This window comes from Mycolicibacterium chlorophenolicum (assembly GCF_001044235.1).
Taxonomy (GTDB): Bacteria; Actinomycetota; Actinomycetes; order Mycobacteriales; family Mycobacteriaceae; genus Mycobacterium; species Mycobacterium chlorophenolicum.
Genome location: NZ_JYNL01000007.1, coordinates 1 through 50,638, shown reverse-complemented (window position 1 = coordinate 50,638; position 50,638 = coordinate 1). Strand labels below are relative to the sequence as shown.

Here is a 50,638-nt window from a genome sequence, read left to right as displayed (position 1 = left end):
AACGGCGGCTGTTACCGCTCCCTCGTTTGGCGCGATACGTGCGCCGAACTGCAGGTCAAGCACGTACGCACCCGGCCTTACCGACCACAGACCAACGGCAAGATTGAGCGATTCCACCGAACCATGGCCAGCGAATGGGCGTTCGCGCGCCACTACCGCGATGAACGCACCCGTCGCTCAGCACTCCCAGGTTGGCTACACATTTACAATCACCACCGGCAACACTCGGCAATCGGCAAGGTCCCACCCATCACCCGATTGACCAACCTCCCTGGGCAGTACAACTAGCGGTCCAGCTCCTCGCTGTCGGCGCGCAATGCGGCGACGAGGCCGGAGTAGNTTGGCTACACATTTACAATCACCACCGGCAACACTCGGCAATCGGCAAGGTCCCACCCATCACCCGATTGACCAACCTCCCTGGGCAGTACAACTAGCGGTCCAGCTCCTCGCGGGCGGCGCGCTTGCGCTCGATCCTCTTGCGGGCGTCGTAGTCGCGCATGCGCTGCGGGTAGCCGACCTTCTGTACGTCGTAGACCGGGATCTTCAACCGGTCCGACAGCCGGCGCGCGCCGGCGTAGCCGCCCGCCCTGCGCCGGGTCCATTCGCCATCGGCGGCGACGAGCACGACCGTCACATCCGTGACCGTCGTCTTCGGCTCGACGAACGCCTCGACGCCCTTGTGCTCGGCAACCCACTGCTGCAGGTAGCGCAGATCGGCGGCCCGGTCGGTGGCGGTGCCGCCGCCACGTCGCCGACCGCGAAGTACGTCGAACAGTCCCACCTGGGGTCGCTCCTTCCCGCTGCCGCACCCCTCGGTTTCGATAGTGCCAGAGCGGTCAGTAGCCACGTCTGCGGCGAAACGTCCCGCCGGACGTGACAGGATGGGATCCGACACCTCAAGACTGCGACCGACCGTGCAAGGGAGCCACGACACTATGGCCATCTCCGTCCAGATGCCCGCACTCGGAGAGAGCGTTACCGAGGGGACTGTCACCCGCTGGCTGAAGCAAGAGGGAGACACGGTCGAGGAGGACGAGCCGCTGCTGGAGGTGTCGACCGACAAGGTCGACACCGAGATCCCCTCCCCCGCTTCCGGGGTGTTGAAGAAGATCGTCGCGCAGGAGGACGACACCGTCGAGGTCGGCGGTGAACTGGCCGTGATCGGCGACGCGGACGACGACAGCGACGGCGGCGGAGACGACGCGGAGGAACCGGCGGCCGAGTCGGAATCCGAGCAGGAGCAGGAGTCCGAACCCGAGCCGGAGCCCGAGCCCGAGCCGGAACCCGAACCGGAGAAGAAGTCCGAGAAGAAGTCGTCCGGCGGCTCGTCGGGATCGTCGACGCCGGTGCTGATGCCCGAACTCGGGGAGTCGGTCACCGAGGGCACCGTGACACGCTGGCTGAAGAGCGTCGGCGACAGCGTGGAGGTCGACGAGCCGCTCGTCGAGGTCTCGACCGACAAGGTGGACACCGAGATCCCCTCCCCGGTCGCGGGCACGCTGCTGTCGATCACCGCCGAGGAGGACGACACCGTCGAGGTGGGCGGTGAGCTCGCCAAGATCGGCGACTCCGAGGGCGCCGACGCCGGCGACTCCGAACCCGAACCGGAGCCCGAACCGGAGCCGGAACCCGAACCCGAGCCCGAGCCGGCCAAGGAGACCAAGCCCGAGGCCAAGTCGGAGCCCAAGCCAGAGCCCAAGGAGTCAAAGTCCGAGCCGAAAGCCGCTCCGGCAGAGTCGAAGTCGAGCGACTCGGGTCCGTACGTGACGCCGCTGGTGCGCAAGCTCGCCGCCGAGAACAACGTCGACCTGGCCACGGTCAAGGGCACCGGCGTCGGCGGACGCATCCGCAAGCAGGACGTGCTGGCGGCCGCCCAGTCGAGCAAGGACGAGGCCGCCAAGCCGGCTCCGGCCGCCGAGGCCCCGGCCAAGACCACCAGTTCGGCGCCGCCCCCCGAAGCCGCGCTGGCGCACCTGCGCGGCACCACGCAGAAGGCCAACCGGATCCGGCAGATCACCGCGAAGAAGACGCGCGAATCCCTGCAGGCCACAGCGCAGTTGACGCAGACGCACGAGGTCGACATGACCAAGATCGTGGCGCTGCGGGCCAAGGCGAAGGCCAGCTTCGCCGAACGCGAGGGCGTCAACCTGACGTACCTGCCGTTCATCGCTCGTGCGGTGATCGACGCGCTGAAGATCCACCCGAACGTCAACGCCAGCTACAACGAGGAATCCAAGGAGATCACCTACTACGACGCCGAGCACCTCGGCTTCGCGGTGGACACCGATCAGGGTCTGCTCTCCCCGGTGATCAAGAACGCCGGCGACCTGTCGCTCGGCGGGCTGGCCCGGGCCATCGCGGACATCGCCGCGCGGGCGCGCTCGGGTGATCTCAAGCCCGACGAGCTGTCGGGTGGGACGTTCACCATCACCAACATCGGCAGCCAGGGCGCGCTGTTCGACACCCCGATCCTGGTGCCGCCGCAGGCGGCGATGCTGGGTACGGGCGCGATCGTCAAGCGTCCGCGGGTGATCGTCGACGAGCTCGGGAACGAGTCGATCGGTGTGCGCTCGGTGTGTTACCTGCCGCTGACCTACGATCACCGTCTCATCGACGGCGCCGACGCCGGCCGCTTCGTCACCACGATCAAGCGGCGGCTGGAAGAGGGTGCCTTCGAGGCGGACCTGGGCCTGTAGATCGCGGTGTCGATGCCCTCGGATTCGGTCATCGCGGTTGCGGGCTCTTCCGGGCTGATCGGTACGGCGCTGGTGTACGCGCTGCGCGCCACCGACCACCGGGTGTTGCGCATCGTGCGGCGGGCGCCGTCGAACGCCGACGAGGTGTTCTGGAACCCCGACACCGGCGAGTTCGACGCCGCTGCGCTGCACGGCGTCGACGCCGTGGTCAACCTGTGCGGCGTCAACGTCGGTGAGAAGCGGTGGTCCGGAGCCTTCAAGCAGAGCCTGCGCGACAGCCGCATCGACCCGACAGAGGTGCTCTCCCGCGCCGTCGTCGACGCCGGAGTGCCGGTGCTGGTCAACTCCAGCGCGGTCGGCTACTACGGCGACACCGGCGCCCGGCCCGTCGACGAGACTGCGGCGCCCGGGCAGACCTTCCTGGCGCGGCTCACCGTGGACTGGGAGGCGGCCACCGCGGTCGCGTCGCAGGCCGGGGTGCGCGTGGTGCTCCCCCGCACCGGTCTGGTGATGTCGGCCTCGGGCGGGATGCTGGGCCGGATCCGTCCGCTGTTCTCCCTCGGTCTGGGGGCGCGGCTGGGCAACGGCCGCCAGTACCTGTCGTGGATCAGCCTCGAGGACCAGGTGCGGGCGCTGCTGTTCGCGATCACCCACGACGAACTCGCCGGACCGGTGAACTTCACCGGACCCGCTCCGGTGACCAACGCGGAGTTCACAACGGCGCTGGGCCGCACCGTGAATCGGCCGACCCCGTTCGTGGTGCCCGGCTTCGCGTTGCGCGCAGTGCTCGGCGAGTTCGCCGACGAGGGCGTGCTCGGCGGTCAGCGCGCGATCCCGGCCGCGCTGGAGGCTGCGGGGTTCCGCTTCCACCACAACACGATCGGCGAGGCGCTGGCGTTCGCCACCGCCGGCAACCGTGAGTAGCGTCGACGTCATGGCGTCATCGATCCGCATCAGCAGCGACGCCGTCGTGGTACGCCGCCTCGGCACGGTGGACTACCAGGCGGCGTGGGATCTGCAGCGGGAGATCGCCGATGCCCGCGTCGCCGGCGGCCCGGACACGCTGCTTCTGCTGCAGCACCCGGCGGTGTACACCGCCGGCAAGCGCACCCTGCCCGAAGAGCGCCCGGTCGACGGCACGCCCGTCGTCGACACCGACCGCGGCGGCAAGATCACCTGGCACGGACCCGGCCAGCTCGTCGGCTATCCGATCATCGGGCTGGCCGAACCGCTCGACGTGGTCAATTTCGTCCGGCGCCTGGAGGGGGCGTTGATCGCGGTGTGCGCCGATCTGGGCCTGCCCACCGGTCGCGTCGAGGGCCGGTCGGGCGTGTGGGTCGCGGCGGACGGCGTTCGGCCCGCGCGCAAGATCGGCGCGATCGGCATCCGCGTCGCGCGCGGGACCACCCAGCACGGATTCGCGCTGAACTGCGACTGCGACCTGAGTGCGTTCGGCTCGATCATCCCCTGCGGCATCGCCGACGCCGGGGTCACGTCGCTGACGGCCGAACTCGGCCGCTGCGTCACCGTCGACGACGTCCTCGGCCCGGTCGCCGACGCGGTGTGTGACGTGCTCGACGGCCGGCTCAGCAGCGCCGATCACGCAGTAGCATCGATGCAGTGAGTGTCGAACCCGGTAACCGCAAGCTGCTCCGGCTCGAGGTGCGCAACGCCCAGACGCCGATCGAGCGCAAGCCGCCGTGGATCAAGACCAGGGCCAGGATGGGCCCGGAGTACACCGAGCTGAAATCGCTGGTCCGCCGCGAAGGGCTGCACACGGTGTGCGAAGAGGCGGGCTGCCCCAACATCTACGAGTGCTGGGAGGACCGCGAGGCCACCTTCCTCATCGGCGGCGAGCAGTGCACCCGGCGCTGCGACTTCTGCCAGATCGACACCGGCAAGCCGGCCGAGCTGGACCGCGACGAGCCGCGCCGCGTCGCCGAGAGCGTGCAGGCGATGGGCCTGCGCTACTCGACGGTGACCGGAGTGGCCCGCGACGACCTGCCCGACGGCGGCGCCTGGCTCTACGCCGAGACGGTCCGCCAGATCAAGGCACTCAACCCCAACACCGGCGTCGAGTTGCTGATCCCCGACTTCAACGCCGAGCCGGCGCTGCTCGCCCAGGTCTTCGAGACCCGTCCGGAAGTGTTGGCGCACAACGTCGAAACGGTGCCGCGCATCTTCAAGCGCATCCGCCCGGCCTTCCGCTACGAGCGCAGCCTGTCGGTGCTGACCATGGCGCGCGCGGACGGCCTGGTGACCAAGAGCAACCTGATCCTGGGCATGGGCGAGACGCCCGAGGAGGTGCGCACCGCACTGCGCGACCTGCACGATGCCGGCTGCGACATCGTCACGATCACCCAGTACCTGCGTCCTTCGGCGCGTCACCACCCCGTGGAGCGGTGGGTGCACCCCGACGAGTTCATCGAGCATCAGCAGTTCGCCACCGACCTCGGCTTCGCCGGCGTCCTCGCCGGACCCCTGGTGCGTTCGTCGTACCGGGCGGGCAAGCTGTACGCGCAGACGATTGCAGCGCGGTCTGCCGGAGCCGCCGCGGCGGCGCCCCAGCCATCCGTATCCTGAACCAATGGCGAAATCGCGTAACTCCGCGGAGGTCAAGGCGGCGAAGGCCGAGGCCAAGGCCGCCCGCAAGGCCGCATCCAAGCAGCGGCGCAGCCAGCTGTGGCAGGCGTTCCAGATCCAACGCAAAGAGGACAAGCGGCTCCTGCCGTACATGATCGGCGCGTTCGTGCTGATCGTGGCCGCCTCGGTGGCGCTGGGGGTCTACGCCGGCGGATTCACGATGTTCATGCTGATCCCGCTGGGCATCGTGCTCGGTGCGCTCGTCGCGTTCATCATCTTCGGCCGCCGCGCGCAGAAGTCGGTGTACCGCAAGGCCGAGGGCCAGACCGGCGCGGCCGCGTGGGCTCTGGACAATATGCGCGGCAAGTGGCGGGTCACCCCCGGTGTCGCCGCGACCGGACACTTCGACGCCGTGCACCGGGTGATCGGGCGTCCCGGCGTCATCTTCGTCGCCGAGGGCTCCCCCACCAGGGTCAAGCCGCTGCTGGCACAGGAGAAGAAGCGCACCGCCCGTCTGGTGGGCGACGTGCCGATCTACGACGTGATCATCGGCAACGGCGACGGCGAGGTGCCGCTGTCCAAGCTGGATCGTCACCTGACCCGGCTGCCGGCAAACATCACCGTCAAGCAGATGGATGCGCTCGAGTCGCGCCTCGCCGCGCTCGGATCCAAGGTGGGCCCGGCCGCGATGCCCAAGGGACCCCTGCCGGCGCAGGCCAAGATGCGCGGCGTGCAGCGCACCGTACGGAGGCGCTGACTCCCCGCGCGCCGCGCTTGCCACACCCCCTGGCGCCCGCGACAATTCGCTGCGGGCGCCGCGCCCGGGGGGAGACGGGTCATGTGCACTGCGTGTGAGTGGGCGCCGCATTTCGCTGCGTTCGGGACGTCCATCAGTCGCCGCAGCATGCTGCGGGCGGCCGCGTTGTCGACGGCCGTCGTCGCGACCGCGAGTGCGTGTTCGGCGGGATCGGGCACGCAGGCCGGTGAGCGCCCCGCACCCGACCGGGCGGACACCGTCTTCCACAACGGACGCATCCACACCGTCAACGAGGCGGCGCCGTGGGCCGAGGCCGTCGCGGTCACCGGCACCACGATCAGCTACGTCGGCGACAGCGCGGGGGCGATGGCGCTGGCCGGCCCCGACACCCGGGTGATCGACCTCGGCGGCGCGCTGATGCTGCCCGGGTTCGTGGAAGGCCACATCCACCCGTTCCTCGGCGCGTTCCTGACCAGCGGCGTCGACCTGCAGGTGCCGACCGGCCAGGACGCGCTGGACGCGATCGCCGCCTACGCGAAAGCCAACCCCGACGGACCGGTGCGCGGATTCGGTTGGCGCGTCGACATGTTCGGCCCGCAGGGGCCGACTCGGGCCGACCTGGACGGCGTCCTGCCCGACCGGCCGGGCTTCTTCTTCGCCATCGACGGGCACAGCCTGTGGGCCAACAGCAAGGCACTGGAGATCGCCGGGGTGACCCGCGCCTCGCAGGACCCGATCCCGGGCTTCAGCTACTACGTGCGCGACGAGAACGGGGACCCGACCGGCTACGTCCTCGAGGTGGACGCCGTGCTGGGGATCGTCAACGCGATCGAGCCGATCTCGACGGACACCATGAAGACGTTGCTCACCGGGTGGCTCCCGAAAGCGTCCGCGGCCGGCATCACGTCGCTGTTCGACGCCGGTGTGCCGCCGATCGGCGGCGACCAGGGCGCGCTGATCGCGTTGTACACCGAGGTCGAGGCCCGGGGCGCGTTGCCGGTCCGGGTGGTCGCGTCCTACAGCGTCAAGTCGCCGCCGGTCGACGACGCGGTCGCCGCGATCACCGCGCTGCGCGACCGGATCTCGACCGAGCTGGTCAGTGTCGGTGTGGTGAAGGTGATCGGCGACGGCACGCAGGAGGGCTACACCGCCTGGCTGCTCGAGCCGTACGCCGACAAGCCGGACTCCACCGGCGGCTCCCCGTTCAGCGAGCAGCAGTGGCGGCAGCTGATCGGCGCGGTCGACGCGGCGGGCCTGGACGTCCACGTCCACGCCTGCGGTGAGCGAACGGCCCGCACCGCGCTCGACGCGATCGAGGCGGCCGCGGCGGCGAATCCGCCCCGCGACCGCCGCCACACGATCGCCCACCTCGTCTACGTCGAGGATCCCGACAGCCGGCGGTTCGGCACCCTCGGGGTCATCGCGCAGTTCTCCGCGAACTGGATGTCGGCCGACCCGGACACCCTGGAGAATCTGGCCGCCCGGTACGGCCGGCCACGCCAGGATCTGCTGTACCGCACGCAGGACGTGCTGCGCTCAGGCGGCCGCATCTCCCTGGGCACCGATTGGCCGGCCGCCGGCTACTTCTCCACCTACAAGCCGCTCGACTCGATCCAGATCGGCGTCACCCGGCAGTTGATCGGCCGGCCGGACGCACCGGTGCTCGCGCCCGCCGACCAGCGGCTCACCGTCGAGGAGGCGGTGCACGCCAACACGCTCGGCGCGGCCTACCAGATCCGACTCGACGACAAGGTCGGCTCGGTGGAGGTCGGCAAGCTCGCCGATCTGATCGTGTTGGACCGCGACATCTTCGCCGTCGACCCGCACGACATCCACGCCGCCACCGTGACGACGACGATGGTGAACGGCAAGGTCGTGCACCAGGTGTGAGCGGGTTACCGCTTCACCACGGCGGTCTTGGTCGCCAAGTCGTGCAGCCCGCGCAGATCGGAGTCGGTGAACAGCGCGGGGATCACCAGTGCGATCAACAGGCCGCGGGCCAGGGCCCGGCCCACGCCCACGTAGCCATGCCCGTCGACGGCCACCACCTTCAGCCCCAGCGCGAACTGGCCGGGCGAGAAGCCGAACAGCCGGACCGACACCACCCCGAGCACCAGCCACACGCCCAGCACGACGGTCGACAGGGCCGACAGTGACACCAGGCCCACCGTCATCGCCAGCGCCGCCAACCCGTAGGACACCAGCCAGTCGACGCACAGCGCGGCGATGCGGCGTCCGAAGCGGGCGATGGAGCCGGGGCCGCTCTTGGGCAGTCCGAGCCGCTCACCGGGATAGGTGCCGGGCTCGGGAGTTCCCGGCCCCGACAGCCAGGACCCCAGACCCGAACCGGACGCGCGTGACATACCGCCAGGATAGGTGCCGGCCGCCGGTGCACCCGGCGGGGCGGACGCGGAGGATGCGTAACGTCCACGCAACATGCGGTTGACGGCGGTGCAACATCGTGTCCATAGCGTCAGCCGCGGGCTACCAAGTCAAAGGAGAGCAAAGAGTGGCAGAACAGACCGCCGACGACATCATCAAGCTGATCAAGGACGAGAAGGTCGAGTACGTCGACATCCGTTTCTGCGATCTGCCCGGTGTCGTCCAGCACTTCTCGATCCCGGCGTCGGCATTCGACGAGAGCGTGTTCGAGGACGGCCTCGCGTTCGACGGGTCGTCGGTGCGCGGATTCCAGTCCATCCACGAGTCCGACATGATGCTGCTGCCCGACCCGGCGACCGCGCGCATCGATCCGTTCCGCGCGGCCAAGACGCTGAACATCAACTTCTTCGTCCACGACCCGTTCACCCGGGAGGCCTACTCGCGCGACCCGCGCAACGTCGCCCGCAAGGCCGAGAACTACCTGGCCAGCACCGGCATCGCCGACACCGCGTTCTTCGGCGCCGAGGCCGAGTTCTACATCTTCGACTCGGTGACCTTCGACTCGCGCATCAACGGCACGTTCTACGAGGTCGACTCCGAGTCGGGCTGGTGGAACACCGGTGAGCCGTTCGAGTCCGACGGCAGCGCCAACCGCGGCTACAAGGTCCGCCCCAAGGGTGGCTACTTCCCCGTCGCGCCGTACGACCACTACGTCGACCTGCGCGACGAGATGGCCACCAACCTGCAGAACGCCGGGTTCGTCCTCGAGCGCGGCCACCACGAGGTGGGCACCGCCGGGCAGGCCGAGATCAACTACAAGTTCAACACGCTGCTGCACGCGGCCGATGATGTGCTGCTGTTCAAATACATCATCAAGAACACGGCGTGGCAGAACGGCAAGACCGTCACGTTCATGCCCAAGCCGCTCTTCGGTGACAACGGCTCCGGTATGCACGCCCACCAGTCGCTGTGGAAGGACGGCAAGCCGCTGTTCCACGACGAGTCCGGCTACGCCGGCCTGTCGGATCTGGCCCGTCACTACATCGGCGGCATCCTGCACCACGCGCCGTCGCTGCTGGCGTTCACCAACCCGACGGTGAACTCCTACAAGCGTCTGGTCCCGGGCTACGAGGCACCGATCAACCTGGTGTACAGCCAGCGCAACCGGTCCGCCTGCGTCCGCATCCCGATCACCGGCAACAACCCGAAGGCCAAGCGCCTCGAGTTCCGCTGCCCGGACAGCTCGGGCAACCCGTACCTGGCGTTCGCGGCGATGCTGATGGCCGGCATCGACGGCATCAAGAAGAAGATCGAGCCGCTGGCGCCGGTCGACAAGGATCTCTACGAGCTGCCGCCCGAGGAGGCCGCGAACATCCCGCAGGCGCCGACGTCGCTGGCGTCGGTGATCGACAAGCTCGAGGAGGACCACGAGTACCTCACCGAGGGCGGCGTGTTCACCCCCGACCTGATCGAGACCTGGATCAGCTACAAGCGGGAGAACGAGATCATGCCGATCCAGATCCGGCCTCACCCCTACGAGTTCTCGCTGTACTACGACGTGTAAGTCGTCGGCACGGATTCGCCCGTCCAGCTCATGCTGGGCGGGCGTTTCTGTTTCCTGGCGCCGAGAGTGAAGCTGTGTTCACGCTCGACGGCGTTCGTGACGACACCTTCACACTCGCGAAAGCGCGGCCGGCGTTTCGCCCACGCCTGATCGGGAAACTCGCCCGCCATGGCATTGCGCGTCGGCGTCACGGGCCCCACCGGTGAGATCGGCAAGGCCGCGATCGCTGCGCTGGAGGAGCATCCCGACGTCACCGCGATCGTCGGCATGGCCCGCCGCCCCTTCGACGCCGCCGCGGAAGGCTGGAGCAAGACGGTCTACCGGCAGGGCGACATCCTCGACCGCGACGCCGTCGACGATCTGGTCGCCGACGTCGACGTCGTCGTCCACCTGGCCTTCATCATCATGGGCACCCGCGCCGAGAGTGCCCGGGTCAACCTGACCGGCACGCGCAACGTGTTCGAGGCGACCGTCGCGGCGGCCCGTCCGCGCCGGCTCGTCTACACCTCCTCGGTCGCCGCCTACGGATATCACGCCGACAACCCGGTGCCCCTCACCGAGGACGTCGCCCCGCGCGGTTCCGCCGAGCACTACTACTCCGAGCAGAAGGCGGCGTGCGAGGCGGTTTTGGCCGAGATCACCGACGGCTCCGACCTGGAGGTGTACGTGCTGCGGCCGTGCATCGTCGCCGGACCGAAGGCGCCGGCGCTCGCCGACGCCATGCCGTGGAACCACCTGCCCGGGCCTGTCCGCCGCGTGACGCGGGCGCTGCCCCTGCTGCGGCCGCTGCCCGACCCCGGGACGCCGCTGCAGCTGGTGCACCACGACGACGTCGCCGCCGCGATCACGCTCGCGGTGACGACGACGTCCGCCCCGCCCGGGGCGTACAACATCGCCGGTGACGGTGTGGTGTCCATGTCGCAGGTGGCCGAGGCCTTCGGCGCGCAGCCGGTGAGGGTGCCGCGGGCGGCTGCGGTGATGACCTCGGAGCTCCTGTCGCGCCTGCCGTTCGTGCCGTCCGCCCTGGAGTGGCTGCACGCCGGCCGGACCTCGGTGGTGATGGACACCGCCAAGGCCACCGCGGTGCTCGGCTGGCGGCCCCGGTACACCTCGGCCGAGACGCTGTCCGCTCTCGCGAGCACCGTGCGTTGAGCAACCTCACAGCGGCCCGCAGTGTCGTTCGGAGCCGCTGGGGGTAGTTTCTGGCGGTGAATGCGTCAGCGGTGGCCGAGAAGGCCGATCAGTCCGAGCAGTTGGATGTGCGCTCCCGCAATCTCGTCTTCACCGCCGTGGTGCTGGGCATGCTGCTCGCGGCGCTGGACCAGACGATCGTGGCCACGGCGCTGCCGACCGTGGTCGCCGATCTGGGCGGCGCCGGCCATCAGGCGTGGGTCGTCACCAGCTATCTGCTCGCCTCCACGATCGTGACCGCGGTGGTCGGCAAGCTCGGCGACATCTTCGGCCGCAAGAAGGTGTTCCAGGTCGCGGTGCTGCTGTTCCTGCTCGGCTCGGTGTTGTGCGGGCTCGCCCAGTCGATGGGCATGCTGGTCGCGTCCCGCGCCCTGCAGGGCATGGGCGGCGGGGCCATCACGGTGACCGCGGTCGCCGTGATCGGCGAGGTGATCCCGCTGCGTGAACGCGGCCGCTACCAGGGCGCGTTGGGCGCGGTGTTCGGTGTCACGACGGTCATCGGCCCGCTGCTCGGCGGCCTGTTCACCGACCATCTGACCTGGCGCTGGGCCTTCTGGATCAACGTGCCGGTGGCCGTCGTCGTGCTCGGCATCGCCGCGGTGGCCCTCCCCGAACTCGCGCGCACCGCCCGCCCGAGGCTCGATTACGCCGGTATCGTGCTGGTCGGGCTGGGCGCGGCCGGCCTGACGCTGGCCACCAGTTGGGGCGGCACCACCTATCCGTGGGGTTCGGCGACGATCATCGGACTGTTCGTGGTGTCCGTCGCGGTGCTGGTGGCCTTCGTCGCCGTCGAGCGGCGCGCCGCCGAACCGGTGCTGCCGATCCGGCTGTTCGGCAACCCGGTGTTCACGGTGTGCTGCGTGCTGTCGTTCGTGGTCGGCTTCGCGATGCTGGGCGCGCTGACGTTCCTGCCGACGTTCATGCAGTTCGTCGACGGGGTCTCCGCGACCACTTCGGGGCTGCGGACCCTGCCCATGGTGCTGGGCCTGCTCGTCACGTCGCTGGGCAGCGGCGTGATCGTCGGGCGCACGGGGCGTTACAAGATCTTCCCGATCGCGGGCACCGCGATCATGGCGCTGGGCTTCGTGCTGCTGTCCCGGATGGACGCCGACACCTCGACGCTGGTGCAGTCGCTGTATCTGCTGGTGCTGGGCGCCGGCATCGGGCTGAGCATGCAGGTTCTGGTACTGGTCGTGCAGAACACCGTCGACTTCACCGATCTCGGCGTCGCCACGTCCGGGGTGACGTTCTTCCGCACCATCGGCAGTTCCTTCGGTGCGGCGATCTTCGGGTCGATGTTCGCCAATTTCCTGGACAACCGGCTGCCCGCCGCGATGGCGAGCAGCGGCGCACCGCCGGAGGCCGCGACCTCGCCGCAGGCGCTGCATCGGTTGCCCCAGGACATCGCCGCGCCGATCATCGACGCCTACGCGGATTCGCTGAGCCGCGTTTTCCTCTTCGCCGCGCCATTCGCTGTGGTGGGCCTGATCCTCGCGCTGTTCCTGAAGCAGGTACCGCTGCGTGACGCCGCCGCGGCCGGCAGCACCGATCTGGGTGAGGGGTTCGGGATGCCGACGACGGCCTCGCCGGAGAAGCTCCTCGAGGTGGCGATCGGGCGGATCCTGCAGCGCAGCCACGGGGTGGATCTGGACGCCGTCACGCGGGCGTCGCGCAGCCGCCTCGACCCGGCACGCCTCTGGGCGGTGATCCAGGTGTACCGGCATGCCTCGGTCTCGGGCACCGCCGATCTGGACGCCATCGCCGAGGAGCGCCGGGTGCCGCGGCAGATCCTGCAGCCCACGTTCGACCGGCTCGTCGCCGACGGCTACACGACCCGGGTCGGCGAATCGTTCTCGCTGACCGCGGCGGGCGCCGCCGAGGTGAACTCCGCGCGCGACGTCATCGCCACCTGGATCACCGAAACACTGGCGCAGTCACCGGAATTCGAGGGCCGGCCGGACCGCCTCCAGGTGCAGGGCGCACTCGATCGGCTCGCCCGCAGCGTGCTGTTGGAGCGCCCCGAGCCGCGCGAGGAGTCTCGGCCGATGAAGCTGGGCGCGACTCAGGTGTCGGAGCTGCAGACCACCCGGATGCGGTCGCTGTCGGCGCCCGTCGCCGAGCCGCCGACTCGGCCGTTCCGGTCGCGCGCGGCCATGCCACCGCGCATCGAACGCTCCGCGCGCTATCCGGACCGTGGTCCGCTCCGCTAATCTGCTCTCATGACCCAGAGACTGGACGCCCGCCTGGCCACCTACTCCTCCCCTGTCTTGAGCCTCTTCCGGATCATCGTCGGCGTGCTGCTGTTGCTGCACGGCACCATGAAGGTGTTCGGCTGGCCGCTCGGACAGGCCGTGCCGTCGGGCACGTGGCCGTTCTGGTTCGCCGGCATCCTCGAGATCGTGCTCGGCGTCCTGATCACCGTCGGTTTCCTCACCCGCATCGCCGCGTTCATCGCCTCCGGCGAGATGGCGGTCGCGTACTTTTGGCAGCACTGGGCCGTGTTCAGCGGCAAACCGGCCAGCTTCTGGCCCTTCGACGGCCAGCTCGGCGGCAACGGCGGCGAACTGGCCGTCGTGTTCTGCTTCGCGTTCCTGCTCCTCGCGACGATGGGCGCCGGCGCCTGGTCGGTCGACGGGCGACGGCGGCCGGCGGTCGCGGCGCGGCGCTGACGTCGGGTTTGCTCCGGCGAGCGCAGCCTCAGCGAAGTCCCCCTCCGCCCAAGTTTGCAGACACGGCGGAAAAGTTTGGTGAACGCAACTATTTTTCGTTGCTGGAGTCCCTAGGATGAGCCGATATTGACCGTGTGGGCAATTGTCGGGGGGGTAACACGTGGGGTTTTCCAGGCATATCGGCAGGATCGGCGCGCTGGCTGTGGCGCTCGGTGTGGGGACCGGAATCGGGGCCTGCCCCGGAATCGCGTGGGCCGATGAGTCGACCGATTCGACCAGTTCGGTAGCCGGGCCGTCGTCCCGCGGCGACGACGCGGCGAAGGCCGATCCGGCGCCGGATGCCAAGGACTCCGACGACGCCGGGGACACCCACGCGTCCGACGACGGCCCCTCCCACGAGGCCGCCGACGCCGAGGACGCCGAGAGCGCGGAGTCCGATCCCGCTCCCGCGCCGGCGCGGGAGCGGAAGGGCCGCAAACTCCGTCACACGCCGGCGAAGGACGAGTCGCCGGCGGTGGACCGCACGCCGCGAAGCGAACCCGACGACACCGCACCGGCCGACGTGACCCCGGACGCGCCCGAGGTCGAACCCGCGCGCAACACCGAGCCTGAGCCTGAACCCGAGCCGGCACCCCACGAGGCACCCGCGGTGGTCGAGACCGCCGTCCCCGCCGCGGCCGAGGTGGTGCCCGAGCCGCCGGCAGCCACCACCCGGATCCGCCTCACCGATCTGCTGTCGACGCTCCTGACACCCGGGGGTGCGCCGACGGCACCGGCCGAGTCCCCGGCGATGTGGGTGCTGGCCGCTGCCGCGCGCCGCCAGCTCGGCCACACCGAGACGGCCGCCCTGGTCAGCGCGTCGCAGGACCCGGTCGCAGAGCTGCCGGTGGTGAACGACCCGGACGATGCGGGGGTCGTGACGGGTTCGGTCGCCGTCCCCGGCGCACAGACCGCGGTGGCGAGCTCCCCGGGGAAGGGCTCCGTGACCGTCTCGGTGAACGCCGGCACCGTCTCGTTCACCTACAAGCCGACCCGGCAGGCTCGGCACGCCGCGGCAGCGCTGGGTGCCACCGACGACGCGAAGACCGACACCTTCGTGCTCACCGTCAGCGACGGCGCCGGCGGTTCGACCCTCGTCCCGATCACCGTCGCGGTGTCGCCGTCCAACGCCGACCCGAGAGTCACGGTGAGCACCCCGCGGGTGTCCCTCACCAGCGCCGAGGTCCGCGCCTCGGTCCGGGTCCGCGACGCCGACGGGGACTCGTTCGCCTTCACCGTCTCCCCGACGGCCAAGGGTGGCAGCGTCACGATCGACGAGGACGGTCACATCTCGTACCTCCCCACCGACGCGGCCCGGCACGCCGCCGCGGCAGCCGATGCGACGGACGCCGACAAGACCGACACGTTCGACGTCACGGTCGCCGACGGCTACGGCGGTCTGGTCACCGTCACCGTCACCGTGCCGATCAAGCCGGACAACATCGACCCGACGGTCACGGTGCGCACCCGATCGTCGTTGTTCAGCGACACCGTCACCGGCGTGGTCAGGGCGAAGGACCCCAACGGTGATCCGGTCAGCTACGACGTCACCCCGTCGGCCAAGGGGGGCACGGTCACCATCGACGACCAGGGCCGGTTCGTCTACACGCCGTCCGCGCAGGCGCGCCACGCGGCGTCGGCCGACGACGCCAGCCGCCGCGACAAGCAGGACACCTTCCTCGTCACGGTCACCGACGACCACGGCGGTATCACCAGAACCCTGGTCACCGTGGGCATCAAGCCGGCCAACACGCCGCCGGCCACGGCAGCGACGCGCGATGTGTTCACCAACCCGAACACCGGGGTGCTGACGGGCACCGTCGTCGCCGTCGACGCCGACGGGGATCCGTTCACCTACCGGTTCCCGGCGAAGACCCGCAAAGGCGCGCTCGAGATCGACGAGGACGGCGTCTTCACCTACACGCCCACCGAGGCGGCCCGCGCACAGGCGAGCAACCCCTTCGCCCCGTCGTGGGCGAAGACCGACGCGTTCCGGGTGACCGTCGACGACGGTCACGGCGGGACGACGACGCTGACGGTCCGCGTGAGCATCGCGCCGCTGGGTGGTCCGAACCAGGCGCCGACCGACGGCGGCTACACCGCGAGCCAGCCGGGTGCGTTCACCGGCAAGGTCACCGGTGCGGTCACCGCGACCGACCCGGACCGCGATCTGCTCACGTTCGCCGGGTCCGGACCGACGGCCAAGGGCGCCGTCGTCGTCAACGCCGACGGCACGTTCACCTACACGCCCAGCGATGTCGCGCGCCACCAGGCCACCGCCGACAACGCCACCGAGGCCGACCTGAAGGACACGTTCACCGTCACGGCCTCCGACGGGTACGGCGGCACGCTGGACATCCCGGTGACGGTGGCGATCAAACCGTCGGTGAACAGGGCGCCGACACGGGGCACCTACGTGGCGGACGCGGACGCGCTCACCGGTGTGGTGAGCGGACGCGTCGGCGCCATCGACGCCGACGGCGATCTGCTGACCTACCGGGGTACCGCCGTCACCGACAAGGGCAGCGTCGTCGTCTCCAGCGCCGGGGAGTTCACCTACACCCCGACCGACGCGGCCCGCGCGGCCGCGGGTGCGCCGAAGGCCCCTCTCGCCGACAAGCGGGACTCGTTCACCGTGACCGTCGACGACGGGCACGGCGGCACCCTGGCCGTCACGGTCCGGGTCACGATCGTGCCGGCGAGCGTGACCTCAGCCCTCTAGCGCCATGTCCGTGCGGAATCGGCGCATGCCGTCGATCTTCTGCTCGAGCGTCGCGTCGGGGCCGCCGTAGAACATCCACGGCATCGTGACGATGCCGGTGATGCCGCCGGCTTCCGCCCGTGCGTAGTGCTCCGGGGTGAACGCGTCGGTCAGCGGCGTGATCACCTCGAAACCCTGCATGTCCAAACCCTTGTCGGACCGGAGACTGCGCAGCGTGGCGATCCGTTCGAGGGCCTGCTCGGTGCTGATCAGGTCGCCGATCCAGCCGTCGTGGCGGGCGGCCCGGCGCAGCGCGATGTCCGACAGCCCGCCGACGTAGACGGGTATCGGCGGCGGCGTCGGCTCCATCTCCATCCGCGGCGCGGTGTAGAAGTCTCCGGAGAACTCGGTCCAGCCCGGCGCCCACAGCTGCTTCATCAGCGCCAGCATCTCGTCGGTGCGCTTGCCGCGCTTCTCGAACTGCTGCCCCAGCAGTTCGAACTCCTCGCGGCACCAGCCCACCCCGACGCCGAGTTCGAGCCGGCCGCCGGCCAGGACCGCGGCCGTCCCGATGGATTTCGCCGCCGAGTAGGGGTCGCGCATCGCGGGCAGATAGACGGTGGTGACGAAGCGCAGCCGGGTGGTCACCAGCGCGATCGCGCCGATCATCACCCACGGATCCGGCCAGTCGGTGAACGCCTGCCAGCGCCTGCTGCCGTCCTTGGTGTACGGATACGGCGTCTGCAGGGTCTCGAGGTTGACGACGTGGTCGGGAATCGCGATCCCGTCGTAGCCGAGCTCGTCTGCGGCGCGGGCGATCTCGATCGCCTGCCGGGTGTCCAGGAATGCTGTGGAGACGTAGACCCTCACAGGGCGCTCAGCCGGCGTCCCGCGCCCACGCGGGCATTATGAACACCCCTTCGGCCTCGACGGTCACCCCGTCGGCGTCCTTGAGGTGACCGCGCGCGAAGGTCTTGGCGCCCTCGCTGCGCTCCACGAACGCCTCGGCGCGCACCGGCCCCAGATGGGTGCCGCGCCGGTAGCGCAGGCTGATGGTTCCGGTGAACTTCGGCAGGTTCAGCCCCTCGCTGGCCACCTCGCCGAGGATGTGGTCCAGCACCAGCGCGCAGATGCCGCCGTGCACCCATCCCGGAGGGCCCTCGTAGGCGGGCCCCAGGGTGAACTCGCTCCAGCAGCTGCCGTCGGGCTCGTGTTCGACGACCATCGGTGGTGCGATCGCATTACGCAGTCCCACGGCAGGATTCGCCCACGCCACGGCCCGGTTGCTGTCGGCGTGGCGCAGCGTGGACCGGCCCGACCGCGTGCGCTGCTCCAGCAGCGCCGTGGCCTCCTCGAGGTGTTCGAGCGCCAGCAGCACCGTCGCGTCGTCGACCTCGGTGTGGATCCCGACGTCGATGAGCGTGCGCAGCGCGTCGGTCAACGGCTCGTAGACCCGGCGCTGCCGCTCGAAGTCCTCGGCGCTGATCACGTCGAACGTGAATTCCACTTATCCTCCAAACACTTTGCGCACCACGGCTTTCGCACGTCGCGTCACCCGCAGATAGTTGTCCAGGAACTCTCCCCCGTCCCCGTCGGGCCAGCCCGCCGCCACCGCGACGGCGTTGAGCAGCTTGCCCGGGCCCGGCAGCTGATCGGTGGGCTTGCCGCGCACCAGCACCAGCGCGTTGCGCGCGCGCGTCGCCGTCAGCCACGCCTCACGCAGCAGTTCGATGTCCCCCTCGGCGATCAGCTCGGCCGCCCCGATCGCGTTGAGCGTGTCCAGTGTCGAGGTGGTGTGCAGTGCCGGGATCTTGTCCGCGAAGCGCAGCTGCAGCAGCTGCACCGTCCATTCGATGTCGGCCAGCCCACCGCGGCCCAGCTTGGTGTGGGTGTTCGGGTCGGCGCCGCGCGGCAGCCTCTCCGCGTCGACCCGCGCCTTGATCCGCCGGATCTCCTGCACGGTCTGCGCGGAGACCCCGCCCGCCGGGTAGCGCGTCTTGTCGATCATCAGCAGGAAGCGTTCGCCCAGTTCGAGATCGCCGGCCACCCGGTGCGCGCGCAGCAGCGCCTGCACCTCCCACGGTTGCGCCCACTGCGCGTAGTACGCCTCATAGGACGCCAGCGTGCGCACCAGCGGGCCTTGCCGGCCCTCGGGGCGCAGGTTGATGTCGACCTCCAGCGGCGGATCCGCACCCGGGGTGCCCAGCCGCGCGCGGACCTGTTCGGCGACGGTCACCGACCACTTCACCGCGACGGATTCCTCGACGCCGTCGTGCGGCTCGCAGACGAACATGACGTCGGCGTCGGAGCCGTAGCCGAGTTCCCGCCCGCCGAGCCGGCCCATCCCGATCACCGCGATGCGTGCGGGCGGCCCCTGCTTCGGGGTGTTGGCGCGGATCACGGCGTCCAGGGCGGCCTGAAGCACCGCCACCCACATCGACGTCAGCTGTGCGCACACCTCGGTGACCTCGAGCATGCCGAGCAGGTCGGCCGACGCGATGCGGGCCAGCTCGCGCCGCCGCAGGGAGCGCGCCGCCGCGATCGCCCGGGTCGGGTCGCTGTGCCGGGCCGCCGAGGCCACCAGCGAGCCCGCCACGCCGTCGGTGTCGACGTCGCACAGCTTCGGCCCGTTGGGTCCGTCGGCGTACAGCTGGATGACCTCGGGCGCACGCATCAGCAGCTCGGGCACGTACGCCGAGGTGCCCAGCACGTGCATCAACCGCTTGGCCACCGCGCCCTCGTCGCGCAGCGTCGCCAGATACCAACGCTGCTCGGCCAATTCATCGCTGATCCTGCGGTAGTTGAGCAGGCCCGCGTCGGGGTCGGGGGTGTCGGACAGCCAGTCGAGCAGCGTCGGCAACAGCACCTGCTGCACCCGGCCGCGGCGCCCGCTGCTCGAGGTCAGGGCGGCCAGATGGGTCAGTGCGCTCTGCGGGCCCTCGTATCCCAGTGCGGCGAGCTGACGTTCGGCGGATTCGGCGCTCATGCCGAGGCCGAGCGCGGTCTGGCCCACCGATTCGAGCAGCGGTTGGTAGAACAGCTTGGCGTGCAGCCGCGACACCCGGTGGCTCTGACGTTTGAGCTCCTCGCGCAGCACCCCCAGCGCGTCGTGGCGACCGTCGGGCCGGATGTGCGCGGCGCGCGCGAGCCAGCGCATCGCCTCGTCGTCGTCGTCCTCGGGGAGCAGGTGGGTGCGCTTGAGGCGTTGCAGCTGCAGCCGGTGTTCGAGCAGCCGCAGGAACTCGTACGACGCGGTCATGTTGGCCGCGTCGTCGCGCCCGATGTAGCCGCCGTCGCCCAGAGCGGCGAGGGCGTTCACGGTCGACGCGACATGCAGCGACTCGTCGACGCGCCCGTGCACCAACTGCAGGAGTTGGACGGCGAACTCGACGTCGCGCAGCCCGCCGGTGCCCAGCTTCAGTTCGCGCGACCGCACGCCGGCGGGCACCAGTTCGACCACCCGGCGGCGCATCGCCTGCACGTCGGCGACGAAATCCTCCCGCTCGCAGGCGGTCCACACCATGGGCATGAGCGCGTCGATGTAGCGGCGCCCGAGGTCGGCGTCGCCGGCGGCCGGGCGCGCTTTCAACAGGGCCTGGAACTCCCAGGTCTTGGCCCACCGCTCGTAGTAGGCGACGTGGGAGTCCAGCGTGCGCACCAGCGGACCCTGCTTGCCCTCGGGGCGCAGCGCGGCGTCCACTTCGAAGAACGCGTCGGAGGCCAGCCGCATCATCTCTCCGGCGATCCGGGTGGCCAGCGCCAGCCGGCTGTGCGACCCGTCGTCGGTGACGAAGATGACGTCGACATCGCTGACGTAGTTGAGTTCCCGGGCGCCGCACTTGCCCATCGCGATCACGGCGAGCGCCGGCGGCTCGTCGTTCTTGTCCCCGCACACCGCGCGGATGCTGACGGTCAGTGCCGCGTGCAGCGCGGCGTCGGCGAGGTCGGAGAGGTGCTCCCCCACGACCGTGAACGGCAGCACCGGCTCGTTCTCGACGGTGGGTGCGACGTCGAGAGCGGCGAGCACCAGCAGCCGGTCCCGGTACAGGGTGCGCAGCTCGGGGGCGGCAGCGATTGTGCCGCTGACGTTTTCGGCGATCTCGGCGAACATCTGCGCGAGCTCCGCGGGCGTGGGCAACCTCACCCGGCCTGCGAGCAGATGCCAGGACTGCGGGTGGGCGACGAGGTGGTCGCCGAGCGCCAGTGACGAGCCCAGTGCGGCGAACAACCGGCCGCGCAGACCGCGGTCCTTGAGCAGGGCGCCGTTGAGCTCGTCCCACTCGGTGCCGAGTGCCTCGGCGAGCCGGACCACGGCACGCAGCGCCGTGTCGGCGTCGGGGGCCCGCGACAGCGACCACAGAAGCTCGACGTGGGCGTCGGTGTTCCAGCCCAGCTGCTCGAGGTCGGCCTGCGCCGTCGGCTCGACGAGGCCGAGTCGCCCGACGCCGGGCAGCTTGGGACGCTGCGTCGCGGGCTTGGCCATACCGGTGAATCTAGCCGAGCCGGTCGGCTCTACAACGACAGGTAGTTCTTCAGCTCGAAAGGCGTGACGTGGCTGCGGTAGTTCTCCCACTCGGCGCGCTTGTTGCGCAGGAAGAAGTCGAAGACGTGCTCGCCGAGCGCCTCGGCGACCAGTTCGGAGTCCTCCATCTGGGTCAGCGCCACGCCGAGACTGCCGGGCAGCTCCTTGTATCCCATGGCCCGTCGCTCTTCGGGGGTCAGGCTCCACACGTTGTCCTCGGCCTGCGGTCCGAGCACGTAGTTCTTCTCGATTCCGCGCAGGCCCGCGGCGAGCAGCACCGCGAAGGTCAGGTACGGGTTGCACGCCGAGTCGGGGCTGCGCACCTCGACCCGCCGAGACGACGCCTTGTGCGGGGTGTACATCGGAACCCGCACCAGCGCCGAGCGGTTCGCCGCCCCCCACGACGCGGCCGTGGGCGCCTCGCCGCCGTGCACGAGCCGCTTGTAGGAGTTCACCCACTGGTTGGTGACGGCGCTGATCTCCTGCGCGTGCTCGAGAATGCCTGCGATGAACGACTTCCCGATGTCGGAGAGTTGCTGCGGATCGTCGGCGCTGTGGAAGGCGTTGGTCTCGCCCTCGAACAGGCTCATGTGCGTGTGCATCGCCGAGCCGGGGTGTTCGGCGAACGGCTTGGGCATGAACGAGGCGCGCACGCCGTCGGCGAGCGCCACCTCCTTGACCACATAGCGGAACGTCATCACGTTGTCGGCCATCGACAGGGCGTCGGCGTAGCGCAGGTCGATCTCCTGCTGGCCGGGTGCGCCCTCGTGATGGCTGAACTCCACCGAGATGCCCATCTGCTCGAGCGCGTCGATGGCGTGGCGGCGGAAGTTCGGCGCGGCGTCGTGCACGGCCTGGTCGAAGTAGCCGCCGTTGTCGGCGGGCACCGGCGGGGTGCCGTCGTCGGGGCCGGGCTTGAGGAGGAAGAACTCGATCTCGGGGTGCACGTAGCAGGAGAAGCCCAGATCGCTGGCCTTGGACAGCTGGCGGCGCAGCACGTGCCGGGAGTCGGCCCACGACGGCGAGCCGTCGGGCATGGTGATGTCGCAGAACATGCGGGCCGAGTGGTGATCACCGGCGCTGGACGTCCACGGCAGCACCTGGAAGGTCGACGGGTCGGGCCGGGCGACCATGTCGGCCTCGGAGACGCGCGCGAAGCCCTCGATCGACGAGCCGTCGAAGCCGATGCCCTCCTCGAAGGCGCCCTCCAATTCGGCGGGCGCGATCGCGACCGACTTCAGGTATCCGAGCACATCGGTGAACCACAGCCGGACGAAACGGATGTCGCGTTCCTCCAGCGTGCGCAGCACGAATTCCTTCTGCCGATCCATGCCCGAAGCGTAGGTTCCGCCTGTTAATTCTGTGTTACAGCGCTGCTAGCACCGTAAACCGGCGGGGGGTGGCACCGAGTCGATCAGGAAGTTGACGACGGAGGTGTCGACGCACTGGTCGCCGTTGAACACGACGGTGTGCTGGCTGCCGTCGAAGGTGATCAGCGACGCGTTCATCTGGCGGGCCAGATCGACGCCCGCCTGGTACGGCGTCGCGGGGTCGCCCGTGGTGGAGACGACGACGACCTTGCCGGGGCCGGGTGAGGTGGCCGCACCGACGATCGGCGTCGGCGGCACCGGCCACAGCGCGCAGACGTCGCGCGGCGCGTACCCGGTGAAGGAGCCGTACGCCGAGAACGGCGCCGCGGCCCGAATGCGCCGGTCGGCGTCGGCCCACGCGGCCGGGTCGGTGGGATAGGCCGAGTCGATGCAGCGGATCGCGGTGAACGCGTCCTGCCGGTTGCTGTAGTGCCCGTTGCGGTCCCGCTGCTGATAGTCGTCGGCGAGCAGCAACAGATCGATGGGGTCGGTGCCGCGGGCCAGCCCGAGCAGCCCGCTGGTCACGTACGGCCAGTAGCGCGGCGAGTACAGCCCGGAGACGGTGCCGGTGAACGCGTCCTGGTAGCTGAGCCCGCGCGGGTCGGAGGTGGCGGCGGGGCGCGCGGCGAGCGGGTCGATGAGCTGGTGGTAGCGGGCGACGAACTGGGTGGGGTCGGTGCCCAGCGGGCATTCGACGTCCTGGGCGCAGTCCGCGGCGTACTTGTCGAACGCCTGCTGGAAACCCGCCATCTGGTTGACGCTCTCGGTGATGGGGTCCAGGCTCGGGTCGACGGCGCCGTCGAGAACCATCGCGCGCACCCGGTCGGGGTAGCGGTCGGCGTAGGCGGCGCCGAGCTGGGTGCCGTAGGAGAAGCCGAGGAAGTTGATCTGGGCTTCGCCGAGCGCGTCGCGCACCGCGTCCATGTCCCGCACCGCCGAGGCGGTGCCGATGTTGGCCAGGAAGTCCGGGCCCATGTTCGTCAGGCACTCGCCCGCGAAATCCCGCAGTATGCCTTCGATCTGGGCGACGCCGGCGGGGCTGTAGTCGGTCATCGGCTGCGTGCGGTAGGCGTCGAACTGCGCGTCGCTGCGGCAGCGCAACTGCGGGGTGGAGTGGCCGACACCGCGGGGGTCGACACCGACCAGGTCGAACTGCTGCAGGATCGGCGAGCCGGCGAGGTCGCCGCCCATGTCGGCGACGGTGTCGACGGCCGACGCGCCGGGGCCGCCCGGGTTGACGAGCAGCGCGCCGAGTCGCTTGCCGCTGGCCGGCACCTTGATGACCGCCAATTGTGCTTGCGCCCCATCGGGTTTCGCGTAATCGACCGGTACCGACACGGTGGTGCACTGCGCTGCGGGAATCCGCGACGCGTCGGTGACGACGCCCGCGCACGAGCCCCACGCCGTGGTCGGCGCCGCCTGCGCCGGCGGGCAGAGCACAGCCGTCAGCACGCACACAGCCGCAATCGCCCGTCCCACCCGCCACATGGCGACCATGCTGTCATGCGATGGGACACGGGGCTTCCCCCGGGACCCAACGGTGACCGGGCTGTTACCCGCTCAGCATCGGGTGTCCGGCGGCGGCACCGTCACGTCGACCAGGTAGCGGGTCGCGATGTCGTCGACGCAGGCGTCGCCCTGCAGTGCGACGGTGTGCTGGGTGCCGTCGAAGGTGAGCAGGGTGCCGCCGAGCTGCTTGGCCAGGTCGACACCGGCCTGATACGGCGTGGCGGGATCGTTGGTGGTGGAGACCACCAGGATCGGCGGTAGCCCGGTCGCCTTGATCTCGTGCCGTTCGCTGGTGGGCGGCACGGGCCACATCGCGCAGGTGCCCAGCGGCGCGAAGCCGGTGAAGTCGCCGTAGCTCATGAACGGCGCCACCTCCCGCATCCGGCGGTCCTGATCGACCAGCGTGGCCCGGTCGGTGATCGCCGGCTTGTCGACACAGTTGACCGCGACGCGCACGTCGGTGGAGTTGTTGTAGTGCCCCTGGGCGTCGCGGCCCATGTACAGGTCGGCCAGCGACAGCATGGTGTCGCCGCGGCCCTGTTTGATCTCGGTGAGCGCCTGCGTCAGGTGCCGCCACAGGTTCGGCGAGTACAGCGGCAGGATGGTGCCCACCACGGCGTCGGAGTAGCTCAGGCCGCGGGGGTCGGCGGTTTGCGCCGGCTTCTCCACCAGCGGCCACACCAGGGACTGGTAGACCTCCACCGCCTTGGCCGGGTCGGTGCCCAGCGGGCAGTTGGAGTCCTTGCCGCAGTCGGCGGCGTAGTCGTCGAAGGCCTTCTGGAACGCGGCGGCCTGGCGGATGTCGGCCTCGATCGGATCGGCGTTCGGGTCGACGGCGCCGTCGAGGATCATCGCGCGGACCTTGTCCGGGTACGCCTCGGCATAGCCGGCGCCGATCCGGGTGCCGTAGGAATAGCCGAGGTAGGTCAGCTTCTCGTCACCGAGAGCCTGCCGGATCGCATCGAGATCCCTTACCACGCTTGTGGTTCCGACGTTGGCGAGAAAGTCCTTGCCCATCTTGTCGACGCACCGCTGCACGAACTCCTTGGTGAGCTTTTCGATGTGTGCGACACCTTCGGGCGTGTAGGCGACGACGTTGTCGGCGCGCAGCCGGTCGTTGTCGGCGTCGCTGTTGCACCACACCGCCGGTGAGGAGTTCGCCACGCCGCGCGGGTCGAAGCCGACCAGGTCGAAGCGCTGCCGCAGTTCTTCGGGCAGCGTCGCGATCATCGAGGCGGCGGCGTTGACCCCGGATTCGCCCGGGCCGCCGGGGTTGACGATCAGGGAGCCGATCTTGTCGCCGGTGGCCTTGAACTTCACGATAGCGATCTGAGCGACGGCGCCGTCAGCGCTCTCGGCGTTGTCCCAGTTCACCGGCACGGACAGCAGGCCGCATTCGGCGCCGGTCGGAATCCGTGAGCGGTCCGACGGGCCGGCGGGGTGGCAGGCCGTCCACTGGATCGGCGAGCCGGGTCGCGGCACCGAGATCATCGCGCGGCCGTGCACCACCTTGCTGCACCCGGCGACGAGCAGGATCACCGCGGCGAGGATGAGGCCGGATCTCGCGATCCCGGTCGTGTACTTCATGGCTCCACATGCTGCCATGAAGTCCCATAGCCGCTGGCGAGGCGCGGTTCGGGGCCGGGGTGACTACCGCGTCGCGGCGAGCAGTTCGGCCAAGGCCACGTCGAAGTCGTCGGCCATGTCCCAGAGGTCGGGCAGCAGTTCGGGGCACGAGACGATCCCGACGTCGAGGTTGCCCGACAGCGACATCACGGTCATGTTCAGTCCCGAGCCGTGGAAGATCGGCCCGAGCGGATACATCGCCTTCACCTCGCAGCCGAGCATGTAGAGCCGCCCCTGGGGGCCGGGCACGTTGGACACCACCAGGTTGTGCACCGGCCGGGCGCCGGAGAGCCGGCTGCTCGCGTACACGCGCATCGCCGTGCCGAACACCGCGGGCGCGGCGAACTGGGTCCAGTCCTGTAGCAGGGTCGCCGCGATGGCCGAACTGTGTTGTTTGGCAACGGAATTGGCTTCGGCGATGGCTTTGAGCCGCTCCGCGGGGTCTTCGATGTTGGTCTCCAGCCGGGCGAACATCCCCGACACCTGGTTGCGGCCGGGCCGGTCGGACTTCTCGTGCACCGACACCGGCACCATCGCCACCAGCGAGTTGTTCGGCAGTTCGCCCCGGTTGAGCAGGAAGGTGCGCAGCACCCCGGACACCAGCGCCATCACGACGTCGTTGACCTTGACGCCGAAGTGGTTCTTGACGGTCTTGATGTCCTCGAGGTCCAGTTGCGCGAACGCGACGTTGCGGTGCCCGGTCACGTTGGCGTTGAACGCGGTTCTGGGCGCCACGAACGGCGGCGCCATCGTCATGCCGGTGCGGGCCCGTTTGACGGTGTCGATGACGGTGGTCAACGTGTTGGGCACCACGTTGACGAGCTTGAGCGGCCGGGCGGCGAAGCGCACGGCCCCGCTGACGGCGATCTCGAGGTCGCTGCCGCCGCCCGGGCCGTCGACGGGTTCGGGCGCGGGCGCGTCGGGTTCGGTGGTGCACAGCTTGGACATCAGGTTGGCGCCCGTCACGCCGTCCACCGCGGCGTGGTGCACCTTGGTCATCACCGCGATGCGTACGCCCTCCTGCGCAGTGCCGTCGCCGGGTCCCCCGACGTTCTCGATCACCCACATCTCCCACAGCGGCCGCGTCCGGTCCAGCGGCAGCGAGGCGATGTGGCCGCAGATGTCGGCGAGTTCGCGGCGCCCGCCCGGTGACGGCAGTCCGATCCGGTGCAGATGCCGGTCGACGTCAAAGTCCTTGTCGTCCACCCACACCGGATGGTCGAGGTTGAACCGGTTGTCGGCGATCCGCTCACGGAACTCGGGCATCGCCCGGATCCGTTCGGCGAGAAGATCACGGAAGCGGTCGAAGGCGTATCCGCCCGGCATCGTCGAGGCGTCCAACTCGAGGATCGAGCACACGTGCAACGGCTGAGCCGCGGTCTCGAGGTAGAGGAAACTGGCGTCGAGCCCGCTGAGCCGTTGCATCCGCCGATCGTATGCGCGGCGCCGGCCGGTGTGAGCAAATCCACTTAACGTGTTGTTCAACTTCTGGTGACGTGGTGGCAGACTGGTCGGGTCAGCGGTACCCGGGGACCCGAAGCGGCCTCGAGGAGCCGAAACGACGACCCTCTGGGGGACAACGATGTCTGAACAGACCGTGTACGGCGCTGCCGCCGGCACCCCGCGGACGCGGGTCCGCACCCATCACCTCGCGAAGTGGAAGTCCGAAGGCCACAAGTGGGCCATGCTCACCGCGTACGACTACTCGACCGCAGCGGTGTTCGACGAGGCCGAGATCCCGGTGCTCCTGGTGGGTGATTCCGCCGCGAACGTCGTCTACGGCTACGACACCACCGTTCCGGTGACCATCGACGAACTGATTCCTCTGGTGCGCGGCGTCGTCCGCGGCGCCCCGCACGCGCTGGTGGTGGCCGACCTGCCGTTCGGCAGCTACGAAGCGGGCCCGGCGCAGGCCCTGGCCAGCGCCACCCGATTCCTCAAGGAGTCCGGCGCCCACGCCGTCAAGCTCGAAGGCGGCGAGCGGGTGGCCGAGCAGATCGCCACCCTGACCGCAGCGGGCATTCCCGTGATGGCCCACATCGGCTTCACCCCGCAGAGCGTGAACGGTCTCGGCGGATTCAAGGTGCAGGGCCGCGGCGACGCCGCCGAGCAGACGATCCACGACGCGATCGCCGTGCAGGAGGCCGGCGCGTTCGCCGTGGTGATGGAGATGGTGCCGGCCGAACTGGCCACCCAGATCACCGGCAAGCTCACCATCCCCACCGTCGGGATCGGCGCGGGCCCCAACTGCGACGCCCAGGTCCTCGTGTGGCAGGACATGGCCGGGATGACCAACGGCAGGACGGCCAAGTTCGTCAAGCGCTTCGGTGCCGTCGGTGACGAATTGCGCCGCGCGGCAGCCGATTACGCTCAGGAAGTGGCCAGCGGCGTCTTCCCCGCCGAGGAGCACTCCTTCTAGGAGAACTCGGGCTTGCGTTTGGCGAGGAACGCATCCACCCCTTCGCGTCCGTCGGCGGTCTCCGCGCGCCGGGCGATCAGCCGGCCCTCGAGTTCCATCTGCTCCTCGAGTCCGTTGGCGAAGCTGGCCAGCAGCAGTGCTTTGACGCCACCGTTGGAGCCGCCCGACGTGGTGGACATGGCGGCGGCGAGTTCGTCTGCCCGCGAAGCGACATCGCCGTCGGGCAGTACCTCGGTGACCAGACCCCAGTCGAGCGCCTCGCGGCTGGACAGCGTCCGGTTGGTGAGCATCAGCTCCTTGGTGCGGGCCATGCCGATCAGGCGCGGCAGGAAGTAGGTCGAGCTCCCGTCGGGGCTGAGGCCCACGCGGGTGTAGGCCATCGTGAACGACGCCGATTCGGCCGCGAGGATCAGATCGCCGGTGACCGCCAACGAGAATCCCGCGCCCGCCGCGGTGCCGTTGACGGCGGTGATGACGACGGCGTCCATGCGGGCGAAGGTCGAGATGGCGCGGTGCAGGTCGTCGGCGACGCCCTTGAGGTGACGGCCGCGCTGGGGTGCCGACGCGAAATCCTTCAGGTCGCCTCCGGCGCAGAAGAACCGTCCGGCGCCGGTGATCACCACGACCTTGATCGTGGGGTCGTCGCAGTGCGCGGCGACGTCGGCGAGCTCCCGCGTCATGACGGCGTTCATGCCGTTCGCGGCGTCGGGCCGGTTCAGCGTGATCCGGGCGATCGCGCCGGAGCGCTCGAAGGCAATCGTCTGGTAGTCAGTCACACACCGGACTGTAACGCCCGCCGGATCAGATGCCGCCCTCGAGATAGCGCGCCCGGCAGGCGCTGCGCGCCAGCTTGCCACTGGTGGTCCGTGGAATCGCGCCGGCGGCAACGAGTTTCACATCGGCCAGCGGAATGGCGTGGCGCCGCGACACCGCCGCGCGGATGGCCTCGGTGATGGGCGCCGCCTCGGCACGCCCGGCACCGGGGGCGCGTTCGGCGACGATCACCACCTCCTCGCGGCCGACGCCGGGCACGGAGAACGCGGCGACGAAGCCGGATCGCACCGCGGCCGAGGCCTCCGACACGGTGGCCTCGATGTCCTGCGGGTAGTGGTTGCGGCCGTCGACGATCACCAGGTCCTTCACGCGGCCGGTGATGAACAGCTGACCGTCGAGGTAGACCCCGAGGTCGCCGGTGCGCAGCCACAGGGCGCTTTCGGCGGCGCCCTCGGCGTGACTGCCCTGCGTCAGCCGCGACTGCAGCTTGTTGTGGAAGGTCAGTTCGGTCTCGTCGGTGCGGCCCCAGTAGCCGCGGCCGATGTTGTCGCCGTGCAGCCAGATCTCGCCGACGCGGCCGTCGGGCAGCTCGCATTCGGTCTGCGCGTCGACGATCACCGCCCACTGGCTGCGGGCGATGTGCCCGCAGGAGACGCCGACGACGGCGTTCGGGTCGTCGGCGCCGACGCGCACGACCTGTCCGCGGCTGAGAGCCTCCCGGTCCATGTGCACCGCGGTGGGCGATGAGCCGGGCTCGGTGGTGGAGACGAACAGCGTCGCCTCGGCCATGCCGTAGGACGGCTTGATCGCGGCGGGGTTCAGACCGTACGGCGCGAAGGCGGAGGTGAACGTCTCGATCGAGGCCATGCTGACCGGTTCGGAACCGTTGATCAGACCGGCCACGTTGCTGAGGTCCAGCGCCTCGCCGGCGGGCGGCAGGCCGCGCTGGGCGGCGAGATCGAACGCGAAGTTCGGGGCGGCGGCGAACGTGGGCTTGTCCGACGCACCCAGCTCCCTGATCCACCGGTAGGGCCGGCGCACGAACGACACCGGCGACATCAGCGTGATGTGTGCGCCCAGCAGGGCCGGGAACATGATCATCAGCAGGCCCATGTCGTGGAACAGCGGCAGCCAGCTGACGCTGCGGGTGTCCCAGTCCAGGCCCACCGATTCGATCATCTGCACGACGTTCGTGCACGCGCCGCGGTGGGTGATCTCGACGCCGGCCGGGGTCCGCGTCGAGCCCGAGGTGTACTGCAGGTAGGCGATGTCGTCGGTCGCCACCGGCGCGGGCACGAAGTCGCGGCCGACCGCGTCGGGGACGGCGTCGACGGCGATGATCCGGGGCCGCTGCGGCCGCGGGACCGTGCGCAGGAACTCTCGGACCGGTTCTGCCGCGGCGGTGGTGGTCAGTACCACGGTGGGCCGGGCGTCGGCGAGCACGGCATGCAGTCGGTCGGTGTGGCCGGGGAGTTCGGGCGCGAACAACGGCACCGCGATGGCGCCGGCCTGGATCGCGGCGAAGAAGCCGACCACGTAGTCCACTCCCTGCGGGGCGAGGATCGCGATCCGGTCGCCGGGCTGGGTGACCTGTTGAAGGCGCGTGCCCACTGCCCGCAGCCGGGTGCGGAACGCCGACCAGGTCAACTCGACCGTGCGGTCGTGGTCGAAGTCGAGGTACCGGTAGGCGGGCGCATCGGCCCTCTGTTCGGCATGGCGGTCGAGGAACGACGTCAGCGTGACTCCGGCCGGGATCTCGATGTTGCCTTCGGCGTCGAGATAGTCGTGGAGCCGCATGTCTGGACTCATAAGAGAATTGTAAGAGTGACGTCGGCGAAAGCGTGCGCTGCCGTCCGTGTCGGGTCTCGTGTCGGTATCTCTTCGATCACGGCGCGGTGTTGGCGGTTCACTTGCGTGTGGCAATCTTGGGTCCCCCCGCGATGCCCGAAACGAAGGTGCCCATGCCAGCCCGATCGTCCGAAACGTCCAGGTACACCGAGACCGAGCGCAAGTTCGACGTGGTCGACTCGGCCGTCAGCCCGTCCTTCGACGGACTGACCGCGGTGTCCCGTGTCGAGCGGTCGACGTCACAGTCGCTCGACGCTGTCTACTACGACACAGCCGATCACGACCTGGCCCGGCACCGCATCACGTTGCGGCGCCGGACCGGCGGTACGGACGCCGGCTGGCATCTGAAGTTGCCGGCCGGCCCGGACAGCCGCACCGAGGTGCGGGCTCCGCTGGAGGAGGGCACCCCGGCGCACCCGCAGGTGCCCGACAGCCTCCGCGATGTCGTCCTCGCCATCGTGCGGGAACGTGGGCTGGCGCCGGTGGCGCGGATCAGCACGGCGCGCAGCGTCGTGATGCTGTACGGGCCGGACGGCTCGGCGGTGGCCGAGTTCTGCGACGACCAGGTGACGGCCAGTGCCGTCGACGGCGAGGAACAGCAGTGGCGCGAATGGGAGCTGGAGCTCGCCGAGGGCGCAGACCGTGAGCTGTTCGAGCCCCTGACCCGTCGCCTCCTCGACGCCGGCGCCCGCCCGGCCGGGCACGGCTCGAAGTTGGCGCGGGTGTTGGGATCCGAGGATGACTCGGATGAGTCCCCCGCGGCGTTGAGTGATCCGGTGCACCGGGCGGTCGCCGAGCAGGTCGCGCAGCTGATCGAGTGGGACCGCGCGGTCCGGTCGGATGTCTACGACTCGGTGCACCAGATGCGGGTGACCACGCGCAAGATCCGCAGTCTGCTGCAGTCCTCCGAGGGCGCGTTCGGCATCTCCGACGATCACTGGATCCTCGCCGAGCTGCGGGAGCTGGCCGGTGTGCTGGGCATTGCGCGCGACGCGGAGGTGCTGGCGGAGCGCTACCAGCGCGCGCTCGACGGGCTGCCGGAATCGGCGGTGCGTGGTCCGGTGCGGGAGCGTCTCGTCGACGGTGCGCAGAAGAGATATCAGGCCGGCTGGAAGCGGTCGCTGGCGGCGATGCGCTCGCCGCGGTACTTCCGCCTGCTGGACGCGCTGGAGGAGTTGGTGACGGCCGAGCCGCCGCCCCCGGCCGCGGGCGAGGAGCGGGCCGAGGTCACGTTCGACTCCGCCTACAAACGGGTTCGCAAGGCCGCCAAGAAGGCTCGCGTTGCCGCCGAGGAGCAGGACGAGCACGTCGATGAGGCGCTGCACCGCATTCGCAAGCGCGCCAAGCAGCTGCGCTACACCGCGGCGGCGACCGGGCAGGGCAAGGTCGCCGACCGGGCCAAGTCGATCCAGACGCTGCTGGGTGATCACCAGGACAGCGTGGTCAGCAGGAGCCATCTGAGCCGGCAGGCCGAGCTGGCGCACGCCGCCGGCGAGAACACGTTCACCTACGGGCTGCTCTATCAGCAGGAGCACGACCTCGCGTTGCGCTGCGAGGAACAGGTCGAAGAAGCGCTCGCGGCGCTGCACAAGGCCGTGCGCAAGGCGTGACCCCTAAGGGCGGATGAGCCGGCCTGTAAGCCGGATTCTGTCTCTCGCCGCCATGTCTGGCGGCGAAGTGGCGACCATCCATCTGGACACACCGTCACCGGGTGCCTCGAGCGGCCTACCCGCAGACTCGGGCGAGCAGCCCTCGGGCGTCTGCGCTGCCGCGCCCCCCGCGCGACATTCTTGGCCTTGCTTCGGGTGGGGTTTGCCGAGCCGCTCCGGTCACCCGGAGCGCTGGTGCGCTCTTACCGCACCGTTTCACCCTTACCACCCCGTGGCCCGAAGACTCGGTGGTGGCGGTCTGCTTTCTGTGGCACTTTCCCGCGAGTCACCTCGGATTGCCGTTAGCAATCACCCTGCTCTGTGAAGTCCGGACTTTCCTCGAACCACCTAGGCCGTACCCCTATCCGGCCGGTCGATGATCCGCGGCCGCCCAGCCAGCTCATCCGCACCCACAACGTAATGCTTGCGGCCGGGATTCCGGTAACGAATGCTTGAGGGCCATGACGCAGGTTCGGCCGGCCCGCCACCTGATGCGTGCGAAGGATCTGGTCGACGCCCGGTACGCCGAGCCGATCACGGTCGATGATCTGGCCGCGGCCGCCGGGTTGTCGCGGGCGCATTTCAGCCGGACCTTCACGACGACGTTCGGGGAGTCGCCGCGGGCCTACCTGCAGACGCGCCGGCTGGAGCGGGCGGCCTCGCTGCTGCGCCACACCGACCGCCCGGTCGCCGAGATCTGCATGATGGTCGGGCTGACGAGCGTCGGATCCTTCACGACGAGTTTCGCCCGGGCCTACGGGCTTCCGCCGGCCGCATACCGGGCGGCCATGCCGCCTGCCGCGGTGCATGCCCGCATCCCGAGTTGCATCCTCGGCCGCGACACCCGCCCGCGTGCGGTCAGCCGCGTCGGTGCAGACAGCACACCGGGAGAAGACGGCACGAGCGGACCGCCCGTAGCGTCGGGGCCATGATCAGGATCGCCAGCGTTCACCTGTGGGTGCACGATCAAGAAGTCGCGCTGAAGTTCTGGACCGAGAAGGTGGGAATGGAGGTGCGCCAGGATGTTTCGCTGCCCGATATCGACGGACTCTTCCGCTGGTTGACGGTCGGACCGCCCGGCCAGGACGACGTCTCGATCGTGTTGATGGCCGTGCCCGGCGAGCCGGTGATGGACGGGCCGACCCGCACCCAGGTGCTCGATCTGACCGCCAAGGGGTTCGCCGGAACCGTGTTTCTCACCACCGACGACTGCCACGCCAGTTACCAGGAACTGCGCTCGCGCGGCGTCGAGTTCACCGAGGAGCCCCACGAGATGCCCTACGGCATCGACTGCGGGTTCCGCGACCCGTCCGGCAACAGCGTCCGGCTCACCCAGCTCGCCTCTTAGGCAGTCCATTTCAGCTCGACGATGTCGATGCTGAGCCTGCCTTCGATCGCGCTGTGTCGTCGGGTGGGTCCGGGTAGTGGTGGTGCGGTGGAGTGGTAGGNACAGCGTCCGGCTCACCCAGCTCGCCTCTAGGCAGTCCATTTCAGCTCGACGATGTCGATGCTGAGCCTGCCTTCGATCGCGCTGTGTCGTCGGGTGGGTCCGGGTAGTGGTGGTGCGGTGGAGTGGTAGGTGGCGCCGGTGGGGGTTCGGTAGACGGCGGTGTGGTGGCCGTCGGTGTCGTGGGTGACGACCTGCCAGCCGGGGGCTTCTTTGGCGTAGTTGCAGGCTTCACAGCCGCCGAGACCGTTGAGCCCGCTGGTCGTTCCGCCATCTCGGGCGGGGGTGGCGTGGTCGTGGTGGCGGATCGGGGCGTTGCAATAGGGCGTGCGACAGGTCTGATCCCGCACCCCGATGAAGGCCCGCAACCCTTTCGGAAAGATCCGCGCCTTGGACTCCATCGCCACCAACTGCCCGCTGCGCGGATGCCGATACAACCGGCGCAGCGTCGCTTTCGCCGCCTCGTCGGTCACCGCATCGGAGACCAGGTCGCGCACCACCACCGCGGGAACCGGGCCGTAGCCCTGCACCCAGCCCGGGGAATCGTCCTCCCCGAACAGGGTGGTGTCCGCCAACACCAGGTTCAGCGCGACCGGCGACGGGGTGTCGGCCGGACGCGCGGTGACCCGCTCGTAGAGGGTGTCGGTCATCACCTGTCCCCGCGGGCGCCCATCACCACCGGTGGTGTCGGCGTCCCGTTTGAGGGTGGCGTAGACCCCGATGCCCTGGGACAGCGGCATCAGCGCGGTCAGGTACACCATGCCGTTGGGGGCGCAGCGGGTCCACACCCCCGCACTCTGCGCNGGTGGCGTAGACCCCGATGCCCTGGGACAGCGGCATCAGCGCGGTCAGGTACACCATGCCGTTGGGGGCGCAGCGGGTCCACACCCCCGCACTCTGCGCGGCGCGGTTCTTGCGCTCGACGACGGCGGCGGCGTCCAGGCGGGCGGTGATCGCTGCGGCGGCGGCTTCGATGCGCTTGTTGCCCAACCCGGCCAGCGCCTGCTGATCGGCGCACAGTTCGGCATCCAATACCCGCCGGTCTTCCACGGTGAGGCAGGCGGACTGTTTGACGATCAGGCTGGCCCGATATTCGGTGAGCACCCCGGCTTCCAGGGCGGCCAGCGTGTACGGCATCTCGTGCACCAAAGCATTCGCGAAACCCAGATGCTGGTTGCCGCACACCGGGGCGTCGAGGCGGGCCAGCGCGATCTCCGAGGCCAACCCCCGCCCCCGCTTGCGCGCCGGCACCCCGGCGGCGTCCTCGGCCGCGCGCCGTTTAGCCGCCCACGCCGCGGTCGCGCGGGCCTGCGCCGCCGCCGCGGCAGCCTTCAACCGCTCGCAGCGGGTGACGAGGTCGCGCAGCTCGGCCTCGGAGGCCGTCGCATCGATATCGAACGTGTGTTCGAACATGACTCGACCCTACATCGGCCTACCGACAAATATGCGACCGTGAACCCGATGCGCGCGACGAATCTGGCGACCGACGAGCCGCGAGATTCCGCGAACCTGGTGGCTCGCCTCGGCCGTGAGCAGTGGCTCGCCCCCAGCCTCTGCGCCGGCTGGCGGGTTCGCGATGTCGCGGCACACGTCGTCGCGTACCTGGACCGCGATCGGAGAGACTTCGTCAGGACACCGAGAAGGTGGGACGTCAGCCCGACAACGAGGTGCGCCGCAGCACGATCACGTTGTCGATCAACACCGCCTGCTGACCTTCGGGGCCGACCGCCTCCCGCTCAAGGGCGCCGGCCCGCAGCCGCTCCCACTGCCCCGGCTTGACATCGATGCCCGCGAGGACGTCCTCGACCGTCGGGAACACGTGGTCGTGGATGTGCTGCGCCCACGGCGGTGCCGCGCCGTGGTCCACGATCAGCAGGACGCCGCCCGGCGCCACGGCCCCGGCCGCGGCGGTGAAAATGCTCTCCCGGTCCAACCGCACGAGCGATTGCAGGAACTGCGCCGACACCAGGTCGAACGTCCCGTCCGGGAAGTCGTCGGACAAGTTCATCTGCCGGAAGCAGACCTGATCGGCCACGCCACGCCGTTCGGCTTCGGCGGTCGCGCGTGCCAGCGCGGTGTCCGAGATGTCCACTCCGAGCGTGCGCCAACCGCTTTCGGCCAGCCACAACGCGTCGGCACCCTCGCCGCAACCGAGATCGAGCGCCCGGCCCGGCGGTAACGGACCCGCCACCTCGGCCAGCCACGGGTTCACCCGGCCGCTCCAGATCCGGTCCCGCTCGGCGTATCTGGCCTCCCAGTGCGCCTTCTCCGACTCGTTCATCGATCCTCCTCCATCAGACTTCCGACAATCGACACCGCGGCGCCCGAACCCGCCGCGATCGCCGCAGCCACCTGCGGCATCTGCGCGCAGACATCGCCTGCCGCGTACACCCCCGGCACCGACGTCCGCCAGAACGCGTCCACCGCGATCGCCTCCGCCGACACCGGTCCCGGCGCCGCGAAGGCCACCCCCAACGCCCGCGCCAGCCCGGTCCGCTGGTGCAGCGTGCCCGCCACCAGCAGCCCGCGCCGGGCCAGGCTCGTCCCGTCGGCGAACACCACCGCCTCCAGGTGACCGTCACTGCCCGACACCCCCGCAACCACCCGCTCGTCCACCGGAATTCCCGCGTGAGCAAGGTGATTCCGATCCTCATCGGTGAGGCCTGAAGGACCATCGGTCAGCAGCACCACGTCATCGCTCCACCCGTGCAACAGCGACGCCATGTGCACACCCCGCTCCCCCGCTGCGAGCACCGCCAAGGGTTGATCGCGCACCTCCCAGCCGTGGCAGAACGGGCAGTGGAACACCGAACGGCCCCAGAACGCGTCGAGTCCCGGTATTTCTGAGGCGCGATAGTGCATGCCCGTCGCGAGCAGCACCCGCCGGGTGCGCTCGGATGCGCCGTCGGAGAGCCCGATCGTGAACCCGCCCTCATGTGCGGTGACCTCGGCGACCTCGCCGTCGCGCACCTCGACCGACGGGTACCGCGCCAGTTCGTCGCGGCCGCGGGCATAGAGCTCCGCCGGTGGTACCCCGTCGAATCCGAGAAGTCCGCCGATGCCGTGCGCGGCGCGGTTGCTCTGCGCACCACCGTCAACCACCAGGGTCCGCTTGCGCGCCCGGCCCAACACCAGCGCCGCGCTCAACCCGGCGGCCCCACCACCGATGATCACGCCATCCCATCGTTCGCTCATGCCACCACCTTGCTCGCGGTCACACCGATCTGCCAAGCTTGGTTGCCATGCAGGCAAACGACGACGGTGTGGACGCCCGGGTGCGGCGCCGGTTGCGGGAACTGAGGCTGCAGCGCGGCATGACACTCGACGACGTGGCGAGCCGGTCCAGCATCGACGTGTCCACCCTGAGCCGACTGGAATCCGGCAAGCGGCGGCTCGCCCTCGACCATCTCCCCCGGCTCGCCGCCGCCCTGTCGGTCAGTACCGACGAACTGCTGCGCGCCCCGGAGGTCGAGGACCCACGGGTCCGCGGCGGCGCGCACACCCGCAACCAGATCACGTTCTGGCCGTTGACCGGTCAGGGTCCTGCGGGCGGACTACACGCCTACAAGATCCGGGTCAGCGCCCGCCGGCGCACACCACCGCCGCAATTGCCCGTCCACGAGGGCCACGACTGGATGTACGTGCTGTCGGGCAGGATGCGGCTGATCCTCGGCGAACGCGACTTCACCATCAAACCCGGTGAAGCCGTGGAGTTCTCGACGTGGACGCCGCACTGGTTCGGGGTCGTCGACGGACCGGTCGAGGCGATCGCGCTGTTCGGCCTGCACGGCGAACGCGTGCACCTGCACACCGATCACAAATAGGACGTCTGATTGACCAGGCGCACCGAGGCGAGACCGTCGGGATAGAACTCGGCGATCGACAGCGAGGCCAGGTCCAGATGCAGCCGGTACAGAATCGTCGAACCGGCGTCGAGGGCCAGGCGCAGCAGCGTCTTGATCGGCGTCACATGCGACACGACCAGCACCGTCTGACCGGGGCGTTCGGCGATGATGCGCTGCTGCGCGCGGGCGACACGGGTGGCCACCGCGTCGAAGCTCTCGCCGCCCGGGGGCGGCACGGCGGTGTCGCGCAGCCACCGCAGGTGCAGTTCGGGGTCGCGTTCGGAGGCCTCGCGGAACGTCAGCCCCTCCCAGGCCCCGAAGTCGGTCTCGATCAGATCGTCGTCGATCTCGACGTCCAGACCGAGAGCCTTCGCGGCCGCGGTGGCGGTGTCGTGGGCGCGTTGCAGCGGCGAGGACACCACCGCGTCGATTCCACCGCCCTGCCCCAGATAACGGGCCGCCGCGTCGGCCTGCTGGTTGCCCAGTTCGGTCAGGGCGGGGTTGCCGCGCCCCGAGTAGCGCCGTTCGACCGACAGCGGCGTCTGCCCGTGCCGGAGCAGGAACAACCGCGTCGGCGCTCCACGCGCCCCGGTCCACCCCGCCGGGTTCGTCGTCACCTGCGTTGTCGGCGTTGACGTTTCGGCCGGCACCGGATCGCCCTCCTCGATACCGGCGGCCGCGTCCATCGCCTGGTTGGCCAGCGCGTCGGCATGCGCGTTCTGCGCACGGGGCACCCAGGTGTAGGTGACGTGCTCGAACGCCCGCGCTCGGTCGCGGGCCTGCTGGTTCAGCGGGGCCAGGTCGGGATGCTTGACGCGCCAGCGCCCGGCCATCTGCTCGACCACCAGCTTCGAGTCCATGCAGACCTCGACCTCGGTGGCACCCACGCCCGCCGCGGCCTCGAGACCCGCGATCAGGCCGCGGTATTCGGCGACGTTGTTGGAGGCGCGGCCGATCGTCTCTTTCGTCTCGGCCAGCACCTCAGCGCGATCCGCGGACCACACGACCGCGCCGTATCCGGCCGGACCGGGATTGCCGCGCGATCCGCCGTCGCACTCGACGATGACCTTCACGCGCCGGGTCCCTTGACGCGCAACAGAATCGCATTGCACTCCGGGCAGCGCAGCACCTCGTCGTCGGCCGCGGCGGCAATCCGCGCCAGCTCGCCCTTGTCGATCTCCAGCCGGCACGCACCGCACCGTCGTCCCTGCAGCTGCCCGGCGCCCACGCCGCCGCGCGCACGCTGACGCTCGTACATCGACACCAGCCCCTCGTCGATGCCCGCGACGAGTTCCTCACGCCGCGAGACACGCTGATGCTTGATCTGCGCGAGGTGCGTGCGCGCGCTGTCGCAGGACTGCTGCGCGTCGGTCAGGGCGGTCTGCAGGTCGTCGATGCCGGTCAGTTCGCGGTCCTGGTCGGCCGCGAGCTCCTCGCGCCGTTCCATCACCTCCAGCAGCGAGTCCTCCAGACTGGCCTGCCGGCGCTGCAGGGTCTCGAGCTCGTGCTGCAGTTCGGTGAGCTGTTTGGCGTCTACCGTGCCGCCCTCCAGCAGCCCGCGGTCGCGGTCCTCACGCTGGCGCACCCCGTCGATCTCGCTCTCGAACTTGGCGACCTGCGCGTCGAGGTCGGCGAGCGCGAGCTGCACGGCGGCCAGCCGGTCGTTGGCCTCGCGGTGGGCGGCCTGCGCGCTCTCCAGCGCCGACTGTTCGGGAAGGTTCTTCACCCGGTGTTCGAGCCGGCTGATCTCGGCGTCGAGCTCGGCCAGCTCGAGCAGTGAACGTTGCTGTGACACATCAGCTTTCATCGGCTGCTTCCTCGACATTCCATGGGTCGGTGCGCACCTCGGACACGGTGACGGGCAGTGCGTCGCCGAAGTGCTGGTGCAGGAGTTCGGCCGCCTGTGCGCACCACGGGAACTCGCTGGCCCAGTGCGCGACGTCGACGAGTGCGACGTCGGAGACGCGGCGGTGTTCGTCGGCCGGATGGTGACGCAGGTCGGCGGTGACGTAGGCCTGCACTCCGGCAGCGGCCACCTCCGCGAGCAGCGAGTCACCCGCCCCGCCGCACAGCGCGACCCGCGACACCGTCGTCGTCGGGTCACCGGAGGCGCGCACCCCCCACGACGTCGCGGGAAGGCCACGCCGGACGCGAGCGACGAACGCCGGCAACGGTTCCGGTTCGGCGAGGACGGCGATGCGGCCCAGCCCGGTGCCCGCCGGCGGAGTCTCCAGCGCCACGACGTCGAACGCAGGCTCTTCATACGGATGGGCGGTGCGCAGGGCCGCGAGAACCGCCGCTCGCCGCGACCTCGGCGCCACCATCTCCACGCGGTCCTCGACGACGTGCTCCACGGTCCCGACCGAGCCGATCGCCGGTGAGGCGCCGTCTCCGGGCAGGAACTGGCCGATCCCCGGCGCGCTCCAACTGCACTGCGAGTAGTCGCCGACGTCGCCGGCGCCCGCACCGAACATCGCCGCGCGCAGCGCCTCGGCGTTTTCGGGCGGGACGTAGACGCCCCACTTGTCCAGCGCGGGTCCCGACGGCACCGGGGACAGGACGTCGGTGACCTCCAGACCGAGCGCGGCGGCCAGCGCGTCGGAGACGCCCGGGTCGGCGCTGTCGGCGTTGGTGTGTGCGGTGAACAGGGCGCGCCCGGTCCGGATCATGGCGTGCAGCAGCGCACCCTTGGCGGTGTCGGCGGCCACCGTGTCCACTCCGCGCAGCAACAGCGGGTGGTGGGCCAGCAGCAGGCCGCGCTCGGGCATCGTTGCCACCACCTCGGGCGTCGCGTCCACCGCGACCGTCACCGACTCGGCCGGCTCGGACGGATCACCGCACACCAGGCCGACGGAGTCCCAGCTCTGCGCCAGCCGCGGCGGGTAGGCCCTGTCGAGCACCTCGATGACGTCGGCGAGCCGCACCGTCATCGCATCACCAGCAGACATGCCACAGCACGACAGTAGTGCGCGGGTCCAGCCACTCCGGGCATCAGGGACAATGGGCACGTGACCGATATGCTGGACAGCTCAGCCGGCGTCGCCCGGGTGGGCCGCGGCGATCTGGTGATCTTCGACCTGGACGGCACCCTGACCGACTCCGCCGAGGGCATCGTGGCCAGCTTCCGCCACGCCCTGTCCGCGGTCGGCGCCACCATTCCCGAGGGTGATCTGGTCAGCCGCATCGTCGGACCGCCCATGCTGCACACGTTGGAGTCGATGGGCCTGGGTGAGCGGGTCGACGACGCGATCGCCGCCTACCGGGCGGACTACACCAGCCGCGGCTGGTCGATGAACCGGCCGTTCACGGGCGTCCCGGACCTGCTGGCCGACCTGGCCGACGCCGGGGTGCGCCTGGCGGTGGCCACCTCGAAGGCCGAGCCGACCGCGCGGCGCATCCTCGCCCACTTCGACCTCGACGGACGCTTCGAGGTGATCGCCGGCGCCAGCGTCGACGGCACCCGGGCGCGCAAGGCCGACGTGGTGGCCCACGCGCTCGATCAGCTCGCCCCGATCCCCGACCGGGTGGTGATGATCGGAGACCGGTCGCACGACGTGGAGGGAGCCGCCGCCCACGGAATCGGCACCATCGTCGTCGACTGGGGCTACGGTCGCGAGGATTTCACCGACGGCCCCAGCGGCGCGCTCGCGCACGTGGACACCGTGGACGCCCTGCGGGAGGTGCTCGGTGTCTGAGCTGCTGCACGTCACGTTCATCTGTTCGGGCAACATCTGCCGCAGCCCGATGGCCGAGAAGATGTTCGCCCATCAGATCGCCGAGCGCGGACTGGCCGATGTGGTGCGCGTCAGCAGCGCCGGCACCGGGCACTGGCACGAGGGTGAGCCCGCCGATCGGCGCGCCGCCGACACGTTGCGCGGCCACGGCTACCCGTCGGCGCATCGGGCCACCCAGGTCGGCGACGACCACCTGGCCGCCGATCTGGTCATCGCGCTGGGCCGCGAGCACCAGCGCATGCTGGCCCACCTCGGGGTGCCCACCGAGCGGCTGCGCATGCTGCGGTCCTTCGACCCCCGCTCGGGCGCCCACGTCCCCGACGTCGACGATCCCTACTACGGCACGCACGACGACTTCGAGGACGTGTTCACCGTCATCGACGCCGCGCTGCCGGGGCTGCACGGGTGGGTGGACGACCAGCTGGCCGAGCGGCAACAGGCGGTCTGACGATGCGCCGGCTGACCTTCCTGCTGCGGCCGCAATGGCTGGCGCTCTACGTCGTGGCGATCGCGTTCGCCTATCTGTGCTTCACGGTGCTCGCCCCGTGGCAGCTGGGCAAGAACACCACGACCTCCCGGGAGAACGCGCAGATCGCCGCCTCGCTGGACGCCGATCCGGTGCCACTGACCAGCCTTCTGCCCCATCAGGATTCGGCGGCGCCCGATCAGCAGTGGAAGCGCGTGACCGCGACGGGCAGGTATCTGAACGGCGCGCAGGTGCTGGCCCGGCTGCGGGTGATCGACGGGGATCCCGCCTTCGAGGTGCTGGTGCCGTTCGCCGTCGACGGCGGCCCGACCGTGCTCGTCGACCGCGGCTATGTCAAGCCGGTGCAGGGTACCGCGGTACCGCCGTTCGACGCCGCCCCGACGGGGACGGTGACGATCACCGCCCGGTTGCGCGACGCCGAAGGGGTGCCCGCCGGCAAGGCTCCGTTCCGGGACGCCGGTGTGCAGCAGGTGTATTCGATCAACCCCGGCCAGATCTCCGCGTTGACCGGCGTTCCATTGGCCGGGTCCTATCTGCAGCTGGTCGACGACCAGCCCGGGGGTCTCGGCGCCGTTCCACTGCCGCGTCTGGATGCCGGGCCGTTCCTGTCCTACGGCATCCAGTGGATCGCCTTCGGCATCATCGCCCCGATCGGCGTCGGCTACTTCGTCTACGCCGAGGTGAAGGCGCGCAGGCAGGAGAAGGCGGCGGCCGCACCCGTCACCCCTGAGGACAAGCTCGCCGACCGGTACGGGAGGCGACGCTGACGGCGGCTGCCGCGGCGACCACCTGCACAGCGCGCGACAACCGCACGGCACGCTCCAGATCCGCGACCGCCGGCGTCCTGCCATCGCCGAGCGTCGGGCGGATCTCCAGCTCGTGGGCGTACTGCGTAGGGCCCCCCAACCGGATCCCCAGTGCCCCGGCGAACGCCGCCTCGGCGACCCCGGCGTTCGGGCTGGGGTGCCTGCTCGCGTCCCGGCGCCAGGCCCGCAAAGCACCTGTCGGAGAGCCACCCACCACCGGCGCGCACGCCACGACGAACAGCCCCGTCAGCCGGGCCGCGGCCAGGTTCAACAGGTCGTCGAATCGGGCTGCCGCCCAACCGAACCGCAGGTAGCGCGGCGACTTGTTGCCGATCATGGCGTCGAGCGTGTTCGCGGCCCGGTACACCAGCACCGCCGGGACACCGCCCAGCGCCGCCCACACCAACGGACCGACCTGCGCGTCGGAGGTGTTCTCCGCGACCGACTCCAGCGCGGCGCGGGTCAGGCCGGCGGCATCGAGCACCGACGGGTCCCGTCCGCACAGTGACGGCAGCAGCTGTCTGGCCGCGTCGAGGTCGTCGGCCGCCAGCAGATCGGCCATCCGGGTACCGGTGCGGGCCAGCGACGTACCGCCCAGCGCGGTGAATGTCGCGGCGGCGACGCACACTGTCTCGGCGACGACGCCGGCGCGCCGGCCGCTGCGTTCGACCGCCGCGCCGGCGAGGGCGACGAGGCCGAGCAGTGCGGCGGTGTGCAGGGCGCCCGCACTGCGGCTGTCGGCGTAGACCCGCCGCTCGAGCGCCGCTGCGCCGCTGCCGAACAGCGCCACCGGATGCCCCCGCGACGGGTCACCGAACGGGCGGTCGGCGAGCACCCCCACCGCGATCCCGGCTGCGCGGCCCCGGCCAACTGCTGCGAACACCCCGGCAGCTTGTCACATCGGTGTCACACTGTGCCCATGACCGACGTGATCTTGACCGCAGGGACCGTCATCACCATGGACGACACGGCGCCGCGCGCCGAGGCGGTGGCGGTGTCGGACGGACGGATCACAGCGGTCGGCACCGTCGACGAGTGCCGCGACGCGTTGCCCGGCGCGGAGGTCGTCGACACCGGCGCCGCCGTGCTCGCACCGGGTTTCGTTGAACCGCACGGGCATCCGTTGATCAGCGGGATCGCCACGCAGGCGCCGGCCCGCTCGATCGCGCCGTGGGTCGCGGCGAGCTGGTCGGACGTCCGCACGATTTTCGCCGACGCGCTGGCTCACACCGACCCCGACACCCCCCTGTGGTTCGCCGGGTACGACGCACTGCTGCACGGCCATCCGGCACCGCAGGCCGGCGAGCTCGACGAGATCTTCGGCGACCGCGTCACCGTCGTCACCGACAACTCCGGGCACGGCGTGTATTTCAACTCCGCGATGATCCGGCGCCACGGCTGGGACGCCGCACCGCCGCCCGACCCGGTCGCCGGCAAGTTCGGCCGCAACGCCGACGGGACGCTCAACGGGCAGGGATTCGAACTGCCCGTGGTGACCGCGGTGACGATGCCGCTGATGGAGCAGATGGGCGACCCGCTGGTGTCGGCGGCGACCTACTACGCGGTGATGGCGCGCGGTGGGTACACGTCGACGTCGGACATGACCTACGACCCGAAGTTCGCCGCCGGTTACGAGGCGCTCGCCGCCGCGCCGTCGTGTCCGCTGCGGGTCAGCATGTGGGAGATGTCGGTCACCGACACCTATTCGGAGCCAACGACATTCACCGCGGGCGATGAGTGGTTGACCAAGACCGGCGTCAAGCTGTGGACCGACGGGTCGCCGTGGGTCGGCAACATCGCGATCTCGTTCCCCTACCTCGACACCGAGGCCACCCGCACCGCAGGCATCGATCCGGCGGTGGCCGGCGGCGCGCACTCGATGAACTACAGCCGCGAGCAGCTCGACGCGATCCTCGACCGGGCGGCGCCGGCGGGCTGGCAGATGGCCTTCCACGCCAATGGCGACCTGGCGCTCGACCTCGCGCTCGACGCCTACGAGGACGCGCTCAACAGGCACGGCCTGCTGGGCTCCAACCATCGCTGGCGGCTGGAGCACTGCGGCGCGGGCACGCGGGCGCACTTCGACCGCGCGGCCCGGTTGGGCGTGCATGTGTCGCTGGCGCCGTTCCAGTACTACTACTGGGGCGAACTGCTCGACGGCGCGATGTTCGAGCCGCAGCACGGGGCGCGGTGGGCGGCGTTCGCCGATGCCGTCGACTCGGGCGCGTGCGTGTCGCTGCACAACGACGGATCGGTGTCCCCGCCGACGCCGATCGTCAACATCGCCACCGCGGTCACGCGGCGCACCCGCAAGGGCACCGTGCACTGTCCGGAGCAGGCGATCCCGCTGGACCGGGCGTGGCGCGCGCAGACCATCGACGCGGCCCGCACGCTGCACCGCGAGCACCTCGTCGGCTCGATCACCCCCGGCAAGCTCGCTGATTTCGTGGAGCTGACCGCCGATCCGTGGGCCGTCGATCCCGCGGAGATCATCGACCGTGTCACCGTGACGGGGACATGGCTGGGTGGACGCCGCATCGACCTCGACGAGTTCGTCGGCGCTGTCCGTGGCGGCGACAACGCCGAGCACGCGCACCTGGCCGAACGCAAGGCCACCGGCTGCTGCTGACCAGAGCTAACGTGAACGCCGTGGACGAACAACCTGCTCCCCCGCCGACAACCCGCGCCAGGACGCTCGCACGACTGGTCCTCGCCGGCGCGATGGTCTTCGCAGGCTTCAGCCACTTGTTCTGGGCTCGTGAGGAATTTCAGGCGCAGGTGCCCACATGGGTACCGATGGACGCCGACGGCGTCGTGATGGCTTCCGGCGGCGTTGAGATCACGCTCGGCGTCGGCCTGGCCGTGCTGCGCCGCGACCGCGTACTGGTGGGTCGGCTGCTGGCGGCGTTCTTCGTGTTGGTCTTCCCGGGCAACCTGGCGCAGTACCTCAACCACGCGGACGGGTTCGGGCTCGACACCGACACCAAGCGGTTGGTGCGGCTGTTCTTCCAGCCGGTGCTGATCGCGTGGGCGCTGTGGTCCACGGGGATTCCTCGCCGGCGTTGACGGTGGGCGCGGACGGTATCGAACCGCCGACCGCTGGTGTGTAAATGCCTTGACCAGCGTTTACAGCGTCTCATTGTGCCTATTGCGTTCGCGTAGTCCCAGCTCAGCGTGTTGGCGGGTTGCAGTGCATCTCCACTGTCTCGGCTGTTGGTTCGCGTCTTGGCACAGTCATGGCACAGCGGGGGTTTCGCTTTGGCGCACGAAATCCGCACCGAATGGTTCCAGTCGGCCATTTGGGGCCCTTAAACAAATGACTAGGCCGAGCGGGTTCGCCGATGTCCGCCGGCCAACATGAACGAAAACCACGACTTCTGCTTAGAACCCGCTTGGCGCGGGTGCATGCTCTCATTTCGACGGCATGACGTATTGCGATGAGCGCGGGCTTGGCCTTGATTCCAGGGTGGACCGGTCGGCGTTGATCACCGTACGGATGGCGAAGTACTCGGTGCAGTCCGGCTGCTCGGTCAACGGGTGCGGGTGTCGCTGCGCGCGTCGGCGGTCATCGTCTTCGACGGGCGCCATCAGGTCGCCGTACATCCCAGAGTGATGACGCGCGGCGGCTCCAGCGTGCAGCTCGACCACTACCTGGAAGTGTTGAGGATCAAACCGGGAGGGCTACCTGGGTCGACGGCGCTGGCCCGCGCCCGCGAAGCGGGGGTGTTCACCGCCGCCCACGAGGCGTTCTGGGCCGCCACGCGGCGCGTCAACGGCGACGTCGCAGGCACCCGTGAACTGGTCGACGTTCTCTTGCTGCGCCGCACCATGACCACCGCGGAGGTGATCGCCGGGATCACCGCTGCACTCACCGTGGGCGCGGTCAGCACCGACGTCGCCGCGGTGGAAGGACGCCGGCACGCGGCCACTGGGGCCGAATCAGACCGACACCTCGGTGCTCACGGTGATGTGGTCGAGCATCGGGTTGTCAGTCTGACCCAGCGCCGCCTCACCGATCCGGCTGCGGTGATCGCCGGCTTGCCTCCTCGACGAAGCCCTTGCGACTGCCAACCGAGAGCAGCTGTCCTGTCAGGGATTTTTGGCCGAACTGCTGCTGGCCGAATGCGACGACCGGGACCGGCGATCCACCATGCGCCGGTCCCGGAGTCACTGATCAGGCACTGGGGTTGGCCTTTGGTGATGCAGTCGCCGGTGGCCAACTGGTGGATGGTGGCGGGGTTGATGTTCGGGTTGGGCATCGAAGTCGAAATCGCCCAACCACTTCTGGCGCGGAAAGCCCGCGGCCTTGACTCGCCAGGGGGTGTTCACTGTCGGCTTCGGCGGCGGCGGCCAGGGCGAGCACGGTGTCGTCGTCGAGGTCGCTGCCGGCGTGAACGGCGGTGACCGTGGGTTCGCTTTTGGTCAAGGTGCCGGTCTTGTCGAAGAGCACGGCGTCGACGGTGCGCATGCCTTCCAGGGCAAGGCGACCTTTGATCAATACCCCGCCCCGGGCGGCTCGTTCGGTGGCGATGGACACGACCAGCGGTATCGCCGAGCCCAGCGCATGGGGGCACGCAATGACCAGGACAGTGATCGCCCGGACCACGGAAGCGTCGGGATGTCCGGTGATCGACCACGCCGCGGCGGTGATGGCGGCGGTGATCAACGCGAACCAGAACAGCCAGCCCGCTGCCCGGTCAGCGAGGCGCTGAGCTCGCGACGACGAGTTCTGCGCTTGGGTGACCAGGCTCTGGATACCGCCAGGGTGGTGTCATCGCCAGTGGCGGTGATTTCGATGCGCAATCCGGAATCGGTGGCCACAGTTCCCGCCGTCACCTCGTCCCCGACCGTGCGGGCCACCGGCCGCGATTCACCGGTCACCATTGACTCGTCCATGTCGGCGCGCCCGTCGACGATTCGGCCGTCGGCAGGGACGCTTCCACCGGGCCGAACGACCACCACATCCCCCATCTGCAGGTCTGCGGGCAGACGGTAACAGTGCGGTCGCCGTCGATCTTCTCGGCTTCGTCAGGCAGCAGCGCGGCAAACGAATCCAACGCAGAAGTGGTCTGGGCCACCGAGCGCATCTCGACCCAGTGGCCGAGCAGCATGATGACGATCAGCAGCGCCAGTTCCCACCAGAACTCCAGCTCATGGTGAAGCACCCCGAGGCTCGCACCCCAGGAGGCCAGGAACGCTACGGTGATCGCCAGCCCAATCAGCAGCATCGTGCCCGGTTTGCGGAAACGGATTTCGTCGACCGCGCCGGTGAGGAAGGGTCGCCCGCCGAACAAATACATGACCGTGCCGATCAACGGTGGGATCCACCGGGCGCCGGGAAAGTCGGGAACGTCGTAGCCGAGCAGCATCGCAAACATCGTCGAGAACACAACGACCGGGACGGCGATGACCAGGTTGATCCAGAACAGTTCTCGGAACTGCGCCACATGGTCGTGCCCGTGACCGCCGTGACCGCTGCTGTGGTGGCCGCCGTGGTCGGTGCTGTGGTGGCCGCCGTGGTCGGTGGCGGTGTGTTGGCCGTGGTCCGGGTGTGCGCCGTCGGCGTGGGGATGGGTGTGGCCGTGGGGGTGGGGCTACGGCGTGGTCGTCACGGTTGGTCATGTCCTTTCCTTCAATGCCTGCACGGGGTCGGTCTCCGCGGGGCTGGTAGCGGCGGCGCGGTGACGATCTCCGGGCGGTGTAGTTGGTATTAGGAGCGCACGAGGCGCGCGATTGCTTCGTAGGCTTCTGTGAGTTTGGCGTCGGCGGCGGGCCCGCCTGCGGCGGCGTCGCGGACGCAGTGGCGCAGATGGTCGTCCAACAGTGCCAGCGCGACGCCCTGCAGGGCTTTGGTCAACGCGTCGGTCTGGGTGAGGATGTCGATGCAGTACCGTTCCTCTTCGATCATTTTGCTGATGCCGCGGGCCTGGCCTTCGATGCGCTTCAACCGTTTGAGGTATCGGTCTTTGTCGGTGATGTAGCCGTGGTGGGCGGTTCCCGAGGTGTGGCAGTGGTCAGTGTCGCTGGGTTCAGTCATGACAGCTCCTGGGTGTACGCGAAACGGCTCTGGCGGTTGCCGATCCGATGAATGCAGGTCTGGGGCGTGTCACGCTGCGCCGGCGTACTTGTCGGGATCACGGTCGAAGCGCGGTCCACATCCCCTGCAGCAGAACCAGTACCGTCGGCCGCGGTAGTCGCGGAACAGTCCGGCGGCTTCGGCCGCTGCCTTGTTGACCGGTGCGCCGGGCATGACCGGGCAGGCGGTCTCGTCGGCAGGGGCGCGAGAAGGTTCGTGGCCGCCGGGTCCATGACGGTTGTGTCGGCCTCGTGGACGGGGCCGTTGCAGCAGCAGCTCGACATCGCATTGGTGTGGTCGGTCATTATGGCTCTTTGGGCTCGGACAGCTAGTGGGTGGGGGTTGCGGAGCCGGAGGTGAAGCCGCGCAGGCGCAGGCTGTTGCCCACGACGAAGACGCTGGAGAACGCCATCGCCGCGCCGGCGAGCATGGGGTTGAGCATGCCCAGCGCCGCGACCGGTATGGCGGCGACGTTGTAGACGAACGCCCAGAACAGGTTCGTCTTGATCGTCGATAATGTCCTGCGGGACAGGCGGATCGCGTCGACGGCGCTGCGCAAGTCACCGCGTACCAGGGTGATGTCGGAGGCTTCGATCGCGACGTCGGTTCCGGTGCCCATCGCCAGGCCCAGGTCAGCTTGGGCCAGGGCAGGGGCATCGTTGACGCCATCGCCGACCATGGCCACGGTCTTACCTTCGGCTTGTAGCCGGGCGATGACATCGACCTTGTCTTCGGGCATGACCTCGGCGATCACCGTGTCGATGCCGACTTCTGCGGCGATGTGCCGGGCCACGGCGTCGTTGTCGCCGGTCAGAAGGATCGGGGTCAAACCGAGGGCTCGCATCTGTGAAATTGCCTGTGCGCTCGTGGGTTTCACGGTGTCGGCGATGACGAGGATGCCGCGTGGCTGGCCGTCCCAGCCGACGGCGACCACAGTCTTTCCCTGGGCTTCAGCACGAGTCTTGGCGTGGGTCAGCTTCGCACTGAGGTGTTGGGCCCAATCGGTCAGCAACGATTCGCGTCCAACGATGACGGCGTGTCCGTCCACCACCCCGTGAACGCCTTTGCCTTCGGCGTTGGCGAAGTCCTCCGGAGTGGGCAGGGTTCCGACTTCCTCGGCGGCCGCCGTCGCGACAGCTCGGGCAATCGGGTGCTCGGACGCGTCCTCCAAGGCGCCGGCCAGCCGAAGCAGTTCCCGACGTTCGGTTCCTGGCGCGGTGATGACCTCAACAAGGGTCATCGTGCCCGTGGTCACGGTGCCGGTCTTATCCAGGACCACGGTGTCGACCTTGCGGGTGGATTCCAGCACCTCCGGGCCTTTGATCAATACGCCCATCTGCGCGCCTCGACCCGTACCCACCAGCAGTGCTGTGGGCGTGGCCAACCCAAGGGCGCACGGGCAGGCGATGACCAGCACCGCAACCGCCGCCGTAAACGCGGCGGCGACAGAGAATCCGGCGCCCAGCCAGGCGCCGAGGGTGATCACCGCGATGGCGATCACGATCGGCACGAAGACACCGGAGATGCGATCGGCCAGACGCTGGACTTCGGCCTTGCCGGTCTGGGCGCGTTCGACGAGGGCCGCCATCTGAGCCAGCTGGGTGTCCGAGCCGACACGACTGGCCCGCACCACCAGCCGGCCGCCGGCGTTGACAGTTGCGCCGACCACGGTGTCCCCGGCCGAGACCTCCACCGGCACCGACTCGCCGGTCAACATCGACGCATCGACAGCCGAGGTTCCCGACACCACTTCGCCGTCAGTGGCGATCTTCTCGCCGGGGCGCACGACGAACTCGTCACCGACCACCAGGTCGCCGATGGCGATCTTAGCCTCGATCCACCGATAAATTGGTTGGTCGTGGGGTGTCGGAATGAGGAAAGTGCCCCTTGAGCTGGGAGGATTGGTGTTCTCTACGCATCAATCAGGCCAGTTCAGAAAGG

At 69.7% G+C, this 50,638-nt stretch carries 42 protein-coding genes, 1 other RNA gene and 7 pseudogenes; 24 read left to right on the top strand and 26 right to left on the bottom strand.

Annotated features, from left to right (window positions below; all coding sequences use genetic code 11):
- On the top strand, positions 1–288 hold a 288-nt coding region (locus MCHLDSM_RS35585), incomplete at its 5' end, for an integrase core domain-containing protein (protein ID WP_131722580.1).
- A 145-nt stretch (positions 289–433) separates the two neighbouring features.
- Here the strand turns inward: MCHLDSM_RS35585 and MCHLDSM_RS03125 are convergent.
- A complete protein-coding gene (locus tag MCHLDSM_RS03125) occupies positions 434–784 on the bottom strand; it encodes a hypothetical protein (RefSeq protein WP_048468827.1) in 351 nt (116 codons plus the stop codon).
- Positions 785–938: 154 nt separating this feature from the next.
- Between MCHLDSM_RS03125 and sucB the strand changes: the two genes are divergently transcribed.
- From sucB to MCHLDSM_RS03095, 6 genes are all read left to right on the top strand, one after another.
- Positions 939–2,699, top strand: coding sequence for a 2-oxoglutarate dehydrogenase, E2 component, dihydrolipoamide succinyltransferase (gene sucB / locus MCHLDSM_RS03120; RefSeq protein ID WP_048468826.1), 1,761 nt, complete (start codon positions 939–941; stop codon positions 2,697–2,699).
- A gap of 12 nt (positions 2,700–2,711) precedes the next feature.
- The gene (locus tag MCHLDSM_RS03115; RefSeq protein WP_048468833.1) at positions 2,712–3,623 is read left to right on the top strand and encodes a TIGR01777 family oxidoreductase; all 912 of its coding nucleotides are present in this window, start codon (positions 2,712–2,714) and stop codon (positions 3,621–3,623) included.
- 10 nt (positions 3,624–3,633) lie between these two features.
- Entirely contained in the window at positions 3,634–4,323 is a 690-nt protein-coding gene (gene lipB / locus MCHLDSM_RS03110) for a lipoyl(octanoyl) transferase LipB (RefSeq protein WP_048468825.1), read from the top strand.
- Positions 4,320–5,282, top strand: a complete 963-nt coding sequence (gene lipA, locus MCHLDSM_RS03105) for a lipoyl synthase (protein WP_048419139.1) — start codon at positions 4,320–4,322, stop codon at positions 5,280–5,282. Before lipB ends, lipA begins: the two co-directional genes overlap by 4 nt.
- Positions 5,283–5,286: 4 nt before the next feature.
- Complete coding sequence (locus MCHLDSM_RS03100) at positions 5,287–6,039, top strand: DUF4191 domain-containing protein (RefSeq protein ID WP_048468824.1); 753 nt, start codon at positions 5,287–5,289, stop codon at positions 6,037–6,039.
- An 81-nt stretch (positions 6,040–6,120) separates the two neighbouring features.
- Entirely contained in the window at positions 6,121–7,929 is a 1,809-nt protein-coding gene (locus MCHLDSM_RS03095) for an amidohydrolase (RefSeq protein WP_168440084.1), read from the top strand.
- Between the two features lie 5 nt (positions 7,930–7,934).
- Here MCHLDSM_RS03095 and MCHLDSM_RS03090 read toward each other — a convergent pair whose 3' ends face one another.
- Complete coding sequence (locus tag MCHLDSM_RS03090) at positions 7,935–8,402, bottom strand: RDD family protein (RefSeq protein WP_048468822.1); 468 nt, start codon at positions 8,400–8,402, stop codon at positions 7,935–7,937.
- A 146-nt stretch (positions 8,403–8,548) separates the two neighbouring features.
- On the opposite strand from MCHLDSM_RS03090, the gene glnA reads away from it, so the two are divergent.
- Positions 8,549–9,985: a type I glutamate--ammonia ligase gene (gene glnA / locus MCHLDSM_RS03085; RefSeq protein ID WP_048468821.1), complete on the top strand. Its 1,437-nt coding sequence runs from the start codon at positions 8,549–8,551 to the stop codon at positions 9,983–9,985.
- Here the strand turns inward: glnA and MCHLDSM_RS37635 are convergent.
- Positions 9,973–10,176 (bottom strand): hypothetical protein, encoded by a 204-nt coding sequence (locus MCHLDSM_RS37635; RefSeq protein WP_131722579.1) that lies wholly within the window; start codon positions 10,174–10,176, stop codon positions 9,973–9,975. The genes glnA and MCHLDSM_RS37635 overlap by 13 nt on opposite strands.
- On the opposite strand from MCHLDSM_RS37635, the gene MCHLDSM_RS03080 reads away from it, so the two are divergent.
- From MCHLDSM_RS03080 to MCHLDSM_RS03065, 4 genes are all read left to right on the top strand, one after another.
- Positions 10,154–11,137 (top strand): NAD-dependent epimerase/dehydratase family protein, encoded by a 984-nt coding sequence (locus tag MCHLDSM_RS03080; RefSeq protein ID WP_048468820.1) that lies wholly within the window; start codon positions 10,154–10,156, stop codon positions 11,135–11,137. The genes MCHLDSM_RS37635 and MCHLDSM_RS03080 overlap by 23 nt on opposite strands.
- A gap of 56 nt (positions 11,138–11,193) precedes the next feature.
- A complete protein-coding gene (locus MCHLDSM_RS03075) occupies positions 11,194–13,386 on the top strand; it encodes an MDR family MFS transporter (RefSeq protein WP_048468819.1) in 2,193 nt (730 codons plus the stop codon).
- Between the two features lie 9 nt (positions 13,387–13,395).
- Positions 13,396–13,845: a DoxX family protein gene (locus tag MCHLDSM_RS03070; protein WP_048468818.1), complete on the top strand. Its 450-nt coding sequence runs from the start codon at positions 13,396–13,398 to the stop codon at positions 13,843–13,845.
- Between the two features lie 160 nt (positions 13,846–14,005).
- Positions 14,006–16,606, top strand: coding sequence for a cadherin-like domain-containing protein (locus MCHLDSM_RS03065; RefSeq protein ID WP_048468817.1), 2,601 nt, complete (start codon positions 14,006–14,008; stop codon positions 16,604–16,606).
- Here MCHLDSM_RS03065 and MCHLDSM_RS03060 read toward each other — a convergent pair.
- The 7 genes from MCHLDSM_RS03060 to MCHLDSM_RS03030 all read right to left on the bottom strand — a co-directional run bounded on the left by MCHLDSM_RS03060 (position 16,595) and on the right by MCHLDSM_RS03030 (position 27,037).
- On the bottom strand, positions 16,595–17,455 hold the full coding sequence (locus MCHLDSM_RS03060; protein WP_048468816.1) for a TIGR03619 family F420-dependent LLM class oxidoreductase: 861 nt from the start codon (positions 17,453–17,455) through the stop codon (positions 16,595–16,597). The two genes, MCHLDSM_RS03065 and MCHLDSM_RS03060, sit on opposite strands and share 12 nt — an antisense overlap.
- A gap of 7 nt (positions 17,456–17,462) precedes the next feature.
- Entirely contained in the window at positions 17,463–18,092 is a 630-nt protein-coding gene (locus MCHLDSM_RS03055) for a PaaI family thioesterase (protein WP_048468815.1), read from the bottom strand.
- Complete coding sequence (locus MCHLDSM_RS03050; RefSeq protein WP_048468814.1) at positions 18,093–21,068, bottom strand: bifunctional [glutamine synthetase] adenylyltransferase/[glutamine synthetase]-adenylyl-L-tyrosine phosphorylase; 2,976 nt, start codon at positions 21,066–21,068, stop codon at positions 18,093–18,095. It abuts the gene before it with no gap.
- A gap of 29 nt (positions 21,069–21,097) precedes the next feature.
- Complete coding sequence (locus MCHLDSM_RS03045; RefSeq protein WP_048419151.1) at positions 21,098–22,438, bottom strand: glutamine synthetase family protein; 1,341 nt, start codon at positions 22,436–22,438, stop codon at positions 21,098–21,100.
- A 45-nt stretch (positions 22,439–22,483) separates the two neighbouring features.
- Positions 22,484–23,974, bottom strand: a complete 1,491-nt coding sequence (locus MCHLDSM_RS03040; RefSeq protein WP_048468813.1) for an alpha/beta hydrolase — start codon at positions 23,972–23,974, stop codon at positions 22,484–22,486.
- A 63-nt stretch (positions 23,975–24,037) separates the two neighbouring features.
- Positions 24,038–25,573, bottom strand: coding sequence for an alpha/beta hydrolase (locus MCHLDSM_RS03035; protein WP_201780355.1), 1,536 nt, complete (start codon positions 25,571–25,573; stop codon positions 24,038–24,040).
- Between the two features lie 63 nt (positions 25,574–25,636).
- A complete protein-coding gene (locus MCHLDSM_RS03030) occupies positions 25,637–27,037 on the bottom strand; it encodes a WS/DGAT/MGAT family O-acyltransferase (protein ID WP_048468811.1) in 1,401 nt (466 codons plus the stop codon).
- Between the two features lie 157 nt (positions 27,038–27,194).
- On the opposite strand from MCHLDSM_RS03030, the gene panB reads away from it, so the two are divergent.
- A complete protein-coding gene (panB, locus tag MCHLDSM_RS03025) occupies positions 27,195–28,031 on the top strand; it encodes a 3-methyl-2-oxobutanoate hydroxymethyltransferase (protein ID WP_048468810.1) in 837 nt (278 codons plus the stop codon).
- Here panB and MCHLDSM_RS03020 read toward each other — a convergent pair.
- Positions 28,028–28,807 (bottom strand): enoyl-CoA hydratase/isomerase family protein, encoded by a 780-nt coding sequence (locus tag MCHLDSM_RS03020; protein ID WP_048468809.1) that lies wholly within the window; start codon positions 28,805–28,807, stop codon positions 28,028–28,030. The genes panB and MCHLDSM_RS03020 overlap by 4 nt on opposite strands.
- A gap of 25 nt (positions 28,808–28,832) precedes the next feature.
- Entirely contained in the window at positions 28,833–30,614 is a 1,782-nt protein-coding gene (locus MCHLDSM_RS03015; protein ID WP_048468808.1) for a fatty acyl-AMP ligase, read from the bottom strand.
- A 152-nt stretch (positions 30,615–30,766) separates the two neighbouring features.
- Between MCHLDSM_RS03015 and MCHLDSM_RS03010 the strand changes: the two genes are divergently transcribed.
- Positions 30,767–32,263, top strand: coding sequence for a CYTH and CHAD domain-containing protein (locus tag MCHLDSM_RS03010; protein WP_048468807.1), 1,497 nt, complete (start codon positions 30,767–30,769; stop codon positions 32,261–32,263).
- Between the two features lie 10 nt (positions 32,264–32,273).
- Here the strand turns inward: MCHLDSM_RS03010 and rnpB are convergent.
- Positions 32,274–32,705: RNase P RNA component class A (rnpB, locus tag MCHLDSM_RS34850), an RNA gene on the bottom strand.
- A 58-nt stretch (positions 32,706–32,763) separates the two neighbouring features.
- Between rnpB and MCHLDSM_RS03005 the strand changes: the two genes are divergently transcribed.
- On the top strand, positions 32,764–33,234 hold the full coding sequence (locus tag MCHLDSM_RS03005) for a helix-turn-helix transcriptional regulator (protein ID WP_407661955.1): 471 nt from the start codon (positions 32,764–32,766) through the stop codon (positions 33,232–33,234).
- The gene (locus tag MCHLDSM_RS03000) at positions 33,231–33,650 is read left to right on the top strand and encodes a VOC family protein (protein ID WP_048468806.1); all 420 of its coding nucleotides are present in this window, start codon (positions 33,231–33,233) and stop codon (positions 33,648–33,650) included. The genes MCHLDSM_RS03005 and MCHLDSM_RS03000 overlap by 4 nt, the downstream gene beginning before the upstream one ends.
- Positions 33,651–33,778: 128 nt before the next feature.
- Here MCHLDSM_RS03000 and MCHLDSM_RS38955 read toward each other — a convergent pair.
- Positions 33,779–34,552: pseudogene (locus MCHLDSM_RS38955) on the bottom strand (HNH endonuclease); the annotation flags it as partial.
- A 1-nt stretch (position 34,553) separates the two neighbouring features.
- Positions 34,554–35,162, bottom strand: a pseudogene (locus tag MCHLDSM_RS38950) (HNH endonuclease); the annotation flags it as partial.
- 48 nt (positions 35,163–35,210) lie between these two features.
- Here MCHLDSM_RS38950 and MCHLDSM_RS36945 point away from each other — a divergent pair.
- A pseudogene (locus tag MCHLDSM_RS36945) lies at positions 35,211–35,423 on the top strand (maleylpyruvate isomerase N-terminal domain-containing protein); the annotation flags it as partial.
- On the opposite strand, the gene MCHLDSM_RS38330 reads toward MCHLDSM_RS36945, so the two are convergent.
- Positions 35,401–36,030, bottom strand: a complete 630-nt coding sequence (locus MCHLDSM_RS38330; protein ID WP_048468805.1) for a class I SAM-dependent methyltransferase — start codon at positions 36,028–36,030, stop codon at positions 35,401–35,403. The pseudogene MCHLDSM_RS36945 and the gene MCHLDSM_RS38330 overlap by 23 nt on opposite strands.
- Positions 36,027–36,944 (bottom strand): NAD(P)/FAD-dependent oxidoreductase, encoded by a 918-nt coding sequence (locus MCHLDSM_RS38325; protein WP_048468804.1) that lies wholly within the window; start codon positions 36,942–36,944, stop codon positions 36,027–36,029. The genes MCHLDSM_RS38330 and MCHLDSM_RS38325 overlap by 4 nt, the downstream gene beginning before the upstream one ends.
- A 47-nt stretch (positions 36,945–36,991) precedes the next feature.
- Between MCHLDSM_RS38325 and MCHLDSM_RS02975 the strand changes: the two genes are divergently transcribed.
- Complete coding sequence (locus MCHLDSM_RS02975; RefSeq protein ID WP_048468803.1) at positions 36,992–37,573, top strand: helix-turn-helix domain-containing protein; 582 nt, start codon at positions 36,992–36,994, stop codon at positions 37,571–37,573.
- On the opposite strand, the gene MCHLDSM_RS02970 is transcribed toward MCHLDSM_RS02975, so the two are convergent.
- Genes MCHLDSM_RS02970 through MCHLDSM_RS02960 form a run of 3 tightly spaced genes read right to left on the bottom strand, consistent with a single transcriptional unit; the run spans position 37,564 to position 40,524 of the window.
- Positions 37,564–38,667 (bottom strand): bifunctional RNase H/acid phosphatase, encoded by a 1,104-nt coding sequence (locus MCHLDSM_RS02970; protein ID WP_048468802.1) that lies wholly within the window; start codon positions 38,665–38,667, stop codon positions 37,564–37,566. The two genes, MCHLDSM_RS02975 and MCHLDSM_RS02970, sit on opposite strands and share 10 nt — an antisense overlap.
- Positions 38,664–39,401 (bottom strand): zinc ribbon domain-containing protein, encoded by a 738-nt coding sequence (locus MCHLDSM_RS02965; RefSeq protein ID WP_048468801.1) that lies wholly within the window; start codon positions 39,399–39,401, stop codon positions 38,664–38,666. Before MCHLDSM_RS02965 ends, MCHLDSM_RS02970 begins: the two co-directional genes overlap by 4 nt.
- Positions 39,391–40,524 carry a Nif3-like dinuclear metal center hexameric protein gene (locus MCHLDSM_RS02960; RefSeq protein WP_048468800.1) on the bottom strand — a complete coding sequence of 378 codons (1,134 nt, stop codon included), beginning with the start codon at positions 40,522–40,524 and terminating at the stop codon, positions 39,391–39,393. The genes MCHLDSM_RS02965 and MCHLDSM_RS02960 overlap by 11 nt, the downstream gene beginning before the upstream one ends.
- Before the next feature lie 87 nt (positions 40,525–40,611).
- Here MCHLDSM_RS02960 and MCHLDSM_RS02955 point away from each other — a divergent pair, with 87 nt between their 5' ends.
- The 3 genes from MCHLDSM_RS02955 to MCHLDSM_RS02945 are packed head-to-tail and all read left to right on the top strand — an operon-like array spanning position 40,612 to position 42,582.
- A complete protein-coding gene (locus MCHLDSM_RS02955; protein WP_048468799.1) occupies positions 40,612–41,289 on the top strand; it encodes an HAD-IA family hydrolase in 678 nt (225 codons plus the stop codon).
- Positions 41,282–41,776 (top strand): low molecular weight protein-tyrosine-phosphatase, encoded by a 495-nt coding sequence (locus MCHLDSM_RS02950; protein ID WP_048468798.1) that lies wholly within the window; start codon positions 41,282–41,284, stop codon positions 41,774–41,776. The genes MCHLDSM_RS02955 and MCHLDSM_RS02950 overlap by 8 nt, the downstream gene beginning before the upstream one ends.
- 2 nt (positions 41,777–41,778) lie before the next feature.
- Positions 41,779–42,582 (top strand): SURF1 family cytochrome oxidase biogenesis protein, encoded by an 804-nt coding sequence (locus MCHLDSM_RS02945; RefSeq protein WP_048468797.1) that lies wholly within the window; start codon positions 41,779–41,781, stop codon positions 42,580–42,582.
- On the opposite strand, the gene MCHLDSM_RS02940 is transcribed toward MCHLDSM_RS02945, so the two are convergent.
- Positions 42,536–43,504 carry a cobalamin biosynthesis protein gene (locus MCHLDSM_RS02940; protein WP_048468796.1) on the bottom strand — a complete coding sequence of 323 codons (969 nt, stop codon included), beginning with the start codon at positions 43,502–43,504 and terminating at the stop codon, positions 42,536–42,538. The genes MCHLDSM_RS02945 and MCHLDSM_RS02940 overlap by 47 nt on opposite strands.
- Positions 43,505–43,540: 36 nt before the next feature.
- Here MCHLDSM_RS02940 and MCHLDSM_RS02935 point away from each other — a divergent pair, with 36 nt between their 5' ends.
- The 3 genes and pseudogenes from MCHLDSM_RS02935 to MCHLDSM_RS38945 all read left to right on the top strand — a co-directional run.
- On the top strand, positions 43,541–45,250 hold the full coding sequence (locus MCHLDSM_RS02935; protein WP_048468795.1) for an amidohydrolase: 1,710 nt from the start codon (positions 43,541–43,543) through the stop codon (positions 45,248–45,250).
- Positions 45,251–45,342: 92 nt separating this feature from the next.
- A complete protein-coding gene (locus tag MCHLDSM_RS02930) occupies positions 45,343–45,687 on the top strand; it encodes a DoxX family protein (protein ID WP_407661956.1) in 345 nt (114 codons plus the stop codon).
- A gap of 379 nt (positions 45,688–46,066) precedes the next feature.
- A pseudogene (locus MCHLDSM_RS38945) lies at positions 46,067–46,680 on the top strand (Mu transposase domain-containing protein); the annotation flags it as partial.
- Between the two features lie 95 nt (positions 46,681–46,775).
- Here the strand turns inward: MCHLDSM_RS38945 and MCHLDSM_RS36935 are convergent.
- The 5 genes and pseudogenes from MCHLDSM_RS36935 to MCHLDSM_RS02900 all read right to left on the bottom strand — a co-directional run.
- Positions 46,776–46,935: pseudogene (locus MCHLDSM_RS36935) on the bottom strand (IS21-like element helper ATPase IstB); the annotation flags it as partial.
- A pseudogene (locus tag MCHLDSM_RS02915) lies at positions 46,895–48,243 on the bottom strand (HAD-IC family P-type ATPase); the annotation flags it as partial. The pseudogenes MCHLDSM_RS02915 and MCHLDSM_RS36935, both read right to left, overlap by 41 nt.
- Before the next feature lie 88 nt (positions 48,244–48,331).
- Complete coding sequence (locus MCHLDSM_RS02910; RefSeq protein WP_048468792.1) at positions 48,332–48,658, bottom strand: metal-sensitive transcriptional regulator; 327 nt, start codon at positions 48,656–48,658, stop codon at positions 48,332–48,334.
- Positions 48,659–48,727: 69 nt separating this feature from the next.
- Positions 48,728–48,871, bottom strand: a complete 144-nt coding sequence (locus MCHLDSM_RS40655; protein WP_456320046.1) for a YHS domain-containing protein — start codon at positions 48,869–48,871, stop codon at positions 48,728–48,730.
- Between the two features lie 154 nt (positions 48,872–49,025).
- Positions 49,026–50,534 (bottom strand): annotated as a pseudogene (locus tag MCHLDSM_RS02900) (heavy metal translocating P-type ATPase); the annotation flags it as partial.
- Positions 50,535–50,638 lie beyond the last annotated feature (104 nt).

Excerpts from the sequence above, each read along its gene's own strand:
- sucB (WP_048468826.1), top strand. The coding sequence starts at position 939 with ATGGCCATCTCCGTCCAGATGCCCGCACTCGGAGAGAGCGTTACCGAG.
- MCHLDSM_RS02945 (WP_048468797.1), top strand. The coding sequence starts at position 41,779 with ATGCGCCGGCTGACCTTCCTGCTGCGGCCGCAATGGCTGGCGCTCTAC.
- MCHLDSM_RS03090 (WP_048468822.1), bottom strand. The coding sequence starts at position 8,402 with ATGTCACGCGCGTCCGGTTCGGGTCTGGGGTCCTGGCTGTCGGGGCCG.
- MCHLDSM_RS03045 (WP_048419151.1), bottom strand. The coding sequence starts at position 22,438 with ATGGATCGGCAGAAGGAATTCGTGCTGCGCACGCTGGAGGAACGCGAC.
- MCHLDSM_RS03000 (WP_048468806.1), top strand. The coding sequence starts at position 33,231 with ATGATCAGGATCGCCAGCGTTCACCTGTGGGTGCACGATCAAGAAGTC.
- MCHLDSM_RS02910 (WP_048468792.1), bottom strand. The coding sequence starts at position 48,658 with ATGACTGAACCCAGCGACACTGACCACTGCCACACCTCGGGAACCGCC.
- MCHLDSM_RS03095 (WP_168440084.1), top strand. The coding sequence starts at position 6,121 with ATGTGCACTGCGTGTGAGTGGGCGCCGCATTTCGCTGCGTTCGGGACG.
- MCHLDSM_RS03050 (WP_048468814.1), bottom strand. The coding sequence starts at position 21,068 with ATGGCCAAGCCCGCGACGCAGCGTCCCAAGCTGCCCGGCGTCGGGCGA.
- MCHLDSM_RS03115 (WP_048468833.1), top strand. The coding sequence starts at position 2,712 with ATGCCCTCGGATTCGGTCATCGCGGTTGCGGGCTCTTCCGGGCTGATC.
- MCHLDSM_RS38330 (WP_048468805.1), bottom strand. The coding sequence starts at position 36,030 with ATGAACGAGTCGGAGAAGGCGCACTGGGAGGCCAGATACGCCGAGCGG.
- MCHLDSM_RS03015 (WP_048468808.1), bottom strand. The coding sequence starts at position 30,614 with ATGAGTCCAGACATGCGGCTCCACGACTATCTCGACGCCGAAGGCAAC.
- MCHLDSM_RS03100 (WP_048468824.1), top strand. The coding sequence starts at position 5,287 with ATGGCGAAATCGCGTAACTCCGCGGAGGTCAAGGCGGCGAAGGCCGAG.
- MCHLDSM_RS02965 (WP_048468801.1), bottom strand. The coding sequence starts at position 39,401 with ATGAAAGCTGATGTGTCACAGCAACGTTCACTGCTCGAGCTGGCCGAG.
- MCHLDSM_RS03010 (WP_048468807.1), top strand. The coding sequence starts at position 30,767 with ATGCCAGCCCGATCGTCCGAAACGTCCAGGTACACCGAGACCGAGCGC.
- MCHLDSM_RS02935 (WP_048468795.1), top strand. The coding sequence starts at position 43,541 with ATGACCGACGTGATCTTGACCGCAGGGACCGTCATCACCATGGACGAC.
- MCHLDSM_RS38325 (WP_048468804.1), bottom strand. The coding sequence starts at position 36,944 with ATGAGCGAACGATGGGATGGCGTGATCATCGGTGGTGGGGCCGCCGGG.
- MCHLDSM_RS03035 (WP_201780355.1), bottom strand. The coding sequence starts at position 25,573 with ATGAAGTACACGACCGGGATCGCGAGATCCGGCCTCATCCTCGCCGCG.
- MCHLDSM_RS02955 (WP_048468799.1), top strand. The coding sequence starts at position 40,612 with ATGCTGGACAGCTCAGCCGGCGTCGCCCGGGTGGGCCGCGGCGATCTG.
- panB (WP_048468810.1), top strand. The coding sequence starts at position 27,195 with ATGTCTGAACAGACCGTGTACGGCGCTGCCGCCGGCACCCCGCGGACG.
- lipB (WP_048468825.1), top strand. The coding sequence starts at position 3,634 with ATGGCGTCATCGATCCGCATCAGCAGCGACGCCGTCGTGGTACGCCGC.
- MCHLDSM_RS02975 (WP_048468803.1), top strand. The coding sequence starts at position 36,992 with ATGCAGGCAAACGACGACGGTGTGGACGCCCGGGTGCGGCGCCGGTTG.
- MCHLDSM_RS03040 (WP_048468813.1), bottom strand. The coding sequence starts at position 23,974 with ATGGTCGCCATGTGGCGGGTGGGACGGGCGATTGCGGCTGTGTGCGTG.
- MCHLDSM_RS03080 (WP_048468820.1), top strand. The coding sequence starts at position 10,154 with ATGGCATTGCGCGTCGGCGTCACGGGCCCCACCGGTGAGATCGGCAAG.
- MCHLDSM_RS02960 (WP_048468800.1), bottom strand. The coding sequence starts at position 40,524 with ATGACGGTGCGGCTCGCCGACGTCATCGAGGTGCTCGACAGGGCCTAC.
- MCHLDSM_RS03005 (WP_407661955.1), top strand. The coding sequence starts at position 32,764 with ATGACGCAGGTTCGGCCGGCCCGCCACCTGATGCGTGCGAAGGATCTG.
- MCHLDSM_RS03070 (WP_048468818.1), top strand. The coding sequence starts at position 13,396 with ATGACCCAGAGACTGGACGCCCGCCTGGCCACCTACTCCTCCCCTGTC.
- MCHLDSM_RS02930 (WP_407661956.1), top strand. The coding sequence starts at position 45,343 with ATGGTCTTCGCAGGCTTCAGCCACTTGTTCTGGGCTCGTGAGGAATTT.
- MCHLDSM_RS40655 (WP_456320046.1), bottom strand. The coding sequence starts at position 48,871 with ATGCCCGGCGCACCGGTCAACAAGGCAGCGGCCGAAGCCGCCGGACTG.
- MCHLDSM_RS03030 (WP_048468811.1), bottom strand. The coding sequence starts at position 27,037 with ATGCAACGGCTCAGCGGGCTCGACGCCAGTTTCCTCTACCTCGAGACC.